General features: G+C 58.0%; 46 protein-coding genes, 1 tRNA gene and 7 pseudogenes. 21 read left to right on the top strand and 33 right to left on the bottom strand.

Annotated elements, in window-relative coordinates; all coding sequences use genetic code 11:
* Positions 1 to 168 precede the first annotated feature (168 nt).
* Genes C8024_RS04890 through C8024_RS04880 form a run of 3 tightly spaced genes read right to left on the bottom strand, consistent with a single transcriptional unit; the run spans position 169 to position 2,839 of the window.
* Positions 169 to 534: a response regulator gene (locus C8024_RS04890; RefSeq protein WP_173203228.1), complete on the bottom strand. Its 366-nt coding sequence runs from the start codon at positions 532 to 534 to the stop codon at positions 169 to 171.
* Positions 501 to 2,387, bottom strand: a complete 1,887-nt coding sequence (locus C8024_RS04885; RefSeq protein WP_173203226.1) for a CHASE domain-containing protein — start codon at positions 2,385 to 2,387, stop codon at positions 501 to 503. Before C8024_RS04885 ends, C8024_RS04890 begins: the two co-directional genes overlap by 34 nt.
* A gap of 53 nt (positions 2,388 to 2,440) precedes the next feature.
* Complete coding sequence (locus C8024_RS04880) at positions 2,441 to 2,839, bottom strand: PleD family two-component system response regulator (RefSeq protein ID WP_173203224.1); 399 nt, start codon at positions 2,837 to 2,839, stop codon at positions 2,441 to 2,443.
* Positions 2,840 to 3,263: 424 nt separating this feature from the next.
* Between C8024_RS04880 and C8024_RS04875 the strand changes: the two genes are divergently transcribed.
* Positions 3,264 to 4,049, top strand: a complete 786-nt coding sequence (locus C8024_RS04875; RefSeq protein ID WP_173203222.1) for a response regulator — start codon at positions 3,264 to 3,266, stop codon at positions 4,047 to 4,049.
* Between the two features lie 143 nt (positions 4,050 to 4,192).
* On the opposite strand, the gene C8024_RS04870 is transcribed toward C8024_RS04875, so the two are convergent.
* The 3 genes and pseudogenes from C8024_RS04870 to cysD form a co-directional block, all read right to left on the bottom strand.
* The gene (locus tag C8024_RS04870) at positions 4,193 to 4,936 is read right to left on the bottom strand and encodes a 3'(2'),5'-bisphosphate nucleotidase CysQ (protein ID WP_254305567.1); all 744 of its coding nucleotides are present in this window, start codon (positions 4,934 to 4,936) and stop codon (positions 4,193 to 4,195) included.
* The gene (cysN, locus tag C8024_RS04865; protein ID WP_173203220.1) at positions 4,933 to 6,858 is read right to left on the bottom strand and encodes a sulfate adenylyltransferase subunit CysN; all 1,926 of its coding nucleotides are present in this window, start codon (positions 6,856 to 6,858) and stop codon (positions 4,933 to 4,935) included. The genes C8024_RS04870 and cysN overlap by 4 nt, the downstream gene beginning before the upstream one ends.
* A pseudogene (gene cysD / locus C8024_RS04860) lies at positions 6,858 to 7,716 on the bottom strand (sulfate adenylyltransferase subunit CysD). Before cysD ends, cysN begins: the two are co-directional and overlap by 1 nt.
* A 229-nt stretch (positions 7,717 to 7,945) precedes the next feature.
* On the opposite strand from cysD, the gene C8024_RS04855 reads away from it, so the two are divergent.
* Complete coding sequence (locus C8024_RS04855) at positions 7,946 to 9,061, top strand: hypothetical protein (RefSeq protein ID WP_173203218.1); 1,116 nt, start codon at positions 7,946 to 7,948, stop codon at positions 9,059 to 9,061.
* Positions 9,062 to 9,189: 128 nt separating this feature from the next.
* Here C8024_RS04855 and C8024_RS04850 read toward each other — a convergent pair.
* From C8024_RS04850 to C8024_RS04825, 6 genes and pseudogenes are all read right to left on the bottom strand, one after another.
* Positions 9,190 to 9,399: pseudogene (locus tag C8024_RS04850) on the bottom strand (aldehyde dehydrogenase family protein); the annotation flags it as partial.
* A 374-nt stretch (positions 9,400 to 9,773) separates the two neighbouring features.
* Positions 9,774 to 9,850, bottom strand: a tRNA-Arg gene (locus tag C8024_RS04845).
* A 42-nt stretch (positions 9,851 to 9,892) separates the two neighbouring features.
* Entirely contained in the window at positions 9,893 to 10,390 is a 498-nt protein-coding gene (locus C8024_RS04840; protein ID WP_100094332.1) for a DUF1178 family protein, read from the bottom strand.
* The gene (locus C8024_RS04835) at positions 10,387 to 11,220 is read right to left on the bottom strand and encodes a carbon-nitrogen hydrolase family protein (RefSeq protein ID WP_173203216.1); all 834 of its coding nucleotides are present in this window, start codon (positions 11,218 to 11,220) and stop codon (positions 10,387 to 10,389) included. Before C8024_RS04835 ends, C8024_RS04840 begins: the two co-directional genes overlap by 4 nt.
* 6 nt (positions 11,221 to 11,226) lie before the next feature.
* Positions 11,227 to 11,484 carry a glutaredoxin 3 gene (gene grxC, locus C8024_RS04830; RefSeq protein ID WP_173203214.1) on the bottom strand — a complete coding sequence of 86 codons (258 nt, stop codon included), beginning with the start codon at positions 11,482 to 11,484 and terminating at the stop codon, positions 11,227 to 11,229.
* Between the two features lie 98 nt (positions 11,485 to 11,582).
* The gene (locus tag C8024_RS04825; RefSeq protein WP_367947153.1) at positions 11,583 to 12,299 is read right to left on the bottom strand and encodes a ComF family protein; all 717 of its coding nucleotides are present in this window, start codon (positions 12,297 to 12,299) and stop codon (positions 11,583 to 11,585) included.
* Positions 12,300 to 12,339: 40 nt separating this feature from the next.
* On the opposite strand from C8024_RS04825, the gene C8024_RS04820 reads away from it, so the two are divergent.
* Positions 12,340 to 13,218, top strand: a complete 879-nt coding sequence (locus tag C8024_RS04820; RefSeq protein ID WP_173203212.1) for a methyltransferase domain-containing protein — start codon at positions 12,340 to 12,342, stop codon at positions 13,216 to 13,218.
* Here C8024_RS04820 and C8024_RS04815 read toward each other — a convergent pair.
* Positions 13,215 to 13,616, bottom strand: a complete 402-nt coding sequence (locus C8024_RS04815) for a (deoxy)nucleoside triphosphate pyrophosphohydrolase (RefSeq protein ID WP_173203234.1) — start codon at positions 13,614 to 13,616, stop codon at positions 13,215 to 13,217. The genes C8024_RS04820 and C8024_RS04815 overlap by 4 nt on opposite strands.
* Before the next feature lie 132 nt (positions 13,617 to 13,748).
* Here C8024_RS04815 and C8024_RS04810 point away from each other — a divergent pair, with 132 nt between their 5' ends.
* Both C8024_RS04810 and C8024_RS04805 read left to right on the top strand, forming a co-directional pair.
* The gene (locus tag C8024_RS04810; protein ID WP_173203232.1) at positions 13,749 to 13,901 is read left to right on the top strand and encodes a Flp family type IVb pilin; all 153 of its coding nucleotides are present in this window, start codon (positions 13,749 to 13,751) and stop codon (positions 13,899 to 13,901) included.
* A gap of 113 nt (positions 13,902 to 14,014) precedes the next feature.
* Positions 14,015 to 14,179, top strand: a complete 165-nt coding sequence (locus C8024_RS04805; protein WP_100094325.1) for a Flp family type IVb pilin — start codon at positions 14,015 to 14,017, stop codon at positions 14,177 to 14,179.
* Positions 14,180 to 14,288: 109 nt separating this feature from the next.
* Here the strand turns inward: C8024_RS04805 and C8024_RS04800 are convergent, their stop codons facing one another.
* The 6 genes from C8024_RS04800 to C8024_RS22495 all read right to left on the bottom strand — a co-directional run bounded on the left by C8024_RS04800 (position 14,289) and on the right by C8024_RS22495 (position 19,810).
* Positions 14,289 to 15,788 (bottom strand): M48 family metalloprotease, encoded by a 1,500-nt coding sequence (locus C8024_RS04800; protein ID WP_173203210.1) that lies wholly within the window; start codon positions 15,786 to 15,788, stop codon positions 14,289 to 14,291.
* A gap of 111 nt (positions 15,789 to 15,899) precedes the next feature.
* A complete protein-coding gene (locus C8024_RS04795; RefSeq protein WP_100094323.1) occupies positions 15,900 to 16,847 on the bottom strand; it encodes an acetyl-CoA carboxylase carboxyltransferase subunit alpha in 948 nt (315 codons plus the stop codon).
* 31 nt (positions 16,848 to 16,878) lie between these two features.
* Positions 16,879 to 17,775, bottom strand: a complete 897-nt coding sequence (locus tag C8024_RS04790; RefSeq protein ID WP_173203208.1) for a tyrosine recombinase — start codon at positions 17,773 to 17,775, stop codon at positions 16,879 to 16,881.
* 68 nt (positions 17,776 to 17,843) lie between these two features.
* The gene (locus tag C8024_RS04785; RefSeq protein ID WP_173203206.1) at positions 17,844 to 18,749 is read right to left on the bottom strand and encodes a hypothetical protein; all 906 of its coding nucleotides are present in this window, start codon (positions 18,747 to 18,749) and stop codon (positions 17,844 to 17,846) included.
* Positions 18,746 to 19,351: a hypothetical protein gene (locus tag C8024_RS04780; RefSeq protein WP_173203204.1), complete on the bottom strand. Its 606-nt coding sequence runs from the start codon at positions 19,349 to 19,351 to the stop codon at positions 18,746 to 18,748. Before C8024_RS04780 ends, C8024_RS04785 begins: the two co-directional genes overlap by 4 nt.
* 324 nt (positions 19,352 to 19,675) lie before the next feature.
* On the bottom strand, positions 19,676 to 19,810 hold the full coding sequence (locus C8024_RS22495) for a hypothetical protein (RefSeq protein ID WP_302051592.1): 135 nt from the start codon (positions 19,808 to 19,810) through the stop codon (positions 19,676 to 19,678).
* Between the two features lie 157 nt (positions 19,811 to 19,967).
* On the opposite strand from C8024_RS22495, the gene C8024_RS04775 reads away from it, so the two are divergent.
* Entirely contained in the window at positions 19,968 to 20,477 is a 510-nt protein-coding gene (locus tag C8024_RS04775; protein ID WP_367947152.1) for a shikimate kinase, read from the top strand.
* Positions 20,474 to 21,574, top strand: a complete 1,101-nt coding sequence (aroB, locus tag C8024_RS04770; RefSeq protein WP_173203200.1) for a 3-dehydroquinate synthase — start codon at positions 20,474 to 20,476, stop codon at positions 21,572 to 21,574. The genes C8024_RS04775 and aroB overlap by 4 nt, the downstream gene beginning before the upstream one ends.
* 21 nt (positions 21,575 to 21,595) lie before the next feature.
* Here aroB and C8024_RS04765 read toward each other — a convergent pair whose 3' ends face one another.
* The 4 genes from C8024_RS04765 to radA are packed head-to-tail and all read right to left on the bottom strand — an operon-like array spanning position 21,596 to position 25,701.
* Positions 21,596 to 23,362, bottom strand: coding sequence for a monovalent cation:proton antiporter-2 (CPA2) family protein (locus C8024_RS04765; protein WP_100094319.1), 1,767 nt, complete (start codon positions 23,360 to 23,362; stop codon positions 21,596 to 21,598).
* A gap of 3 nt (positions 23,363 to 23,365) precedes the next feature.
* The gene (locus C8024_RS04760) at positions 23,366 to 23,806 is read right to left on the bottom strand and encodes an iron-sulfur cluster assembly scaffold protein (protein WP_173203199.1); all 441 of its coding nucleotides are present in this window, start codon (positions 23,804 to 23,806) and stop codon (positions 23,366 to 23,368) included.
* Positions 23,803 to 24,327, bottom strand: a complete 525-nt coding sequence (locus tag C8024_RS04755; protein ID WP_173203197.1) for a CvpA family protein — start codon at positions 24,325 to 24,327, stop codon at positions 23,803 to 23,805. Before C8024_RS04755 ends, C8024_RS04760 begins: the two co-directional genes overlap by 4 nt.
* A gap of 9 nt (positions 24,328 to 24,336) precedes the next feature.
* Positions 24,337 to 25,701 carry a DNA repair protein RadA gene (gene radA, locus C8024_RS04750; RefSeq protein ID WP_159643706.1) on the bottom strand — a complete coding sequence of 455 codons (1,365 nt, stop codon included), beginning with the start codon at positions 25,699 to 25,701 and terminating at the stop codon, positions 24,337 to 24,339.
* Positions 25,702 to 26,020: 319 nt separating this feature from the next.
* Between radA and C8024_RS04745 the strand changes: the two genes are divergently transcribed.
* Positions 26,021 to 28,372, top strand: coding sequence for a patatin-like protein (locus C8024_RS04745; protein WP_173203195.1), 2,352 nt, complete (start codon positions 26,021 to 26,023; stop codon positions 28,370 to 28,372).
* Here the strand turns inward: C8024_RS04745 and C8024_RS04740 are convergent, their stop codons facing one another.
* Positions 28,373 to 29,320: an MBL fold metallo-hydrolase gene (locus C8024_RS04740; RefSeq protein WP_173203193.1), complete on the bottom strand. Its 948-nt coding sequence runs from the start codon at positions 29,318 to 29,320 to the stop codon at positions 28,373 to 28,375.
* A 137-nt stretch (positions 29,321 to 29,457) separates the two neighbouring features.
* A complete protein-coding gene (locus C8024_RS04735) occupies positions 29,458 to 30,063 on the bottom strand; it encodes a DUF6445 family protein (RefSeq protein WP_173203191.1) in 606 nt (201 codons plus the stop codon).
* Between the two features lie 34 nt (positions 30,064 to 30,097).
* Here C8024_RS04735 and C8024_RS04730 point away from each other — a divergent pair, with 34 nt between their 5' ends.
* A complete protein-coding gene (locus C8024_RS04730; RefSeq protein ID WP_173203189.1) occupies positions 30,098 to 30,268 on the top strand; it encodes a hypothetical protein in 171 nt (56 codons plus the stop codon).
* 97 nt (positions 30,269 to 30,365) lie between these two features.
* Here the strand turns inward: C8024_RS04730 and C8024_RS04725 are convergent, their stop codons facing one another.
* A complete protein-coding gene (locus C8024_RS04725; protein ID WP_164089164.1) occupies positions 30,366 to 30,884 on the bottom strand; it encodes a MarR family winged helix-turn-helix transcriptional regulator in 519 nt (172 codons plus the stop codon).
* A gap of 304 nt (positions 30,885 to 31,188) precedes the next feature.
* Between C8024_RS04725 and C8024_RS20935 the strand changes: the two are divergent.
* From C8024_RS20935 to C8024_RS04700, 4 genes and pseudogenes are all read left to right on the top strand, one after another.
* A pseudogene (locus C8024_RS20935) lies at positions 31,189 to 32,417 on the top strand (cytochrome P450).
* A gap of 57 nt (positions 32,418 to 32,474) precedes the next feature.
* Positions 32,475 to 33,485 (top strand): TonB-dependent receptor plug domain-containing protein, encoded by a 1,011-nt coding sequence (locus C8024_RS22920; protein ID WP_173203187.1) that lies wholly within the window; start codon positions 32,475 to 32,477, stop codon positions 33,483 to 33,485.
* A pseudogene (locus C8024_RS22915) lies at positions 33,389 to 34,884 on the top strand (TonB-dependent receptor). The gene C8024_RS22920 and the pseudogene C8024_RS22915 overlap by 97 nt, the downstream one beginning before the upstream one ends.
* Before the next feature lie 37 nt (positions 34,885 to 34,921).
* Positions 34,922 to 35,317 carry a nuclear transport factor 2 family protein gene (locus C8024_RS04700; RefSeq protein WP_173203184.1) on the top strand — a complete coding sequence of 132 codons (396 nt, stop codon included), beginning with the start codon at positions 34,922 to 34,924 and terminating at the stop codon, positions 35,315 to 35,317.
* A gap of 353 nt (positions 35,318 to 35,670) precedes the next feature.
* Here C8024_RS04700 and C8024_RS04695 read toward each other — a convergent pair whose 3' ends face one another.
* On the bottom strand, positions 35,671 to 36,387 hold the full coding sequence (locus C8024_RS04695; RefSeq protein WP_173203182.1) for a helix-turn-helix transcriptional regulator: 717 nt from the start codon (positions 36,385 to 36,387) through the stop codon (positions 35,671 to 35,673).
* A 346-nt stretch (positions 36,388 to 36,733) separates the two neighbouring features.
* Between C8024_RS04695 and C8024_RS04690 the strand changes: the two genes are divergently transcribed.
* On the top strand, positions 36,734 to 37,069 hold the full coding sequence (locus C8024_RS04690) for a hypothetical protein (RefSeq protein WP_173203180.1): 336 nt from the start codon (positions 36,734 to 36,736) through the stop codon (positions 37,067 to 37,069).
* Positions 37,070 to 37,195: 126 nt separating this feature from the next.
* Here the strand turns inward: C8024_RS04690 and dnaJ are convergent.
* Together dnaJ and dnaK are read right to left on the bottom strand one after the other, a co-directional pair.
* Positions 37,196 to 38,349: pseudogene (dnaJ, locus tag C8024_RS04685) on the bottom strand (molecular chaperone DnaJ).
* A gap of 105 nt (positions 38,350 to 38,454) precedes the next feature.
* Positions 38,455 to 40,397: pseudogene (dnaK, locus tag C8024_RS04680) on the bottom strand (molecular chaperone DnaK).
* Between the two features lie 193 nt (positions 40,398 to 40,590).
* Here dnaK and C8024_RS04675 point away from each other — a divergent pair.
* Positions 40,591 to 41,043 (top strand): copper chaperone PCu(A)C, encoded by a 453-nt coding sequence (locus C8024_RS04675; protein WP_100094304.1) that lies wholly within the window; start codon positions 40,591 to 40,593, stop codon positions 41,041 to 41,043.
* A 9-nt stretch (positions 41,044 to 41,052) separates the two neighbouring features.
* Positions 41,053 to 41,501, top strand: a pseudogene (locus C8024_RS04670) (vgr related protein).
* A gap of 80 nt (positions 41,502 to 41,581) precedes the next feature.
* Here the strand turns inward: C8024_RS04670 and C8024_RS04665 are convergent.
* Positions 41,582 to 42,262: an OmpW family protein gene (locus C8024_RS04665; protein WP_173203178.1), complete on the bottom strand. Its 681-nt coding sequence runs from the start codon at positions 42,260 to 42,262 to the stop codon at positions 41,582 to 41,584.
* A gap of 828 nt (positions 42,263 to 43,090) precedes the next feature.
* Here C8024_RS04665 and C8024_RS04660 point away from each other — a divergent pair.
* Positions 43,091 to 43,594, top strand: coding sequence for a hypothetical protein (locus C8024_RS04660; protein WP_173203176.1), 504 nt, complete (start codon positions 43,091 to 43,093; stop codon positions 43,592 to 43,594).
* A gap of 10 nt (positions 43,595 to 43,604) precedes the next feature.
* Here C8024_RS04660 and C8024_RS22910 read toward each other — a convergent pair whose 3' ends face one another.
* From C8024_RS22910 to C8024_RS04650, 3 genes are all read right to left on the bottom strand, one after another.
* Positions 43,605 to 43,994, bottom strand: a complete 390-nt coding sequence (locus C8024_RS22910) for an MATE family efflux transporter (RefSeq protein ID WP_367947151.1) — start codon at positions 43,992 to 43,994, stop codon at positions 43,605 to 43,607.
* Between the two features lie 50 nt (positions 43,995 to 44,044).
* Positions 44,045 to 45,010, bottom strand: a complete 966-nt coding sequence (locus C8024_RS04655) for an MATE family efflux transporter (RefSeq protein ID WP_367947150.1) — start codon at positions 45,008 to 45,010, stop codon at positions 44,045 to 44,047.
* Between the two features lie 69 nt (positions 45,011 to 45,079).
* Positions 45,080 to 45,370, bottom strand: coding sequence for a YMGG-like glycine zipper-containing protein (locus C8024_RS04650; RefSeq protein ID WP_173203174.1), 291 nt, complete (start codon positions 45,368 to 45,370; stop codon positions 45,080 to 45,082).
* A gap of 33 nt (positions 45,371 to 45,403) precedes the next feature.
* Here C8024_RS04650 and C8024_RS04645 point away from each other — a divergent pair, with 33 nt between their 5' ends.
* The 4 genes from C8024_RS04645 to C8024_RS04630 all read left to right on the top strand — a co-directional run bounded on the left by C8024_RS04645 (position 45,404) and on the right by C8024_RS04630 (position 48,687).
* Positions 45,404 to 45,592, top strand: coding sequence for a hypothetical protein (locus tag C8024_RS04645; protein ID WP_173203172.1), 189 nt, complete (start codon positions 45,404 to 45,406; stop codon positions 45,590 to 45,592).
* On the top strand, positions 45,589 to 46,749 hold the full coding sequence (locus tag C8024_RS04640) for an indoleamine 2,3-dioxygenase (protein ID WP_173203171.1): 1,161 nt from the start codon (positions 45,589 to 45,591) through the stop codon (positions 46,747 to 46,749). Before C8024_RS04645 ends, C8024_RS04640 begins: the two co-directional genes overlap by 4 nt.
* A 97-nt stretch (positions 46,750 to 46,846) precedes the next feature.
* Positions 46,847 to 48,202, top strand: coding sequence for a GntP family permease (locus tag C8024_RS04635; RefSeq protein ID WP_173203169.1), 1,356 nt, complete (start codon positions 46,847 to 46,849; stop codon positions 48,200 to 48,202).
* Positions 48,202 to 48,687: a GNAT family N-acetyltransferase gene (locus tag C8024_RS04630; protein ID WP_173203167.1), complete on the top strand. Its 486-nt coding sequence runs from the start codon at positions 48,202 to 48,204 to the stop codon at positions 48,685 to 48,687. Before C8024_RS04635 ends, C8024_RS04630 begins: the two co-directional genes overlap by 1 nt.
* The last annotated feature ends 27 nt before the right edge of the window (positions 48,688 to 48,714 follow it).

The following is a 48,714-nucleotide window of genomic DNA, read 5'->3' as shown; positions in this document are numbered from 1 at the left end:
TGCTTCAACCGCACTGTCGAAAATATGGGGCACTTGTTCATCCTTCTTCGGGTGGGATCAAAAGGTATGCAACCCAGGTTGATCTGGCATGATGTTTCTGTTGCGGGATTTCGCTATCGCTTTCACCTTGCATGACGCCATTTTGGCTCATTCACAGACGCGATGTCATCAGGCGGCCCAGTCGAGTACTGTCTTGCGCAGCGCCTCGATCGCCAGTGGTTTTGCGAGATGGGCCTGCATTCCCGCTGCGATACATTGTTCGATATCCTGCTCGAACGCATTGGCGGTCAGCGCGATGATCGGAAGCGTTTTCGCATCAATCCCCTGCTCGCGAACCATTCTTGTCGCCTTGATCCCGTCCACATAGGGCATCTGCAAATCCATCAGGGCAAGATCATATTGATTTTCCGAAAATTCGGCTTTTCTGATCATGGCAACCGCTTCTGCGCCATCGACGGCCAGCTCATATTGATAGCCAAGCCTGGTCAGCATTTCCCCGATCAGCACCTGGTTAACATCGTGGTCCTCCGCCACCAGAATGCGCAGCGCGTTTGCGCCATTTTGTCCGGGCACTCCGGTTGGTTTGGGAATGTAATAAGATTCTTGGTCCCGCCCTGCTCCAGCCGGTCAACCGGTATTTGCACAGTGAATTTCGAACCGCGACCGACATAGCTTTCCAGAAGAATTGCACCGCCCATGAGCTCGATCAGCTGCTTGCTGATTGTCAGACCCAGGCCGCTGCCACCATGCTTTCTGGCGGTGGAATCATCCTCCTGGATGAACGGTTCAAAAATTGCTTCCTGTCGATCCGGTGCAATACCCACGCCGGTATCGGCCACCGCGATAGACAGTTCCGGCTTGTCTGCCTCGCTGAACGAAGCCGAAATTGTAATATATCCGGTTTCCGTGAATTTGATGGCATTGGCGAGAAGATTCATCACGATCTGCCGCAAACGGAAACCGTCCACCTGAATCCATTGCGGTACATTCTTGTCCACCTCCACGAGGATAGTCAGATGCTTTTCCTCCGCATTGGGGGAAAAAATCTTGACGCAACTGTTCAGCAAATGCCGAATGTCAAACGGTTCGGGCGAAATTGTCATCGCTCCGGAATCGACCTTCGAAATATCCAGAATATCGTTGAGCAACGTCATCATCGCCGAACCGGAATCGGCGATCAGCCCGACATATTTCTTTTGCGTCTCGTTCAGTGTTCCATCATCCAGCAATTGCGTAAAACCGATCACACCGTTCATCGGGGTACGGATTTCATGACTCATATTGGCCAGAAATTTGGACTTTGCGCCAGTCGCAGCCTTGGCAACCTCGAGCGCGCTGACGATCTCTCTCTCCTTGTCGACGAGTATCTGTGTCTTGTTCTTGACCTCCTGTCGCACATAGGCTTCGCGGCGGGCATAGAACATCACCAGAGTGGCGAAGGCGAGAACAAGAGCCAGCCCGCCGATGAGAACGAACTTGGGCTCCTGCGTTCCGACATTGGCCTCGAACTCCGGTGTGCTGTCCCAGGAAACAGTCCATTCCTGCCCCATCATCGGCAAGACTTTGGTGACCGAATAGCGCGCTTTACGAGATTTCTCAGCGTCTGATTTACTCTCGAAAATCAGCTCTGAATCATTCGTGGATTTGCCATCATAAACGGTGATCCGGAAATTCGTGCCCTGACTTGCAGTGAGCCCCTTCATGAACCGGGAAGCGATGAACGGAGCGTAGACCCAGCCGCGGAAGGCGGCGCGGCGCTGCGATACGGAATTCAGCGGACGCCCGGACTCATAAATGGGCCGAAGCAACAGGAACCCTGCACTTTTCTCTTTGTCCTGTACCAGAAATATGCGCTTCGTGATGGTCGCCTTGCCACTGTCCCTTGCCTGATAGGCCGCAGAGCGACGGTTTGCTTCGAAACCGATATCCAGGCCCACGGCTTCCTTGTTGATCGACATGGGCTCGATATAGGTTATGGGCAATATCTCGGACCATTGCGTCCGCGGATAGACCTCCAAATCGGTGACCCCGCGGGAAGAAAGATCGGCCAGAAAGGCGCTTTCCCTGGAGCGCAAGACCTGTTCGATATAGCCAATCCCGTTGATACCGGGCAGTGTTTCCTCGATCTTGAGAATATCGACGAAAGTCTTCCAGTCGCTTATCGCGACGCGATCGGATGAAGCGAACAAGGCTGCACCGCTATCCAGCGCTTGCCGATAAGATTCTATCCTGTGGGTAAGCGCCAGTTCACTGTCTTTGGACAAGGTTTCAAAGGCGGCAAAATTACGTTCATATGTGGTTGTCTTGGTCAGATTCCACGCAAAGATAGTCACACCCAGCAACACGATCGTACCAAACAGCAATGTGGCGCCGGTGGTGACGTTCATGGGAAAAATTTCATTTTCTCGCAACTTGCGAGCAAATCGTTTCAACGGCACGTTCATAAATGTTGCCCAACTTGTTGCAGGGATTCCTGCGAACCCAGCAGGGATGATATTCGATCAGCCAGATCCTGAGGCAGAAACGGTTTTGCCATATAATCTGCGGCGCCGGCCCGAAAGGCTTCAGCCATGGCGTTTTTACCTGTCTGGCTGGTCAGAACCAGAACCGGGATGGCAGAGGTCCTTGCCTGCCTTTTGAGGACGGGCAAGACTTCCGGTCCCCTTAGTCCGGGCATACGGTTATCCAGAATGATAAGATCGGGCAGAGCCCGAAGTGCGGCGGACAGGACGCTATAGCCATTGTCAACCACAACAACCTTGTGACCGCAAGACTCGAGCTTGTGATAAACCAGATCGCCCAGAAGGGCGTCATCATCTGCAAACAGGATAGTGGCCAATTTCAGTTCCTTTGTCTTTGCCTTTCCCGCCCAACCCGGTGCGGAAAATTGAAACAGATAGATTTAAATCAAATCGATCCTGATCACGTCTCGATGTAATTACGGACCGAACGGCCGAGAATTAACCATTCTGGGTCGAACTATTAGGTGAGCAACGCCAATATCCGGCAGAATAGCTGGCGATTTTGCATCTCCAGTTCTGACAATTCGGACCAGAAAATCAGTGTCCTTCCGCTGGATCGGTAGGCAGGGAGATAGCGGTGGAGAGCTGTTCGTCGGCCGTTGGCGGCAGGCCCGCTAGCGAGCAACGCGAATATCGATACTTAATCGAAGCCCAGAATCACCGTCTTTCATCATGGGCCAAATACAATCCTGACCGACATCGGAGCCTGATTGGCACAGGCCCGAAAAGAAAGGACAAAGCATGAAGCATGATCAGGACATAGGCAGGGCGGTCGTACATGCGCCCCTGGCTCGGAAATCTGCAGCTGACAATTCCCTGTCCGCAAAGGCCCGGCTGCTGTTGGTCGAAGATCATGATGTGAACCAAATTCTCATTCAGGCGATGACCAAGCGACTGGGCTATAAAACCGAACTGGCTTCGGATGGAACCGAGGCCGTTGCCCAAATTAGCCAGTCGGTAGCCGAAGACAATCCGTTTGATCTCGTGCTGATGGATATCCAGATGCCCTTCATGGACGGATATGAAGCCACCCGCATAATCCGGACCAGCGGAATATCGGCAGAACAGCTGCCGATTATCGCAGTCACGGCAAACGCATTTGGCGATGATATTCGAAACTGCCTGGAGGCAGGGATGCAGGCGCATATATCAAAACCCGTCGATATTTCCGATCTCAAGACCGTTCTGCAACACTGGCTCAAGCCCCGGCAGCGGGAACCACAAAAATCCCCCGCAACTGAACTGACCAGCGATATTTCCGATGATCTGTTCGAGCGCTACCGGTTGCGCCGGGAAGCGGCGATCGACAGCGTGATCCGCTTCGTGAAGCAAGGCACTTTCTCCGATGCCGAAACTCGTCAAATTCGCGAGCAATTACACAAGCTTGCCGGGACCGCTGCGATGTTCGGCGAACAGGAACTGGGCAATCATGCAAAGCTGATCGAAGATGGGCTGAAACAGTGGGAAATGGCGGAACGACCCCATGAGATGCGTAACGCACTGGAAAATCTGCTCGAAGCGGCGTGAGACTTTGATTGCGGCCCCGATTGACTGACCCATCGCCAGCACAACAGAACCGCCTCATCAAAGCCTATGGGTGCGCAGGCCGCGGCAACAGCGCAGATTTCGCTGATGCAACGTTCAGCCATAAGGCCGAAAATCCTGCCCGGTCAGGCGTTCAGTGCGTCGAACACCGCTTCCGCCCATTCCTTTTTGCAGATCAGAAGATCGGGCATATAGGTGTCTTTCTGATTGTAGACCAGCGGCGAGCCGTCAATCCGCGAGCAGTGGAGACCATAAGCCGAAGCGACCGCTGCCGGCGCGCAACTATCCCATTCATATTGCCCGCCCGAATGGAGATAGATTTCCGCTTCCCCCTGCACCACAGCCATGGCTTTTGCGCCGGCAGAACCCATCGGCAATAATTCGCCGCCCAATCGCTCTGCTACTGCAACCGCTTCTGCTGCCGGCCGCGTACGGCTGACGACAAGCCGGGGCGGGCCGTCATGCGCGCGCAGGTCACCGACTTTGTCGCTGCGCAGGACAGTGCCACCATCCTGCCCCGGCAGCGCGACGGCCCCGACCGAGGCCACCCCGTCGATCGCCAGTGCGACATGCACGGCCCAGTCCGAGCGCGCTTCGCCATATTCCCGCGTGCCATCGACCGGATCGATGATCCAGACACGGGATTTGTCGAGCCGTTCATCGGTATCCTTGCTTTCTTCCGACAGCAGTCCGTCTTCCGGCCGTTGCTGACGCAAGGCATGGACAAGAAACTCGTTGGCGGTCTGGTCTCCGGCTTTGCCGAGAGCTTTGCCCTCGAACATTCCACTTTCCCGAACTTCGAGCAGAATTCGTCCGGCAACATGAGCAAGATGGGCGGCAAGATCGGCATCGGTCATAATTTTACTCATTTCAGCGGCATGATCTGGCGAACGATATATTCGGCAGCTTCTGTGGGGGTCATTTCAACGGTATTCACCCGAATTTCCGCGTTTTCAGGAGATTCATACGGGCTATCGATACCGGTGAAATTCTTGAGCTTGCCGCTGCGGGCTTTCTTGTAGAGCCCCTTGACGTCGCGCTGTTCGGCAACCTCGAGTGGTGTGTCGACAAATATCTCGATAAACTCTCCATCGGACAGCATTTCACGCACCATTTGCCGTTCCGCGCGGAACGGACTGATAAAGGCTGTCAGCACGATCAATCCGGCATCGGTCATCAATTTCGCGACTTCGCCAACGCGCCGGATATTCTCGATCCGGTCCGCTTCGGTAAAGCCGAGATCCTTGTTCAATCCGTGCCGCACATTGTCCCCGTCGAGAAGGAATGTGTGGCGATTCATCAGATTGAGACTTTTCTCGACCTCGTTGGCAATCGTCGATTTGCCCGAGCCGGAAAGACCGGTGAACCACAGGACCCGCGGGGTCTGGTTCTTCAGCGCCGCATGTTCTTCCCGCGTAATCGTGGTGGGCTGCCAGTGGACATTATCGGCACGTCGCAGGCTGAAATGCAACATCCCGGCGGCGACGGTCGCATTGGTAATCTTGTCGACCAAAATGAAACCGCCAAGTTGCCGGCTGTCGGCATAAGCCTCGAACACGATCGGTTTGTCGGTATGGATTTCGGTCACGCCGATGCCGTTCAGTTCCAGCGTCTTGGCTGCGAGATGCTCCATCGTGTTGATGTTGATCTCATATTTGGGCTCCTGGACCGACGCGCTGACCGTCTGCGTCGCCAGCTTGAGCCAGTAGCCGCGACCGGGCTTCAACGCTTCGTCGCTCATCCACACGATCGTGGATTCAAACTGGTCCGAAACTTCGGGCGGATCCCCTGCCGCCGCGATTACATCGCCACGCGAACAGTCCACTTCGTCTTCCAGCGTGATCGTGACCGACTGGCCAGCGACCGCTTCGTCGAGTTCGCCATCCAGAGTCACGATGCTCTTCACCCGGCTGTTCTTGCCCGACGGCACAACGCGCACAGGATCACCCGGCTTCACAGTGCCCCCGGAAACAAGCCCGGAGAAACCGCGGAAGTCAAGATTGGGACGGTTGACCCACTGGACCGGCATCCGGAACGGCTTATCCTGCGCAACCGTGGCCGTGATCTCGATATTTTCGAGATGGGCGATAAGCGCGGGACCCTCGTACCAAGGCGTATGGGCCGACGGGGCCTCGGTGATATTGTCGCCTTTGAAGCCGGAAATCGGGATCGCCGTGAAGCTTTCGATGCCGATTTCTGCGGCAAATTCGCGATAATCTTCGACGATTGAATCGAATATGTCCTGACTGAAGTCGACAAGGTCCATCTTGTTCACCGCCAGAATCAGATTCTTGATCCCGAGCAGATGGGCCAGATAGGAATGGCGCCGCGTCTGGACCAAGATCCCCTTGCGGGCATCCACCAGTATGACGGCAGCATCCGCAGTCGATGCACCCGTCACCATGTTTCGCGTATATTGTTCGTGGCCCGGCGTATCGGCGACAATGAACTTGCGCTTTTCGGTCGAGAAGAAACGATAGGCAACATCGATGGTGATACCCTGTTCGCGCTCGGCGGCGAGACCGTCGACCAGCAGGGCAAAATCAATCTCCTGCCCCTGGGTGCCGGACTTCTTGCTGTCGGCTTCCAGCGCGGTCAGCTGATCTTCAAAGATCATCTTGCTGTCGTACAGCAAACGGCCGATCAGCGTGCTCTTGCCGTCGTCGACGCTGCCGCAGGTGATGAAACGCAGCAGTTCCTTGTTCTGGTGCTGCGCGAGATAGGCGTCGATATCCTCGGCGATCAGCGCATCGGTTTTGTAAATCGGATCATTTCCGGTCTGTTCGGTCATCAGAAATAGCCCTCCTGCTTCTTCTTCTCCATGCCAGCACCGCCTTCATCCTTGTCGATGATCCGCCCCTGGCGTTCGCTGGTGGTTGTCAGCAGCATTTCCTGAATGACTTCGGACAGCGTCGATGCCGAACTCTCGACGGCACCGGTCAACGGGAAACAGCCCAAGGTGCGAAAACGGACCGAACGCGTGGTGATTTCGGGCTTCCTGCCCATGACCTTTTCCAGCCGGTCCAGATCATCCGCCATGAACAGACCACCTTCATGAATATAGGTCGGACGGGGTGCCGCAAAATAAAGCGGTACGATCTCGATATTCTCGGCCATGATATATTGCCAGATATCCAGCTCGGTCCAGTTGCTGATCGGGAAGACGCGAATGCTTTCCCCCTTCGCCTTCCTGGCGTTGTAGAGATTCCACAATTCGGGCCGCTGGTTTTTCGGGTCCCATCCGTGGCTGGCAGTGCGGAAGGAAAAATCCGTTCCTTAGCCCGACTTTTTCCTCGTCGCGACGCGCGCCCCCGAAGGCCACGTCAAATCCGTGCAGGTCGAGGGCCTGTTTCAGCCCTTCGGTCTTCCACATATCGGTGTGCAGCGGGCCATGGTCGAACGGATTGATTCCCCGTTCCTGAGCTTCGGCATTGTGATGCACGATCAACTCCATCCCGGCATCCTGCGCCGCCTTTTCACGCAGCGCGTACATGTCCTTGAATTTCCATGTCGTATCGACATGGAGCAGGGGAAACGGCGGTGGCGAAGGATAAAATGCCTTTTTGGCCAGATGCAGCAGCACCGCGCTGTCCTTACCGACGCTGTACATCATCACCGGCTTCTGCGCATCGGCCATCACTTCTCGCATAATGTGAATGGCTTCAGCCTCAAGCCGCTCCAAATGGGTTAAGATACGGGTCACTTGTCATTCCATCCTTGATCGTTCCCGGACACAATAGCCGCTTTCGACTGGCATGTAGTTCCCAAATGGGATATGCACGAGAAATGGCCGTAATCTACAGCGAAGAACATGACCTGGTCGCCGCGTTGCATCGCGGCACCCTCGGGGCGCCCCGTGGGAGGAATTTCTGGAGCAGTTGCGTCGCAGAACCGCCGCCGATTATGCAAGACTGCTGTTTCAGGGCGATCATGACTGGTTGCAATCGGTCCGGATTCCCGCTGTCGACGACGACCTGGGGGATATCAACGAAATCTACCGACAGGAATTCGGCAATTCGCAAGCGCTCCCGCACAAGGCCATGCGGCCAAACCGGGTCTATTCGCTGAACGAATTCATAGACTCGAGCGACCCCCTGCAAAGCCGCTTCAAGACGCTGTTCATGCAGGATCCCGATATCCGTTTTGCCCGCAACATGCGTGTGACTGAACCCAATGGCGGACAGATCTGGATTTCGCTCGGGCGCAAGAAGAGCGATTTTTCGGCGAGTGACGGCGCGCTGCTGGGATCGCTTGCCAATCATCTGGCGATTGCCGCCGGCACCCATGCCGAACTGGAAAGACAACGGCTGAAAGCGGGGATTTCTGCCGATGCGATCATGCGATTGAATTTCGGCTGGTTCATGCTTGATGGGTCCGGCCGGGTCATTGACATGAGCGAACAGGCAGAAGCCCTGGTGCAGGAAGCGCAAACCCTACGCAAATCGCCGGACGGACGTCTCGTGGCCGAGCAGGCCGACGCGCAGGGTGTATTGCGCAAATTTCTGAAATTGCGTCAAGCGGGGGAAACCGTTGTCCGCTCGGTCCATCTGTCGGACGAACCATGGCTGGACATGTTGCTCACCAACCCGCCGGCCGATCTGCCCGGTGCGCTCCAGCCGGTTGCTATTGCCTTTGTTCACGGCGAGCGAACCAGCAACGCCGAGCGCAGCCAGCATCTCGCCAATCTTTTCGGCCTGACCCTGCAGGAAGCCCGCCTGGCCCTGCATATCAGTCATGGCGTGACAATCCGGGAAGCAGCAACGCTGCTGGGCCTTACCCACGAGACCACGCGACTCTATTCAAAACGGATTTACGCAAAACCGGAACCCGCGGACAGGCCGATCTTGTTCGGCTCATTCTGGCGAGCATCGTTGCACTGGCCTGACGCAGTGGCGGGACTGATAGCCGGAGGGCCACGCAGAATGATGAGCACGCCCGGGAGCAGAGCTGTCGAATATCGTTCCGACTATCGGGCCTCTCTACATAGCGCGTGAACCCTGATTGAGGTCCGGCTGTCGAGGTCGATCCAGACCGGCTGAGTGCATATTCACTCTCATATCCGGTCGCCGGCTTTCGCCGGCAGAATATTGCTCGCTTAGCTATGCTCTCGCCGCTCTGCTCCTCAAATGGGATAATGCCCGGGCTGGGTCTCCATAGTGATCCAGCGCAATTGGGTGAAGCTGTCGATACCGGCCTTGCCGCCAAAGCGGCCATAGCCGGACGCGCCGACGCCGCCGAAGGGCATCTGCGCCTCGTCGTGCACGGTCGCACCATTTACATGGCAGATCCCCGACCGGATCTGACGGGCAACACCCAACCCTCGGGCGGTATCACCGCGCGCTATGACAAGATCCACCTGTTCGACGTTGATCTTGGTCCTGATGAATCGCACCGGGAACCCCTCTCAACCCTATTGCCGGGGCCGATGACATATCGATCACGGCGCCCTTCACAATATAAACTATTTCCCGCGACCTTGCGCGTTAGAAAATCTGCAGATCTTTACCAGCGACGACCTTCCCGTCGAAAACCTCGCCGACTTCCCGAAGGAAATCCATGCATATTTGCGCCATTTGATGGCTAGCATTACTAACAGCTGGCACAACCCTACAAACAGGTGCCATCGTCACAGAATAAAATACGAGCCTATACCGAGCCTAAGCCTTTCAAGCTTTCTTGAAATTTCATCTAAGTCATTGAAAATATTGGTGCGCCCGACAGGATTCGAACCTGTGGCCCCCAGATTAGGAATCTGATGCTCTATCCGACTGAGCTACGGGCGCTGTGGCGGCATGTTTAGCCAGATCGGCGGGCGCATGCCACAGTCAATTTTTCGATTCGGGCGGCAAGACCGGCAGCGGCAGCGGAAGCGCCGCAATGCCTTCTTCTGCCAGATCGGCCACTTCTTCCTGCGAGGCCGTGCCGTGGATCGGTTTCTCCTCCGCGTCGCCATAATGAATGTCGCGCGCCCGATCGGCAAATTTGTCACCGACCCATTCGGAACTGGCCAGCATCTTTTCTTGCGCTTCGGCCAGTTTGCCGATGATTTCCCGATATTCGGCCGGCACCGCCACGTCATTGGAAACCGGCTTGGCAGCGACCGGCATTTCGGTACGCTCTTCCGCAGGTCTGGCCGACGCGGCTTGCTGATTGCCTTTGCGGCCCAGATTTGGGGCCATCACCGCCTTGGCAATATTGCCGCTGCCGCACACGGGACAGTCCAGCAGGCCGCGAGCCTGTTGATCGGCATAATCGTCCGAGGATCCGAACCAGCCCTCGAATCGATGCTCGCCATCGGCGCAGATCAGGTCAAAAATAATCATCTTGTTGGTACCGGCTTGGCAAAGCTTTTGCGATTGGCAACGGCAGGAATGCGTGAACGCACCGCCTTTACCTGCCCGATATCCAGGTCGCAGAAACCTATCCCTGCCCCCTCCCCCATGTCGAGGAGGATGTCGCCCCAGGGATCGACGACCATCGAATGGCCGTAAGTTGACCGGCCATCTTCGTGCTGGCCATATTGCGCGGCTGCGACGACAAAGGCCCCTGCCTCGATCGCGCGGGCACGCAGCAAGATTTGCCAATGGGCCTTCCCGGTGGGCACGGTAAAGGCAGCGGGTACCGACAATATGTCCGCGCCCGCATTGGTCAGGGCCTCGTACAGAGCCGGAAAGCGGAGATCATAGCAAATCGACAGGCCAAGTGTCGCTTCGCCAACCGGCGCAACCACTGCGTTGCGTCCGCCGGCATAGGCCGAGGATTCCCGCTGCGATTCATCAGGACCAAGATCAACGTCGAACAGGTGGATCTTGTCATAGCGCGCGGTGATATCGCCCCGAGGGTTGATCAGATAGGAGCGGTTGTTCCATTTCGCACCGGGATCATCCGGGTTCTTGATCGCCAGCGAGCCCAGTTGCACCCATATCCCCGCCTTCTGCGCCGCAGACCGGACGGCGGACAGGACCGCATCCTCCGGTTCGCTGCGAATCGCCGATGCCGCGCGTGACCGGTCCCGGTCCAGCAGTCCGCTCATTTCGGGGGTGAAGATCACGGTAGCGCCACCCGCAGCGGCTTCCGCAATGGACGAACAGAGTTGGTCGGCATTGTCCTCCGGAACAATACCGCTGTTCATCTGGGCCAGCGCGATTTTCAACCCGGTTCAGCCCGCCAGAAGCGCGTCGAGCTCGCCCGACCGGTCCAGGGCAGCCAGATCGTCCGATCCGCCGATATGACGGTCATCGATGAATATCTGCGGCACCGTCATTCTGCCGCCGGACCGCTGGATCATCTCCTCGCGTTTCTCGCCACCCATGCTGATGTCCGTTTCATCGAAACTGACATTCTTGCCTTCCAGCAAGGCTTTCGCACGAAAGCAGAAGCCACAGGTAAATTTGGTATATATTTCAACTTTAGCCATAATTTGCTCTTTCTACCTTGAATCTGCAAATGGGCTGTCCGCACGGCAAATTCAAGCAATCACTGCTGGGCCAGCATTTCAGATATTTTCGCTATTGCCTATAACCCGTGCCCAGCAGAATACGAGCACCTGATTGGCACCCGCTTTTTCAGCAACCGCGCACAGGCATTGCTGGTCGAACCGCTTGTATAGACATCGTCGACCAGCAGAACCGACTTGCCGGCAAGGATTTGCTGCGCGTCCGGGCGCAGTGCAAATGCCCTGTCGACGGTCTTCCGCCGTTGCTGACCGCTCATCCCCCTCAGCGGAGGCGTCACCTTGCTGCGAATGATCACGTCATGGTCCAGTGCGATACCGGAACTGCGGGCGATTTCCCGGCCGATCAGAACCGACTGGTTGAACCCGCGACGCCACAACCGTGACCGGTGCAACGGGACCGGAACGAGGATGGCATTGTCCGCGTGGTCCGCGACATGTTTCTGCAGCTGTTCGGCGATCAGTTTGGCGAGCCCCAGGCGCGTGCCATATTTCAGCCGCATCGCGATCAACGAACTCAGGTCGTCATAGCGTACCACCGCCCGCACCCCGTCGTGGGCGGGCCGGTCCACCAGGCATTTTGCGCATAGATTTTCCCCGGGATGGTCGAAGACCAGCGGCAGGCCGCATGCGGCGCACCACGGTTTTGCAACAAAGTCGAGCTGCTGCCAGCAGGACAGGCAGAAGTGATTGTCCGTCTCGACGGTGACGCCGCATATCGGGCATCGGGGCGGCAAGGCGAAATCGAGGATCGGTCTGAAGATGGCTCGTAACGGCATTTGATCTTTTTGGCGGGCGCTCCTAAAGCCGCAAGACCCTATGACCGATACAGTCAACCATAGCGAAATTTTTGATCGCAAACGGCGCCGTATCGTCCGCGATCGCGCCTATGCGCGGGCAAAGGGTGACGATTTCTTTTCGCGGATCATGGCCGAGGAAATTCTGGAACGACTTGATGTCGTGAAGCGCGACTTTCGGCGAGCACTGGTAATCGGCCTGCCCGCGCGACAGTTCGAAGACGAGCTGCGAGCGCGGGGCATGACGGTATTATCCGCGGATTCCAGTTCCCTGCTGGCGCGCGCGCAGGGCGGCGTGATCTGCGATGATGATCGCCTGCCCTTTGCCGATCACAGTTTTGACCTGATCATCAACATCGGTTCGCTCGATACCGTCAATGACCTGCCAGGCGCGCTTGTTCTGAGCCGCAGGATTTTGGTCCCAGATGGTCTGATGCTGGCGGCCCTTGTCTGTGCAGAGAGCTTTACGTCGCTGAAATCGATATTGATGGCGGCCGAGGAAGACCGGGTTTCGTCCCATATCCATCCGCAGGTCGACGTACGCACGGCTGGTGATCTCATGGCCCGTGCGGGCCTGACAATGCCGGTTGCCGACAGCGACCAATTGCGTCTGAACTATGCGGAACTCGGGCGTCTCATCTCGGACATAAGGGATGTCGGGGGAAGCAATATACTCTCCGGCGGGCTCTCCTCGATCGGACGTAAAGTTTATAAAAAAGTGTTGTCGCTGTTCCAGGCACAGGCCGCAGCCGACGGGAAGTTCGCGGAAAGCGTCACTCTACTCTATCTTTGCGCCTGGGCACCCCATCCCGACCAGCCAAAACCGGCACGCCGGGGAAGCGGCCAGGTATCGCTTAGCACGACCCTTGCGGGGAAAGGCAAGCGCCAGCCAGACGGCTAGGCCGGATTGCCGAGACTTTCCGATAATTTCTGAACCAGCGGGCCATCGGCTGGCGGCATCGGTAATTCGCGAATGACATCTATCTCCAGCCATTGCACATCCTGCGACTCCGCATTGCGAACATCCCCGGCCCAGGTTCGGCTCTTATAAAGGAGGAGGATCAGATGCCGGTCTCCCAGGGCTTCGCTGGCGAACGCTACGGGTTCCAGATCCGCTTCGTCGACATCTATGCCCAGCTCTTCTTTCAGCTCGCGCACCAGGGCCGTCTCCGGAGTCTCGCCTCTTTCAACCTTGCCGCCGGGAAACTCCCAGAGCCCCGCCATCGGCTTGCCTTCGGGGCGCTTCTGCACCAGAATTCTGCCATTCCGGTCGACCAGTGCAGCGGCGACGACAAACAGCAATGTCGGGATTTTTCCATTATTTTATGCGATGTAAGGATTTTGTTAATCCATTTCTGTGAAACGGGGGATGTTCACGACTTAGCAGAACTTTATCCGCGTTGAGAGAGACATGTTTGATTTTTTGAAAAAATATATCTTTCCGACAAGGGCGCAACGGCTGTTGAATATGGATTGATACTGGCTCTCATAGCACTGACCGTGCTTGTTTCGATTGCCGGTGTCGCCAACAGGACGGTCGGTATGTGGGATGACGTTGCCAACGAGGTAACCGACGTTTCGTAATTGTGTTTTCGGACTTAAAATCTTGGTAAGGTTTTTGGTTTAAGTTGTTGAACATTGGATGTGAATTGGATCCAATAGGGTAAGTGAAGTTTGTCAAATCTAGGAGACCAGACATGAAATTCGTACGTAAAATGTTCAAGAATGAAGAAGGCGCAACGGCTATTGAATATGGCCTGATTGCTGCTCTGATCGCTGTTGCAGCCATCGTTGCAATGGGTCAGCTGGGTAACACCCTCAGCAACACCTTCAAAGAAGTCGATAACTCGATGGCTGGCTAATCTTCGGATTAACCAAGCAAAGAGGACGGCAGCCTTGCGGCTGCCGTCTTTTTTGTGCCCGAAGAAACCAGCTTGACGCAATAAGTCGGCATCAGCCGGCACGTGGCGATCAATAAGTGATGATCTTCACCTTCTGACCGACGCGCAACCCGTCATTCGCGTTGAGCCGGTTCAGCACCAAGAACCGGTCCTGCTGATAATTGCTATAGGCCATGCGCGACGCAAGGCTCGAGATCGTGTCGCCGCTTTTCACCGTGACGACATCAACCTTGCGGGACCGGATTGCGGCAGCCTCATTGGCGGAAAGCCGGTTGATACTCTGATACATGGGCGAGAAGACCGCGGCGCTTCCGGCCGGGGCGATCGTGGCAAAATGAAACGCGCTGCTTTTTGAAAATTCATAAGCAAATACGGTCACATCGACCTGGCCATTGCTGCTGTCCACCCGCGCCATTGCATAAGCTGCAGGCAGCCCGTTGACCGTGGTTCTCTCGATATTGCCATAGGCTATGGTTTTTCCTTCGCCCGCAAGGCTCTTGAACGCCATATCGATATAGCTGGTCATATTCCCGTTATAGGCGCCGGTGGTAAACTGGCCTTGCCCGCCGGAGCCCGAGATCGAGACCGCGCGCGCGCCATTTTGCATCGAGAAGCCGTTCGGGACGGTGAATTTCAGCTTGAGATCGCGGTGGAGGAAGCTGTTCCCCTCGATCACCCCCTGCTTCGGGTCATCGCCGTAGAGAATACCATCGAGATTTTGCAGAAACTGGTCGCGGTTGCGGACCCCGCCGCTGCGGGTCAGCTTGCTTGCATTGGTCGCCGCGCGCGTCACCCGGCGGGCCGGGTCGGGATGGGTGCTGGCCCATTCGGGGGCGCTACGGGCATCGCGGCCGGCCGCGCGCGCGTCGATCGCGGATTGTGCTGCCAACGAATATAGCATGGATGACAGCGCCTGCGGATCATATCCGGCCGATGCCAGATAGCGGATACCCAGATCGTCCGCCTCATATTCCTGCTTGCGGGAATATTTCAGCGTCAGAAGCTGGCTGCCGGTCCCGAAAATTTCTTGGCCAATGCGGCCGAGCGAGGAATCCCCCAACAATATCTGCGAGCCGATTTGGCCCAAAACCCCCAAAATGCTGTTCCGCGTCGCTGCTTTCTGGCGTTTTTCACTATGCCGCGCGGCAACATGACCAACTTCATGTCCGAGAACGCCAGCCATTTCTGCTTCATCGTTCATCAACGCCATCAACTGCCGGGTAAGATAGACATAACCTCCCGGAATCGCGAATGCGTTGTTTACTGGACTGTTCAACAGCGTAACGGTGAAATCGCTTCGCGCGTTGCCGAGCCCTGACTGGACGGCTATATTTTGTCCAACGCCGACAACATAGCCGACCTGTGGTCCTGTATATGCGCCGCCGAATTCCTCCAGCAATTGCGGATGGGCTTCCGCGCCTTTCTGTTTTTCCGCCGCCGAAATCGACCGCGCCTCGCCAGCCTGGCTGCCTGCCGAGTTGACAGCACCGGCGTCCGCACCGCTACCTGTGCAAGCGACGAGCGCAATAACGCCAGCAGCACTCATTAGTTTTGTCGAAAATTGTCTCATATCCAGCTCCTCATGGTCGCAGTGTATAAGAACTGATCAACTGGTAAAGAGTTCCTCTTGTAAAATGACGTTTCGTACGCCGTGAGCGACGCAGAACCTACATTCTCTTGCTCAAAGCGCCCCGATTTCCAGGAATTTCTCGCGCCGCAGCCGCCTCAGCTCTTCGCGATCAAGCTTTCCGAGCTGCTCAAACTCTTCCTCAATCGCCCGACCAAGCGATGCGATAGCCAGGGTCCGGTTGCGGTGCGCGCCGCCTACCGGCTCATCGACGATCCGGTCGACAACGCCCAGTTTCTTGAGATTCTGCGCCGTGATCTGCATGGCATCGGCGGCGACATCGGCCTTGTCTCCCGTGCGCCAGAGAATTGAGGCGCAGCCTTCCGGAGAAATGACGGAATAAACAGCATGCTCGAACATCAGCACTCTTTCCGCCGCAGCCAAAGCAACAGCACCACCAGAACCGCCTTCACCGACGATGATGGCCACCATGGGAACGCCGAGCGAAAGGCATTTTTCCGTTGAACGAGCGATAGCTTCGGCCTGCCCCCGTTCTTCGGCCGACACGCCTGGGAAAGCCCCGGATGTATCAACCAGCGTCAGGACGGGAAGCGAGAAACGATCCGCCATATCCATCAGGCGGATCGCCTTGCGATATCCCTCCGGTTTGCCCATCCCGAAATTATGCCGCAAGCGGCTTTCGGTATTATCACCCTTTTCATGGCCAATCACGACCAGTCGGCGGTCTCCCAATCGGGCGAAGCCGCCAATGATGGCTTGATCGTCACCAAAATTCCGGTCACCGCCGAGCGGAATGAACTCGTCGAACAGACCCGCGGTAAAATCCTTGAAATGCGGACGCTCCGGATGACGCGCGACCTGCGTCTTTTGCCAAGGCGACAATTTCGCATAAGTGTCGCTCAACATTTTGGCAGATTTGACCTGCAGCTTCTCGATTTCCGTTTCGATATCAAGAGAGCCTTCGTCAGCCGTATCCCTGAGTTCCAGAATTCGGGCTTCCAGGGCGGCGATCGGTTTTTCAAAATCGAGATAAGATGTCATGAAAACGAGTTAGAACCGGACAGGCAAAACGTCAACGCGCGAGATCCAGTTGGTTCAATGGATGACGATTATTCACCAATTCAACCAGACGGGCACTGTCGATATGCGTATAGATTTGCGTGGTGCTTATGTCACTGTGCCCGAGCAGCGTCTGCAAGGCCCGCAAGTCTGCACCACCCTCCAACAAATGAGTAGCAAAAGCATGGCGCAGTACATGCGGACTGATCTTCGTGGGGTTTATCCCGGACCGGGCAGCGTGATCCTTGATAATCTGGAACAGCCTAACCCGACTGATATGGCCCGTTCGCGAAGGAAAAAGCCATTTCTCCCGGGAATCAACAAGTTCAGCCCACCGTCGGACGGCGCTCCGGGCCTGATGGGAAATCGGCACCAGCCGTTCCTTGTCGCCTTTGCCCATAATGATCAGAAAGGGCTTGTCGCCGACAATCGCTGATCGCCGCAAACCGACAAGTTCGCTTGCCCTGAGCCCTGAGCCATAAAGCAGTTCCATAATCGCGGAAAGCCTGACCACCGACGGTTTGACTGGTTCGCTCTTCAACCCATCCGCAATTAACTGGAACAATGCCGCGACCTCGGCGTGCGACAGGGTCTTCGGCAAGGACCGGACCAGTCCCGGCTTCGGAAGAGCATCGGAAGGATCATCGACGCGAAAGCCTTCCTCCACGAGAAAGCCGAAGAAGCGCCTCAGGCTGGAAGATTTCCGGGCCACCGTGCTATTCTGCAGCTTGCGCCAGTGGGACGGCAATCTCTTGATCATTTCGCGATTCGCGCTGGACAATCGTCCGCCGGTCAATTCCGATGCTTGCTGCAGATCTGTGCGATATGCCGATAAAGTGTGTTGCGATGCACCGGCTTCCGCCACGAGCATCTCCAGAAATCGTTCGATCAGATTGGCATCATCGCTCATAACATGCCCGAATAGACCTGATCGTGGTCAAAGCAAAGCCTAGGTCCGCGTCAGGGCTTCGGCTGCAATCATCCGCGCTTCTGGCTCCAAGCGACCTGCTTCAGGCTTTGCGTGATGTGAAACAGATGCAACGGCGACATGGCGTTCCAGTCGCGGCCTTGCATGCCAACCGCGGCAAGCAATGCCACCGTTCCCGACTGGCCGCGCCGCGCGGCAGACTGGATCGCCCTCGTCCACTTCGTGGTGCGCCCCAGGTTCAAATCCAGGTCAGCCGCAAATTCGTCAATGGTCTGTTGGTCCGCTTTGCCCAGTCCAGCGACCGCAGCCAGCAGGAATTTGCTGCGTAATTGCCCGTCACTCTCATCATTGCCGCCAAAATCATCCAGCGCATCATATGTGACGGGTGCCGCTCTCGTCGGGGTTGCAACAACCAGAAGCGCCCAGCCGTCGCTCCCTTGATCGACGATATCGGCCCATCGTGCGGCGCTACGGTCAAGACCCGCAGAAAGCATCGAAGCGATTAGATCGGCACTCTCGTCGCCCAGCGCGGCTGAGGGAGGGATTTTTGCTGCAGCACGGGCGGTCAATATCTTTGCGGAATATCGGGTAAGCGAGCCGTTGGAGCGTCCCCAAAGATCGCGCATTGCACCGAGCCGAGATTGTGCGGTGTCGTTGGTATAAGCTTGACGCAATGTCGAAGCCAGCGCCTTCCGGTCATCACCGGTCTCCGGATCATCATAGGCAGCGGCGTACAGATCAACCATCGCCTGGTTCGAGAATACTCCGATCGCGGCGGCGATATCAGCTGCTTTCATCCGGGAATCGATCGAAAGCATTGGTGCCCGCGCGCGCCAGCCCTGCACATGGCGTCCGGCCTGTGCATATAGACGATCCGGCGGTTCAACACCGGTCGCAGCGCCCAGACCGAAGCGCCAGTTGTTGAAATATTCTATATCATCCCAAAGAATGGTCACAGCGCGCCGACCTTCGAACCCGGCACCAATTGTCTTTTCAGCAAGCAGATAATCAATACCTGTCGCAATCTTGTCGCGCCTTGCCTGTTGCAAAAGGCTGGTCGCACGGCTCTGCTCCCCGGTGAGAGAAGCGCATATCGGCCGGAACATGATCCAAGTCGGCGCATCGCTGACCCGAGCCCCCCATCTACCAGCGGGCAGATGCCAGCAGGGTCGGCCGTAGCCAGATGCGCCTGCATCGCCACCTCGTAAAGGCGTGGTGTATAGTTGCCACCATCCACCTTCAAAACCAGCGAACGTGCAGCATCGGCTTCACCCATGAGCAACAGCCGCCAGGCACGTTCGGCGGCCCAGTCCGCCGGATTTACATTTTCAGGACTGACAACCTTGCTGAGCAGCGTGCGGCGCAGCAATATGGAACCCCAGCGGGAAATGATTGGACCATGAAGGTTTCTGATCAAATTGGTCAGATATTGCCCGCCCTCTTGTCCGAAAGCGTCTTTTGGCAGACCGTTATATTGAGGAGTCAAGACGCCGATTTCCGTCATCGACCGCCGCTCGCCTGCGGACAGGGTATATTGGGGCTGGAGCGCGTCATCCAACGCGTTCAGATCGAGTTCCCCATTCTCGTCTAGCGCCAGTAAGGACCGGTCCAGATCGGTTTCCTGTACATTCCGGTCCTCGGCGGCGGCGCGGAGGGCTGACTTGCGGGAGGAGAGACCGGTCGCGCCGGAATCGGTCCAGGGGCGGGTGTCGGAAGACTTGGAGGCGTGGGCCTTGGGGCCGGGGTGGGAGCAGGAGCGGGCTCGCCAAATCCAGGAGGCAGGAGCGATTCCGGAGAATTCTGTCCCAAGACCGGAATCGCCGCAAAGAGCGCGCCGAGACTGACAGCGGCCAAAGAAATATGCTTGATCCGCATATGCATCTTATTGCAGATCGTCACCAATTACCGGCTTTTCAACCGGTTGCAGTGGTTGTTCGACATCCATCGAAGCAAAGGCCAGTGCCGCACCGATCAGGATTGCAACAAACAAAATTAGAAAAACCAACTGACGCGGCATCGATGTAACTCAATCTTTCAAACGGTTAAAAACTAGCATGGCCAGCATTGGAATTTGCACCAGTAGCCAACCCTTGTATAGCCTTTGCCCGAATGGACAAAACATAAAAGCCTCTTTCGACAAATCAGACGGAAATTCCGGTGAAACACCGGATTTTGTGCCGGATCAGCCGATTGTGCTGGTCGGGTTGATGGGAGTGGGCAAAACGACGGTCGGCCGCCGTCTGGCCAAACGGCTGGGCCTCGGCTTTGTTGATGCCGACGAGGAGATCGAACAGGCCGCCGGACTGACGGTTGAAGAAATCTTCAGCCGCTTCGGCGAGGACTATTTCCGCGACGGCGAACGGCGCGTCATTGCGCGGCTGATGGAGGGCGAACGGCAGATTATCGCCACTGGCGGCGGCGCCTTCATGAATGATGAAACGCGCGCGCTGATCCTCGAGAAAGCTATCTCCATCTGGCTGGATGCCGATCTGGAGACTCTGGTGAAGCGCGTCGCCCGCCGCAATACCAGACCGTTGTTGAAAACCGGCGATCCGGCAAAGATATTGGCCGAACTGGCAGCAGTCCGGAATCCCGTTTATGCCACCGCGCATATCCATGTCACGGGCAATGATTCGCCCCATGAGATAACCGTTGAAAAGATAATCGAGGCATTACAGCGTTGACCCAGATCACCGTCGAACTTGGCGAACATAGCTATCCCATATTGGTCGAGCCGGGGGCTCTGGATCAGGCCGCCTCGCATTTGCAGCAATTTGCCAGCAATCGGCGATTGTTCATCCTGACGGACGCGAATGTCGAGGCGCATCTGCTGCCGCGATTGCAGCAAGCCTTTGCCGGAAGCGGGATCGCGCTTGTCGTCAAAAGCCTGTTTGCCGGGGAATCGAGCAAGAGCTGGCGGCAGCTTGAACTGGTTACCGACTGGCTTTTGGCCGAAGGCGCTGAACGTTCCGATACGCTGGTGGCACTCGGTGGCGGCGTTATCGGTGATCTCACCGGCTTTGCCGCGGCGATCGTCAAGCGCGGCTGCGGCTTCGTCCAGATCCCCACCAGCCTGCTCGCGCAGGTCGACAGCAGCGTTGGCGGCAAGACCGCTATCAACAGCTCGGCCGGCAAGAATCTGATCGGCAGTTTCAACCAGCCACGCTTCGTGCTGATTGACCCGCTCGTGCTGAACAGCCTGCCGGACCGGGAATTGCGCGCCGGCTATGCCGAAGTGGTCAAATATGGCCTGATCAGCGACGCCACTTTCTTCGCCTGGTGCGAAGCCAATGGCGGCAAGGTCCTGAACCGCGACCCGGAAGCTCTCAGCAAGGCGATCATCCACAGCGTAGGGGCCAAGGCCCAGATCGTCGGAGAAGACGAGAAGGAACTCAGCGGACGTCGCGCCCTGCTCAATCTCGGGCACACTTTCGGTCACGCGCTGGAAGCCGAGACGGGCTTTTCCGACAAGCTGGTCCATGGCGAAGCCGTTGCTGCCGGCATGGCGCTGGCCTTTGCATATTCGGTCCGCCGCGGCCATTGCGATCCGGCGGATGCGGAGCGCGTCAAAGCCCATTTACAGGCGGTCAATCTGCCGCACGACCTGTCTACCGCTTCGGTGCGGGCTTCCGGCCAGCGGCTCGTCGCCCATATGATGCACGACAAGAAAATGAGCGGCGGTACCCTGCCCTTCCTGCTTGCCAACGGTATCGGTCAGTCCTTCCTCGCCAAGGACGTCGATCTGGATGACGTTGCTACCTTCCTGGACGAATCGACCTGAGTAGCGCCGCCAGGCCGATCGTCAGGATTTTTGTCCCGGATTATTTTCGAACCTGAGTTCCGCACCTGCGAGCATGTCACCGCCCGATTTCATCTGCGCTTCCAGACGGTCGCAATCGCGCTGACGGAATTCCTCCTCCACCTCTTCGATCAGGCTGCTGTCCAGATCGATTGCGAACATGGCCTGGCGTGCGAGATGGATCGCCGATTCAAACATCTCCCGCTTCATCCCGACGATGCCAAGCCCCTTGAGTGCGATCAGCTGGCGGCGGTCATAGACTCGAACGAACATCTTGGTTTCCGGGAAAGACTGCACAATGGCCCGCGCCTGTTCCGGGCCGAAATTCTGGTCGTCCATGCAGAAGACGATGGCGTCCGCGTCATCGGCACCGGCCCGTCGCAGGAGGTCAATACGGGTCCCGTCTCCGTAAAAGACCTTGGCGCCGAACCGTTCGTGAAGATCGATCTGTTCCGGTTTGATGTCGATCAGCGTCAGCGGAATTTTCGCTGCCATCAACATTTGTGAGACCGTCTGCCCGAACCGTCCCTGTCCGACCACGATCACCGGCGCCCGGTCTGCATTGGCCGGATCTTCGAGATTGGTGGACGAGTTGGTACCACCATTGCTGAACCGGCGCGCGAGCAGCATCAGGAAGGGTGTCGTGGCCATGGAAATCGTGATGATCGCACCGAACAGGCTGCTGGCCTCGGGTTCGATCAGTAGCGCCTTTTCGGCTTCGGAGAACAGTACAAAGCCGAATTCTCCGCCCTGGCTGAGCAACATGCCCATCGCCAGCGCCGGATTGGTTTCCATGCCGAACAGCTTGCCCAGCCCGAATATGATCGCGATCTTGACGGCAACCAGCACAATCGCCGCGCCAAGCACGAAGCCGGGGTTTTCGAGTACGACATTGACGTCCAGCATCATGCCGACAGCGAGGAAGAAGAAGCCGAGCAAGAGCGAGCGGAACGGATCGATATCGGCTTCCAGCTCGTGCCGATAGGGCGAGTTGGCGAGCATCACCCCGGCGATGAACGCGCCGAGGGCCGGCGAAAGCCCGATAAATTCCATCAGCGTTGCGCCACCGAGAACAGCCACCAGACCGGCGACGATGAACAGTTCCCGTTCGGCAATCCGGCCGATCACCTTGAGCAGCGGCTGCAACAGATATTTGCCGGCCAGGATCAGTCCGCCGATAGCCAGTATCGCGTAAAACGCGGTCATCCATCCGGACGGGCCGCCTTCGTCCTGAGGCGCGCGCGAGAGTGCCGCGATGATGGTCAGAAGCGGAATGATCGAGAGATCCTGAAACAGCAGGATCGAGAAGGCTTTTTCCCCGGTCGGCGTGTTCAGCCTGCCGGAGGATTGCAGCATCGGCAGCACCTGCGCGGTTGAGGAGAGCGCCAGCGGCAGGCCGATGGCAATCGATGCCGCGAGCGTAAAATTGGTCGTCGCCATGATCAGCAGGAATAGCGCGATACCGCACAACACCACCTGGCTCATGCCCAGGCCAAAGATTGCCTGCCGCAAGCGCATGAGCCGCGCCGGTGCCAGTTCCAGCCCGACGATGAAGAGCAGGAGTATGATGCCGATCTCGGAAAATTCCAGGATCGTCCGGGCGTTGCTGATCAGCTGGAAGCCATGCGGGCCGATCAGGACCCCTGCAATCAGATAGCCGAGAACCGCACCGATGCCGAACCGCCGGAAGATCAGCACCATCACCAGAGCCGCGCCGAGCATGACGAAGCCGCCCAGCAACAGATCGGCCATATGGGTTTCGCTTTCCATCGATCAGGCCGCCTTTCGTTTGGCAGCGGCATCGGCGCAAGCCGCGATCACCGCATCATAGGGAAGCAATATCGCGGCATGACGGCCCTTGTGATCCCGGGCCGCCGTCAGTTTATCCATATCCGGCCACTCACCGGGAGAGTCGCCTGACCCCTCCAGAAACGCTGCCAGATTGTCTCGCACAGCGCTGATGTCCGCGGCCGTCCTGCCGATGGCTTGCGCCCCCAATATGGCGGCAGAGGCCTGCCCCAGCGCGCAGGCGCTTATTTCGAGACCGATATCCTGCAACTCGCCTTCATCGCCGAGCATCACGTCCGCCGTGACTTTGCTGCCGCAGGTCCGCGACCGAAGTTCTGCCGTGCCATCGGGTCTATCCAGTCTTTGCTGATTCGGAATCGACACGGCCAGACGCAGAATCTCGCGGGTGTAAAGCACGCCGCTCATTGATCCGTTACCGCTTGCTCGTCGTCCGCTTTCCGCTGTTCCTCGACAAAGTCTATCATCGCCTTTCCGCTCGCATGGAGCAGTGGATAGGTGCGGGATGCCTCGAGCCATTCCGGTCGAGGCTCATCCGCACTATAGATTGTGTCATAGACAAGTACCACCAGCAGATAGATCAGCGTCGCGCCTATCAGGCCCTTGATCATGCCGAAACCGAAACCCAGCACGCGATCGATGGGACCCAGTACGGATTTCCGAGAGCGCGCGCCAATCGAGCGAGCCAGCCAGCGGCCCAGCGCATAAATGACAATCACGATCGACGCGAACGCCAGCACCGAGGCTCCGCTCTCGCTGCCCACCGGGCTGATCAGCCGCTCGTAGATCGGCATATGCAGCATCCGCACCCCGAGCACGACCAATATCCAGACGATCAGCGAAAGCGCTTCCTGGACGAATCCCCTGAGGAATCCGAGAACCGCGGCGCCGCCCATCAGAACCAGTACAAATATATCAAGACCCGTCATGGGCTCTAGCTAGTCACGGTCGAGCATATGGTCAACGAGATTGGCGAGTTTGGCGAATTGCAGTTTCTTCATGCTGTCGCTGCTTTTCTCGCCGGATGCCGGGATCAGCGCGCGGTCGAAACCGAGCTTGGAGGCTTCCTTCAACCGCAACGGCGTGCGCGAGACCGGGCGTATCTCGCCGGACAGCGCAATTTCTCCGAAGATCACGGCATCGCTGGGCATCGGACGCTCGGCATGGGCCGAGATCAGCGCCGCCGCCACCGCCAGATCGGCGGCGGGATCGGTCAGCCGATAGCCGCCCGCGACATTGAGATAGACTTCCGCCCCGGAGAAGCTCAGCCCGCAGCGCGCTTCCAGCACCGCCAGGATCATCGCCAGCCGCGAACTGTCCCACCCGACCACCGAGCGCCGCGGGGTTGCGCCACTCGCCAGCCGGACCGTCAGCGCCTGTATTTCCACCAGCACCGGCCTTGTGCCTTCCATTGCCGGGAACACGGTAGCGCCGGTCACTTCCTCGCTGCGGTCGGTGAGGAACAGGGCGGAGGGATTGGCCACTTCGGTGAGGCCTTTTTCTTCCATCGCGAACACACCGATTTCATCGGTGCCGCCGAAGCGGTTCTTGATCGAGCGAAGGATACGATATTGGTGACTGCGCTCGCCCTCAAAGCTCATCACCGTATCGACCATATGTTCGAGCACACGCGGACCGGCGATATTGCCGTCCTTGGTGACATGGCCGACGAGCATCACCATCGTGCCATGTTCCTTGGCAAATTTGATGATTTCCTGTGCCGACGCGCGTACCTGGCTGACCGTCCCCGGCGCGCCTTCGATCAGATCGCTGTGCATGGTCTGGATCGAATCGATTACGACGAAATCCGGCGCGTCGCGGCCCAGGGTCGTCAATATGTCACGGACAGAAGTCGCCGAGGCAAGCTTCACCGGTGCCTTGCCCAGCCCCAGACGTCGCGCCCGCAACCGCACCTGATCCGCCGCTTCCTCGCCCGAAATATAGGCCACCGAAAGTCCCGCATCGGCCAGCCGGGCCGAAACCTGCAGCAGGAGAGTCGATTTGCCGATCCCCGGATCGCCGCCCATCAGCGTTGCAGAGCCAGCCACCAGACCGCCACCAACGGCGCGGTCAAATTCGGCGATACCGGTCTTTTTCCGGTCCGGCAGCGCGATTTCGCTGTCGAGCCCGACGAGCCGCACCTCGCGCCCGCCGCTCTGCAGATTATGCTTCGAGGCAAAGACAGTTTCGCCCGCTTCCTCGACCAGCGTATTCCACTCGCCGCAATCGCCGCACTGCCCTTCCCAGCGATGCGCGATCGAGCCGCAATTCTGACAGACATATTTTTTCTTCGGTTTGGCCATGGGATTTATCTAGCAGAACAAATAAGGAACGCCAGTGCTTTTGCCTCAAAAATTAAAACAGGGTCACACGGGTCACACCCCCTAAGCGGGAAATTGATTTCAGCTTGTGGAGACGTGCGAAACGCCACGGGCCAGATTGCTCTCGCCCGCCTGACTATCCTGTTTCCGGTTCATGGTTCGACCATAGCAAAGAGGTTGTGCTGTAGGAAAGCCCTCCCTGTCTGGTGGAAGCGGGGTCCGCCCCCGGCGGCGTCTTGCCACGGAGGCCATGCGGTGCATTACGGGTTGCGCCCGCACCGCCATTCTGTAGGTAAAGGCCATGCGGCAGAAAGAACTCAGACTGGCCTTGATCTGCTATGGCGGCGTGAGCCTCGCCATCTATATGCACGGCATCACCAAGGAAATCTGGAAGCTGGCGCAGGCCAGCCGGGATTTCCACGACGGCGCGCGGATCGACCAGTGCAGCCGCGGAATCTATTATGACATCCTCGAATGGCTGGAGCAAGAGACGGGCACGCGGCTGCGCATTCTGCCGGACATTATTTCCGGAGCCAGCGCCGGCGGGATCAACGGGATATTCCTGTCGCAAGCCATCCTGTCGGGCCAGTCGCTCGATCCTCTGACCGACTTGTGGCTCGACACCGCCGATGTCGACAAGCTGCTCGATCCCGACGCAAGGCCGCTGTCGCGCTTCTCCAAATTCTGGGCAGAGCCAATCGCCTGGATGGCGCTGGGCCGCAAGGGCGGCGCGGTCGAACAGACCGTCTCGAAAGAGGCGCAGGAAGAGGTCAAGATGAAGCTGTCGCGCTTCGTCCGCGCGCGCTGGTTTGCCCCGCCCTTTGGCGGCAAGGTGTTCAGCGGCCTGATCTGGGACGCGCTGGCCGCGGTCCGGGCGACCGAGCGCGGGCCGCGCCTGTTGCCGCCGGGCCAGCCGCTCGACCTGTTCGTCACAGTTACCGATTTCGTCGGCCATCCGGAGAAGCTGCAACTGCACAGCCCGCCCGAAGCGCTCGAGATGGAACATCGGATCACCATCGGCTTTTCGACCCGGGGCAAAAGAGATGATGCGATTGCCGATCCGGCGGCGCTGACCTTTGCCGGACGCGCCACCGCCAGCTTCCCCGGCGCCTTTCCGCCATTCACGGTACGGGAACTGGACGGGCTGCTCGAAGACCATGATTATGTCTGGGAGGGACGTTCCGCCTTTCTCAAGCGGATATTGCCCAACCAGTTTCGCGCCGGCACGGCGGAGGATACGGTGCTGATCGACGGTTCGGTCCTCGCCAACGCGCCCTTCGCCCAGGCGATCGAGGCGCTGAAGAATCGCCCGGCCAAACGCGAGGTCGACCGGCGTTTCGTCTATATCGACCCGCGCCCGGACCTCGACGTTGCCAAGAGCGACAAGGCGACACAGCGGCTGCAGGCGGCGCAAGAGGCCGAGAATGAGGCGCTGCCCGGTTTCTTCTCGACGATCTTCGGGGCGATCTCGAACATCCCCCGCGAGCAGCCGATCCGCGACAATCTCAATGCCATTGCGGGACGGTCCAACCGGATCATCCAGATGCGGCTGATCACCGAGAATCTGCGCGGCGAGGTCGAGCAGCATGTCGAGAGCCTGTTCGGACGCACTTTCTTCCTCGACCGGCCGACGCCTGCGCGGGTGGCCGCCTGGCGCCGCAAGTCGCGCGACAAGGCGGCCAAGCTCTCCGGCTTTTCCTACAGCGCCTATGGCCATCTCAAGCTGGCGACGGTGATCGAGGATATCGCCCATACCATCCGGCGCGCCAAATCCGATCCCAACGGGCACAATCACCCCGGTCTGCGCAGCGCGTTGTGGGCCGAGATCCGCCGCCTCGGCCTCGACAATGTCGGGCAGAAGAGCGGCGGACCGACCAAGCCGGCGGCCGAGTTTTTCCGGCAGCATGATCTCGGCTTCCGGGTGCGGCGGCTGCGCTTCATGGCGCGGCAGCTCGCCGAGGATCTCGATCGCGCCGATCCCGCCGCTGCCGAGGTGATGGAGGGCATGCACGATGTCATCTATGACTGTCTTTCCCTTTATATCGAGCGCGAGACGATCGACTATCTCGGCGACGATTTCGTCAGTCTCGCCGAGGAAGCGGAGGAGCATCCCGGAACCATGCTCGACGCGCTGGCCAAGGCCCGCGACCTGACCTCGGCCGACGCGATTGTCGATGCGAGGCTGGCCGAAGCGCTGGCGGTGGTCCCGAAGGCGGAGAAGCGCTCGATGCTGCTCGCCTTCCTCGGCTTCCCCTTCTACGACATCGCCACGCTGCCGCTGCTGCAGGGTGAAGGGCTGGACGAATTCGATCCGATCAAGGTCGACCGCATCTCTCCGGAAGACGCCAAGACGATCCGCAAGGGCGGCGTGGCGGCGACACTAAAGGGCATAGAATTCAACAATTTCGGCGCCTTTTTCAGCCGCAGCTACCGCGAGAATGACTATCTCTGGGGCCGTTTGCACGGGGCCGAGCGGATGATCGACATCATCTTCTCCACCCTGCCCGTCTCCAAACGCCCCGCTGAAGATACGATCCTCGACTTCAAGAAGACCATCTTCCGCAAGATCGTCGACGAGGAAGAGCCGCGGCTGACCAGGGTCAAACCGCTGATCGCCGCCTTGCGCGACGAAATCGAGGCAGCCTCACACTAGCTAGTGCGCATGGTCCTCCTGGTGGGGCGGCTGTTCCAGACTCTTGTAGACCGCTTCGACAAAGGCATCGCCCTTGATGAAGGCATCGGGGTTGATATCCCACTGCGCCGCCGGCTTCATCGCCTGCACCTGCTCGAGCGTCTTACCCTCGGCCTGCGCCTTTGCGACCGCGCCGATCACCGTTTTGAGCATGTCCCGATAGGCGATCAGGTCGGCCTTGGTCGCCATCGGTCCGTGGCCCGGGATGATCTTGCTATCCTCATCAACCATGGCCAGCACCTTCTCTGCTGCCGCCAGCACGCCGCGCACATTGCCGCCGCTGTTGAGGTCGATAAAGGGCAGACTCACCTCGTTGAAGAACAGATCACCCATGTGCAGCACATTGGCTTTCTTCCAGAAGATGACGCTGTCGCCGTCGGTATGGCCGTGTTTCATGTGCATGACCTGCACTTCGTCGCCGTTGAGATGCAGCTTCAGACCGTCATGATAGGTGACGGTGGGCAAGGCCTCGACCGGGGACGCCGGATCATTGCCGCGGCCCGACTTCTGGATACCCAGCATCCGCTCGCGAACATGGTCATGCGCCATGATCAGCGCGCCGGCCTTGCCGAAATTCTCGTTCCCTCCGCTATGGTCGCCATGCCAGTGGGTGTTGATCAGATAGGTCACCGGCTCCGCGCCAAGATCAGCGATCGCCGCCTGGATCTTCGGCGTCAGCGGCGCAAACTGGTCGTCGATCAGCACGGTACCATCGGGCCCGTAGGACACGCCGATATTGCCGCCGGCGCCGAACAGCACCGCAACCCCTTCCGCCAGAGGTTCAGCCTTGATCTCGACCGAAGCAAAGCGGTCCGCTTCCTGCGCATTGCTCTCGCTGCAGGCGAACAGCGCCAGAGGAGAAGCGGCGAGCAGCAAGGCGGCGAAAGTTCTGGATATCGGTTGTGACATGGGAAGGGTCTCCTGTTTTTTCGTCGGGTCGGTGGTTTTTGGTGGCTATCGGTTACCCCGTCTTCATTGGTTTGGGCGCCAGCCTTCGCTGGGGTGACGGTTTATTCTAGCAACCTATCATCGATACGCACTAGTCGCTATCCCTTGGCAAAGAACATAAGGTTGACCAGCCGCCCGTCCTGCGGCGTCTTGCCGAAAGCCATGCCGCTATTGTGAAACATCCACGGGCTGAACAGGATCAGCCGGTTGAAGCGCATCGGCACGGTCATCACCTTCGTCCATTTCGCCGGATGGTTGGTATCCCTGTTCACCACATCCTCGATCAGCATATTTATATCGGAATAGCCGGCTTTCATGATCCCCGGCATATCAGTCGGCAGCCGTTCCAGCCCGGTACGCTTGTGGCGGAAAAACTCGGTCCCGCCCTTGCAATGTTCGGGCAGCGACAAATAGAGAATGCCGGAATAGAAAGCTGGGTCGATATGCACGCCGCTGCGGCCCTTGTCGCCCTTCAGCGTCACCCGGCAATGCAGATGGCTGGTATCGGGAGCGGCCTTGACCGGCGCATTGATGATCCCGGAAATCCGTTCATTGAGTCCTTGTATTTCCAATGGTCTGGTCGAGATATGGCCGGGATAATTGCCCTGCTTGTTTTCAGGATCATAGTCGAGCGCCAATGCAGCATCGCGCGCCGCCAGCGGATCGGCGATGAAATCGTCCAGCACAATCAGCGAAGGCAGCATCAGAAAAAGCTCCGGTAGGTTCGAAGGACAATCATTGCGGCGCACCCGCGAATATGGATCGGCCACCACTGTTCATATTGGGCGGGGCCAGTCTGATGAACTTTACAAAGTTTACAGTGTCAAAGAAAAGGAAAAACACTTTGGCACGCGCATCAAAAACCCGACCAACCTGTTGGCAAACGAAGGAAAATATCGGCAAGGCTGACGTTCAGACATAATGCACCCTATCATGATCGCCCTGCTGTAGGACATCATTTTATCGCGCGCCATGCCGGCCGCTACGAGGGCCAGACCTATCGAAATCAGGGTTTCCGGCCGGCCAGCCCGCTTTCCACGATAGCGCCGACCCGGCTCATGAATTCCATTCCAATGGCGATCTCGTCATCGGTCAGTTCGTCCGAGATCAACCCGATGAAAGCCTCTGTCCGGTTGATCATTTCATTCACGGTTGCCTGTCCCTTTTTCGTCAGGCGAATGATCTTTTCCCGGGCCGATGCTTTGCTTTCCTTGATCGAAATCAGATTGAGATCCTTGTCCGCCATTGCGCGCAGGACCTTTGAAATAGCCGGACTCCCCAGTTCGTACCACTCGCCGATCAGTCGCTCGATGGTCTTGCGATGGATGGTGTGTCCGCCCTCGCCCTTGGAATGGATGATCCACAGGATCACGGTCTGGTGACGGGTCAGGTCCGGCCCGCTCAGATGTTTTTCGACGGCCATGCCGACCGAATAGTGAAACGGGTAGAATAGCTTGAGAAAGTTTTTCGGGGCAGTTTCCCGCTTGATCGGATAGTCTATGCCGAAATCAGACTGCTGCTTCACTCGATGCTCCATCGTTGGGATATTCGTCAGGTTTTCCTGATGACGAATCAAGTAGAGGGATGAACCAATATCCAGCCAAAGTCTAATCTTCCAGCATTATTGGCAATATTGCACCTGCCCGGCGATTGATCGACATACCGGACACCAAGGCAATAATCTGATATTCCTTGTTATATATCAGTATTTTACCCTTAAACCCACCCCGCAACCCTGAGACCGGTTGACAAAATCCTTTTCCGATTCATATTATGTCGCACGGACACTATGTCCTATAGACATAATAAATTTCAGGGATTGAGGATAGATGAAAACCGCATTTGGCGTCGACCAGTTGAGCCGTCCGGAGGTGATCCGGAATCCCTATCCATATTATGATCTGCTGCGCGACCAATCGCCGCTCTTCGGTTATCGCGATTTTCCTCCCGGCACGATGCCCGGAGTGGACGAACCCAAACCGTCCTGGGTGGTGCTGAACTTCGATGATGTCGCCGCCGTTGCATGGGACCATGACAGCTTTTCCTCGCGCGACAGCTTGCAGGAGGAATCTTCCGCGCCTTCCCTGATGCTGGTCAATCACGACCGGCCGGAACATACGCGGTTGCGCAAGATTGCCAGCAAGGTTTTCCAGCCTGCATCGATCAAATCGCTGGCACCGGCAGTAGACGCGCTGGTCAGCAAAAGCATGGATGATTTCTTCGTCACCGATCAGCCCGTGGACGTTATGAGCGACTATTGTGCCATGCTGCCGAGCAGAGTGATGGCCTTTCTGTTCGGCATGCCGGACGAAATGGACAGGGATGTGCGCAACTGGGCGACCGCCTTCATGCTGTCGGCCGACATCAGCCCGCAGGAACGGCAGGCCTATAATGAAGAAGCCATGGCCTTTTTCGCGCAGCATGTCCGGGACCATATGGACCGGATTGCGAAAGGCGAGGAGACGCCTGGCCCCCTGCTCAACGCCTTCATTCGCACCGAGGTGGACGGCGACCGCTTGTCCTTCGACGAAATCGTCCGTTTCTGCATGACGGCCACCGTGGCCGGGGCAGAGACGACCTCTTTCTACCTCGGCAATCTGATCGCCGTATTCGCCGACTTCGACGAGATCTGGCAGGGCTTCGTCAAGGAAGCGTCCCAGTTCGACGCGATCTACAAGGAGACCCTGCGTTTTCACGGCCCGCCACAGCGCCTTTTCCGGGTCGCCACCCGCGACATCACCATAGGCAAGGCCGACATCAAGCGCGGCGACTGGGTCGCCTGTTTTTCGGTGCCGCCAATTATGACCCCGAGGCTTTTCCGGAGCCCTATGAGTTCCGGCTGAACCGCAAGAATGCCAATCGCCATATGAGCTTCGGCTACGGCATCCATCGCTGCCTCGGCGCGCCACTGGCGCAGCTTGAAGCAGAGTCCACCGCACGGATGCTGAGAGAACGTTACAGGCAGGTCGAACGCGCGGGCGAAGCGGTCTGGCAGGATGTAAGCCTGCTCAACCACGGCCTGCACAGCAACCCGGTAATATTTCGCGCACGGGAATAGAGGCACAGAATTTTCAAAAACAAAGGTGAACAGAAACACCGCATGAGGGAGGAAAATATGAACATTCGAAACAACAGGAAAGCGGTGCTCGCAACAGCCAGCCTGCTCGCCATGACGACCGTATCAACGCCGCTTTACGCCCAGCAGGATGCGAGCGATGAAGCGCAGGACGGAGGTGGTGATGTTATTATCGTGACCGCCAATCGCCGCGACCAGTCGCTTCAGGATGTGCCCTTGTCGATTACGGCTTTCGGGGGCAATGAACTGGAAAACCGGTCGATCACTTCCATCGAACAAGTCGGCGCGATCGCGCCCGGCGTCCAGATTTCGACCTATCAGGGGGATACGTCGATCTTCATCCGGGGTATCGGGACACCGTCGATCATCGCCGGTACCGACAGTTCGACTGCGACCTATGTCGACGGCGTCTATATCAGCCGGCCCGCCGCCATCGGCCCGCAATTTTTCGATATCGAACGTATCGAGGTTCTGCGCGGTCCGCAGGGCACGCTTTACGGTCGCAACGCCACCGGCGGGGCCGTCAATATTGTCACCAACCGGCCGACCGACGTCCTTGAAGGCAATCTCCAGCTGACGGCCGGAAATTATGACCGCTTCCGTCTGGCCGGCGCCCTGAGCGGGCCGCTGGGCGACAGCGTCCGCGCCCGTCTTGCGTTTCAATGGGAAGATCGCGGTGGCTATACGACGGTCACCCGGCCCGACGACAGCACCGAACGGGTCGAGGACAAGGAAGATTATGCGATCCGGCTGACGGTAGAGGCGGACCTCTCCCCCGACGCGACCCTGACCGTGAACGGCGACTATTATCGCGCAAACGACAAGGCCAACGCCTATTTCTACGCCAGCGCGGGCTATGGCGACGAGATACCGGACTGGTACAACAGCCGGGAAGGCGCGCAGACCCTGGCCTATTTCGCGATGAAAAATGCGGGCCGTGTCTCCGAAGCCGGATCCCGGGATATTTTGCCGATACAGACTATTTCAATAAGGTCGAAAACTGGGGTCTCGGCGCGACGCTGGACTGGGATATCGCCGACTATAATCTGAAGGTCATCGGCAGCTACCGGGACACCAACCCAACTTCCCAGAACGAGTTCGATCTGTCGGATGCTTATGTCAATTATGTCGGACGCGAAGAGGATCACTGGCAATGGAGCGGTGAAGTGCAACTCAGCTCGCCCGTCGACGAGCCTTTCTCGTGGATCGCGGGTGCCTATTATTTCGAAGAATCCAATGTGATCGACAATGACATATTCGGCAATTTCTGGGAGCCCATTCTCATCCAGGGACTGACCGATCTGCAGAACGCCGGGGTCATCCCGACCTTCCCCATTGTTTTCCCGGATTCCGACCTGTGCTGCGAATTGCATCTGAGCGGAGAGCAGGACACCAAGGCTTGGGCGGCCTATCTCGACACGCAATGGAATGTCTCGGACCAGCTCACCGTCCGGCTCGGCGGGCGCTACAGCGAGGAGACGCGTAACGGCCGGCAGAATTTCGATCTCGTGATGCTCCCCGATATTCGCGTCGGCCCCAATGTGGCCCTGTTCCCGAACGCGGTGTCGGAAGATCCGGACACGCTGCAACCCGATCCATTCGGCTTCAACATCGGCCCGGTTAACGGACCATCGACCTTCCGCGCCTTCACCCCCAAGCTGGGTATCGACTTCAAGCCGAATGATGATGTGCTGCTTTATGCGTCGATCCAGCGCGGCTTCAAAAGCGGCGGCTATAATATCGGCAGCAGCCAGCGTGATCCGTTCGAGCCGGAAAAATCTGGTCCTATGAAATCGGCGCGCGAACCGAATTGCTCGACCGGGCGCTGATGCTCAATACCTCGGCATTCTGGTATGACTACACCAATTTGCAGGCGCAGGACAGCGTCGGTAACCAGCCGCTGATCCGCAATGTCGGCAAGGCCCGCGTGCGCGGTTTCGAAGTCGAGACCGTGGCCCGCCCGACCGATTTCTTCCGGCTGGAAGGCGCGCTGACCTATGTCGATGCGCAGTTTACCGAAGGCACGCTGACCGAAAGCCTGCGGCCGGCCCCGCTATCGCAGCCGGCCGGTTCGTTGCAGACCGATCTCGACGGCCTGCGGTTGCCGCGTGCGCCGCGCTGGAAGTTCAGCCTTGCCGGCCAGATCGAGCAGCCGGTGGGCGACAGCGGCACCGTCACCGCGCGCGCCGAATATCACTGGCAGAGCAAGATCTACTTCACCGTCTTCAATATCGATGCGGCATCGCAGGACAGCTATGGCCTGCTCCGCGCCAGCCTGGGCTTCACCAGTGCGGACGACAAATGGGGCATCCGGCTGTTCGGAGACAATCTGACGGGCAAGACCTATTTCACCAACCAGATCCTGACCGGCGGCTTTTATGGCGCGGAATTTGTCGGGCCACTCGGTGCCCCGCGCACCTATGGCGTCGACCTGCGGTTCAACTTCTGAGCCGCACCGACATCCCCTTATCCAGTGGAGAATTTCTATGATCGTCCCGATTGATGTAACCAAGAATGTCTTCGCCGCCTTTGGCGCGGCCGATGTCGACGGCATCGTCAAATGGCTGCACCCCGATGTCCGGATCGAATTTTACGGCCCCGAGGTCATTCCCTATGCCGGCAATTATGACGGGCTCGACGAGGCGCGCGGCTTTTTCGAAACGGTGCTGTCCTCCGTCGACATCCACCAGTTCGATCCGGAAGAATTTATCTGCGAGGGCGACAAGGTTGTCGTCACCGGCCATTTGCGCCTGACCGCCCGGTCCACCGGCAGGGATATCGAGTCCGACTTCGTCCACGTCATCACCGTGGCAGACGAAAAATGGCTGCTGTTCCGCGATTTCATGAATACTGTGGAAGCGGCAACCGCTTTTTCCTCCTGACGAGAACCGGGCTGCAAGACGACGGAGGCCCGCTCCGGATTGCGGCCCGGCAATTAATTTTGGTGCCTGGGGTTAATCCTCCCTGGCTCTCGCCGTTCTTAGGTCAGATTGATGATTGAGCTGAATATTCCCAATCGGTTGGCCCATTTCCCACCCAGGCCAATCTAGAGCGGTGAAGATGCCGGCCAGTGTACATCAATTCAGCGGGTCAGGTTGGCTGGTCCCTTCCTGACCCGCTTACTCCCCCTCACAACATGCAAAGCCCTCGGGCGCCCCCGTCCCGGATGGACGCGGCTCCCGCATCGTCGGCCTCCGGAGACCCGCTCCCGGATACAAGCGGTCGCAGCCGGTGATTACATCAATTTGATCAGGGAATTGCTCAGTCCGACGATCACGGCGGATATGCGGTCGTTGACCTGCAGCTTCTTGAACAGGCGCCGGATATAGGAGTCCACCGTCGCCTGCGAGATATCCAGGATAATCGCCATGTCCGAATTGGATTTGCCACGGGATATCCAGTATAATACCTGGCTTTCCCGTTCGGACAGCGGCGGTTCGTCCTCGCCGCTCTGGTTGATGATGGCACATATCCGCCGATGGCAGGATTGGGCGATACCGACCAGCGGCGCGATGATTGCCTCGTCATCCACCGTCATGTGCCGGCCGAAATTCATCGAGAAATAGGAATTCCTGCTGTTTGGCCCGAACAGTGGCGCGGAAATGCCGTCCTTGAATCCCAGTTCCCTCGCTCTCTTCAGAAACCCCTGATGCTTGTCATTGAGCTTCTGGTCGGCGACGGCCTGCTGCCAGGTCATCGCGTGACCAATGGCCATGACATGATCCGGGATAGGATCGGTTTCCATGAACGCCGGGTCCAGATAAGTGGAGACGATCTCTTCGGGATAACCGAAATGATATACGGATGCGCGTTTCGACACCTGCGAGTAAAATGGCGGAGTGATGTGATAGGACAAGGCCTTCACGCCTTTGGCCATCAACTGATGAGACAATTCATTCAGTTGCGAGGAGACGGAAAATCCCTCCCTGAGCGGGCTGTAATTATAAACCATAGGCTTACCACATATTTCCAGCCGGATTGATTTCCAGAGATGGCCACCAGACCGGACGACGGGTCCGGAAAAACAATTCGGCCCCGCATGTATAAATGCTGCGTCATGATTGAATAGGACAAAAAAGCCATAGCTCCGGAAATCTCGCAAAAGCCCCGGAACTACTGGCTTTCAGGCGCCTTTTAGATGCGTCACGCAGCAACGTGACGTGCGTGGATGATGAAGAACCGGTAAGAAGATATTCAAATGCCATATTTAATGAAAAAGAACACAAAACATGCTTTCTGAAATCGAGCGGATTTTTCCGACTAATTGTAACAACGTGAAAATCGATATTGCGGCAATAGTGCTGGCTAGAAAAAATCGTAGCGCCTTGTTCAACGAACAATATTTCACCAACAAGTTCTGGGATATAATATTGTTGTTATACAGCCACGAGATCAACGATCTTCCCATAGATTCCAGCGCGATCGCCAAGCAGCTCGAGATGAGCCGCACGTCGGTTTTGCGCTATCTGACAGCGCTGGTGAATGACGACATCGTCTGCGCCTATGACCTGAAAGAAGAAGATTGTTTCGATCTCGCGCGCGATAATCTGTCGCTTACCCGGCGCGGATTTGAAAATGCGGGAATCATCGTCGAGCAGACCCGCAAGATTTTCTCCACAATACCCGCGATATAGGCGGCGTCCCGTTCGGGCGAAGCATTTCGCCAATGATGGGGGCGGAAGCCTGGCCGGGACGATTTCCCGACCGGCTCACTGAACGCGCGCATGGTCGGCCGCCCGGAGCCGCGCCTCCGGCCACCGCTATTCGGTCAAATCTTCCCAGGCATCTTTCAATTTGCCGAAAAATCCGGTTGAATTCGGCGTTTCGTCGCCGGTTTCGGTCGCCTGGAACTCGCGCAATATCTGCCGCTGTTGCTTGGACAATCTGGTCGGCGTCTCGACTTCGATCTGGACAACCATATCGCCATGGCCACGCCCGCGCAGCACCGGCATTCCGGCTCCGCGCTGGTGGATCTGCTTGCCGCTCTGGATACCGGCCGGGATCCGGATGGCATGTTTTTCGCCGTCGAGGCCGGGAATGGTGATTTCGCCGCCCAAAGCCGCCAGCGTGAAGCTGATCGGCGCGCGGGTGAACAGGGTCGTGCCTTCCCGCTCGAAAATATTGTGCCGGATCAAATGGATGAAAATATAGAGATCACCCGGAGGCGCGCCCCGGCGCCCGCTTCACCCTTGCCCGAGAGCCGGATTCGCGTGCCGGTATCGACACCGGCGGGAATATCCACTTCGAGCGTCTGCGGCTTGTCGACCCTGCCCTCGCCATAGCAGACGTGACACGGACTTTCGATAACCTCGCCGCGCCCCTGGCAACTGGCGCAGGTCCGTTCGACGACAAAAAATCCCTGCTGGGCCCGGACCTTGCCGTGACCGTGACAGGTTCCGCACCGCTGGACGCCGGTACCCGGCTCCGCTCCGGAACCGTCGCATTCGTCGCAGCTTACCGAGACATCAATCTCTATTTCGGTATGCTTGCCATGATAGGCGTCTTCCAGCGTGATTTCCATATCATAGCGCAAGTCGGCGCCGCGCGCCGGGCCCCGCTGCTGTTGCTGGCCGCCGAAACCGCCGCCGCCACCGCCACCGAAAATCGTCTCGAAAATATCGCCGATATCGTTGAAGGCCGCTCCGCCAAAGCCGCCGCCACCGCCGGCATTATTGCCGCCGCCGTTGGTAAAGGCTTCATGCCCGTACCGGTCATAGGCCGCCCGCTTTTGCGGATCTTTCAGAACATCATAAGCTTCGCTGATCGACTTGAACTTGGCTTCCGCTGCCGCGTCGCCGGGATTCTTGTCGGGATGCCATTGCATCGCCAGCTTGCGATAGGATGACTTAAGCGTCGCGCCATCGCAATCACGCGAAACGTTTAGCTGCTGATAATAATCGATTTCGGATGCCATACTCATGCTTCCCCCAAAGCGGAAGGACCGTCGCCCCCCGGCAAGCCGAAACCGCCGGACCTAGATCCGGCGGTTCCATCTTGCACGGGAACGACGTCCCGGTCTTTACTCAGCCGCCTTGGCGTCATCTTTCTTGTCGTCGTCAGAGTCGTCGACTTCCGAGAATTCGGCATCGACCACATCATCATCGGCCTTGGCCGCCGCATCTGCGGCAGCAGCATCACCGGCGTCGCCGCCAGCAGCCTGCTCGGCTTCATAGATTTTCTGACCCATTTGCATGGAAACCTGTGCCAATGCTTCGGACTTGGCCGTCATCGCGTCCGGATCGCCACCTTCGATGGCTTCCTTGGTTTCCTTCAGCGCCGCTTCGATCTGGCCCTTCAGATCGGCATCGATCTTGTCGCCATGCTCTTCGAGCTGCTTTTCTGTGGTGTGGACAAGGCTTTCGGCATTATTCTTGGCTTCCGCCTCGGCACGCCGTTTCTTGTCTTCTTCCGCAAATTTCTCGGCATCCTGAACCATCTGGTCGATATCGCTATCGCTCAGACCACCGGAAGCCTGGATCTTGATCTGCTGTTCCTTGCCCGTGCCCTTGTCTTTCGCAGACACGTTGACGATGCCGTTGGCATCGATGTCGAAAGTCACGTCGATCTGCGGCACACCGCGCGGTGCTGGCGGAATGCCGACCAGGTCAAACTGGCCGAGCATCTTGTTGTCCGCCGCCATTTCACGCTCGCCCTGGAACACGCGGATCGTCACGGCCTGCTGATTGTCATCAGCGGTCGAGTAGACCTGCGATTTTTCGTCGGGATCGTCGTGTTGCGGTCGATCATGCGGGTAAAGACACCGCCGAGGGTTTCGATACCCAGCGACAGAGGCGTCACGTCGAGCAGAAGGACGTCTTTGACGTCGCCCTGCAGAACGCCAGCCTGAATGGCCGCGCCCATGGCGACAACTTCATCCGGGTTGACGCCGACATGGGGTTCCTTGCCAAAGAATTTCTGCACGGTTTCGCGCACCAGCGGCATGCGGGTCATACCACCAACCATCACGACATCGTCGATCTCGCTGGCTTCGACGCCGGCATCTTTCAGAGCCTTCTTGCATGGTTCAAGCGTGCGCTTGACCAGATCGCCAACCAGCTTTTCGAGATCGGAGCGGCTGATCGACTTGACCAGATGCTTCGGTCCGTTCTGGTCCGCGGTGATGAACGGCAGGTTGACTTCGGTCGTCTGCGCGCTGGAAAGCTCGATCTTCGCTTTTTCGGCAGCTTCCTTGAGGCGCTGCAGCGCGAGCTTGTCCTTGGTCAGGTCAATGCTTTCGGCTTTCTTGAAGTCAGCGGCGAGAAACTCGACCAGCTTGGCGTCAAAATCTTCACCGCCGAGGAACGTGTCGCCGTTCGTCGATTTCACTTCGAAAACACCATCGCCGATTTCGAGGATCGAAATATCGAACGTACCGCCACCCAAGTCATACACAGCAATGGTCTTGCCGTCATTCTTGTCGAGGCCATAAGCCAGCGCCGCAGCGGTTGGCTCGTTGATGATACGCAGCACTTCAAGGCCAGCGATCTTGCCGGCATCCTTGGTTGCCTGACGCTGGGCGTCGTTGAAATAGGCCGGAACGGTAATGACCGCCTGGGTCACCGTTTCACCGAGATAGCCTTCAGCTGTCTCTTTCATCTTCTGCAGCGTGTAGGCAGAAATCTGCGACGGGCTGTAATCTTCGCCGCCCGCTTTCACCCATGCGTCACCGTTGCTGCCCTTGACGATTTCGTAAGGGACCAGTTCCATGTCTTTCTTCGTCATCGGATCATCGAACCGGCGGCCGATCAGGCGCTTCACCGCAAAGATCGTGCTTTCCGGATTGGTGACAGCCTGACGCTTTGCCGGCTGGCCGATCAGGCGCTCGCCATCCTTGGTGAATGCAACGACGGACGGTGTGGTCCGCGCGCCTTCCGAATTTTCGATAACCTTCGGCTTGCCGCCGTCCATAACGGCAACACAGCTGTTGGTGGTGCCCAGATCAATTCCGATAACTTTACCCATAAATCCCTCAATCAATTTTCTAACATTAGCAAAATTGCCGCCCGGCCCTGTTCAAGTGGCACCGCGTACGGCTTCGTCAAGCGATATAGGTGGCATTTTCCTTGGCACAAGACATGAGTCCTCCTACATTTGAAAAATCAACGGAAAACACCCATATCGGGACAGAATTACAACGGTTTAACGAGGTGTCACAATGAACAAGCTCTCTATCATGCTCGCAGCATCCGCATCATTATTACTCGCTTCCTGCGGCCAGGGAGATATTCTTTACGCCGACAAGGCGGTGGTCAACCTGTCCCCTGTGGAAGGCAATCCGTCAGCTGGCTATATGGATCTGCACGGAGGTCGTGTCGATGTGGAACTGGTCGGCGTGACCTCCGATGATGTGCTGCGCCTGGAGATGCACGAAACGACCGAGGAAAATGGCATGATGAGCATGGAAAAGCTCACATCCATTCCCGTCCCGGCGGGCAAAACAGTCAAGCTGGAACCCGGCGGCAAGCATCTGATGATCTGGGGCGTGGGTGAAGGCTCGAAAAAGCGCGGCCTGCTGACCATGACCCTGATCTACTCCAACGATGACCGCATCGAGATCGATGCCGTGGTCAGGAAAGTCGGTGATCCCGCTCCGGTGACCGAAGAATAAGTCGTCGCGGTGACAGGCCGTGCGCTGACCCGATCCGAAGTCAATTTGTGCCTGTCGGTGTTCGGACAAGCGATCAACTATGACAGGGTAAGGGTCTTCAACCGCAAATGGTGGCTGTTCCAGAACCCAAGGGTAACGATGGCACCGGACGGCAATCTCTGGTTTCATCCGAAAAGCAATCTGTTCTGCGATGATTTCTGCGGGTCATCGCAGAATATCCAGGCCTTGTTCATTCACGAAATGGTGCATGTCTGGCAACATCAGCAGGGCGTATTCCTGCCCTTGGCGCGACATCCGTTCTGCCGCTATGATTATGAACTGCGGCCAGGCAAGCCCTTCGCTGACTATGGCATCGAGCAGCAGGCTGAAATCGTCAGCCACTTTTTCTGCTCAAGTCTGGAGCGCGTTTGAAAAACGGCTATCGCCTGGCCGATTATCAGGGGCTGCTGCCCTTTTAGCCCATCATGCACCTGATAATGCAGATGGCCGGAAAGCAGAGCTTCCCGGCCATCCCCGTCCCGATTGACCTGACCGACATTCAGAAACGATAGGCCAGGCCGGCGCTGATCACCCACGGGTCAATCCGGTGGCGGGTCCTCAGAACTTCGGTGTCGCCGGCATACCAGCGCGCCGTTGTATTGACGAAATAGCGTTTGGCATCGACGCTGAGGCCCAGCCCCCTGTCGTTGAGCGGCAGATCAAAGCCGGCCTGCAGGGCAAAACCGATCTTGTCATTCATCTTCTGACGCGTTGCGCCCAGCGCCTTGGCGGTGTCGCCGGCTTTTTCATCAATGAAGATGAAATAGGTCGGACCGGCGCCGACATAGGGCTTGAACCCGCTACCGTCGCCGAAATGATATTTCGCGGTCAGCGTCGCCGGGATTATATTGGCGTTCGACACCAGTCCCGCGCCATCGACAGGTCCGGTCCCGGTCACATCATGCTGGGTGACGCAGCAGATGGTTTCCAATGAAATATTGGGCGTGAAGAAATATTCGGCGGCGATCGTCGGAACGAAATTGTCATCGGCCTCGGTCTGCGTGCCGGCGGGCAGCCCGATATCGTCCAGTTCGACCGAGGTTATCTTCCCGTCCGGGGCAACCAGCGTGGCCAAGGCCTTGATCTGGATTTTGCCGTCGCTTGATCCGGCCATTGCCGTTCCGCTCAGGCCGAAGGCAAGTACCGCGGTGGCCACCGCCCGTTTCAGTATATTTTTCATGTCATTCCGTTCCTGTCTGGTTTCTGACCGAGGCCATTAACGGGGCGGAAAAACGGCCGACATACGCAATTGTCCTGATGCGGAAAGGAGCACTCTGTTCCGACCTGATTTCGCTGGAACAGCGCGGGCAGCATGACTCCGGCTCTCCTTTGCTTTCCTGACTGAGCCAGCGCTACCGGCTACTACTCGCGCGCGTACTCGAAAGAAGAAATTCGGTATCATCGGAAAATATGATAGGTTCCGGACGGGACGCTATTACTGGCTATAGGGGGAATCAAATAATGAGAGTGAAAAATCGCAGCAATTCTTTAGTTATTTTGCTTGTTTCGTTAAGTATCACCGGATGCACCACAGTAGGCGAAACACTGGGTAGCAAGGCGCGAATCAATCCCAATATGGTTGCTTCCTATGACCGGGACGATGACGGAACATGGAAAGACGCGTGCGGACTTGTCTATGGCGATACCACGAGCTGGAAAGGCGCGATAAACCTCTCCTGTTTCAAATTCCCGATGGATAAGGAGCCGGCATATCAGGTCGCGGCGGGCTATATATTGCCTAAAAAATGCCTGTCATGTTCCAGAGCAACGGCCTGTATGCGCCTGCCCCCAAGCCGGTGGCAAAACCGGCCCCGCCTCCTGCCAAGCCCCCGAAGGTGGCTGTACCAGCCGCTCCTGTCGCGGCTACGACGGTGCAAGCGAAGGACGTCCATACCTATTACAGAAACCGCCTGGAGGATGTGCTCATCAAACGTTCCCAGGATATCTGCACGATAGAGAAAGGCCGAATTTTGCCAATGAGGCGACCACCAACGCCGGCCTGGGCATCATGACCACCGGACTTTCCACGATATCGTCGATCGTCACGGGCGATCTGGCGAAGTCGATCCTGTCGGGAGGCGCTGCCTTTACCAGCAGTAGCCGCGACCATCTCAACGCCAATATCTGGAAAAACCAGCTGACGACGGCAATAACCAATGCGATCGACGTGAAGAGAGCCGAAATTCTGGGAAAAATGTCCGGGAACAGGGCCAAAAGCATCTACGAATATAATGTGGACGAGATGATACGCACGGTGAACGAATATCATCAGGCCTGCTCGTTCGGCACCGGGCTGCAATCGCTCATGACAGCTTCTGCCAATCAGGAGCGCTTCACGATGATGAACGAGAATTATCAGCTGCAGGCGAAGATCAACAGCCTGTCGACCAGCATCGAAATCTTGCGAGCAGCAAAGGCGGATACGACAACGATCGCGCCTTTGGAGGAGAGACTGGGAGAATTGATCCTGCAGGCTGCGGAAACACCGGAGTCCACGGCTCCTGCCAGCTAGGTCCGACCGCTTATTCCTTCACATTGAGGAACGGCAGCAATCCCAGTCTTTCGCGCATTATCCAGCGGGCCAGCATCAGTAGCGCGACCACGCTCAGTCCGCCGGCGAGACCGGTCCAGATGCCGACCCCCTGCCAGCCCTGCCAGAAGGCCAGGCCGGCACCGAGACCGATGCCGATGAACCAGTAGCCCATCAGGGCGAACAGCATCGGCATCGTCGTGTCGTGCAGGCCACGCAGCATGCCCGCTCCGACGACCTGGGCACCGTCGACGATCTGGAAAATCGCGGCAATCGCCAGGAAGCTCACGGCAAGCGCCGCAACCTCGGCATTGCCCGGAGCGCTCACGTCGATGAATATCGAGATCAGGAAATCGGGGGCCAGAACGAATATCAGGGCCATAGCCGCCATGAAGGAAGTGCCGAGGACAAAACTGACCCAGCCCGCGCGCGTTACCCCGGCACGGTTTTCCGGCCATATTGGATCCCGACACGCACCGTCGCGGCCTGCCCCAGCCCCATGGGGACCATGAAGGTCAAGCCGGCGAGTTGCAGAGCGATGGCGTGGGCGGCGACGGATTCTGCGCTGATCAGCCCCATCAGCAGCGCGGCGACGCCGAAGACCGAGCCTTCCAGCCCCATGGTGATGGCGATTGGCAGACCGAGCTTCCACATCGCGCGAAAGCGCGGCCAGTCGCTGCGCCAGAAACGGCCGAACAGGTGATAGCGGCGGAAACGCTTGTGCAGCAAGACGACCAGCACCATGCCGCCGAACATCAACATATTGGTCAGCACGCTGCCGATCCCGGCACCGACGACGCCGAATTCGGGAAGCCCGAACTTGCCGAAAATCAGGGCATAGTTGAACAGGGCATTGGACAATACACCGACAACGCTGATGACAAGCGCCCAGACCGGCTGCTCCAGCGCTGAAATGAAATTGCGCAATATGATGAAGAAGAGAAATGGCAGGATCGACCACATATAGGCGCTGATATAGGTGCCGGCGATGGCGGCAAGATCAGGCTGCTGGCCGAACAGAAGCAGCAGGCTTTCGGTGTTCCAGAGCAGGATCCAGAAGGGAATGAGCACCGCGACTGCGGCCCACAGGGCCTGGCGGAAGGTCCGGCGCACATCGCGGACGCTGTGCTGCATACGGCCGATTTCGGTCGCCATCATCGGCGCCGAGGCGGTGATCAGACCCATGCAAAAGATCGCAGCAGTCATCGCGAGGTTGAAGCCGAGCGTTGCCGCAGCCAGTTCGCGGGCCCCGAGCCAGCCGAGCATCAGCACATCGGTGGCGCCAATCAGGGCCATGGTCAGGTTCGAAAGGATCAGCGGCCAGGCAAGCGCCAGCGTGACGCGCAGTTCATGCCGCCAGGGGTGTTGCTCTCGCAGGCCAGGAAACGCGCCAGTCATAGGCGCGCGTTAGCCCAAGGCGCGGTAGCAGGCCAGTGAAACCGCGCCCCGGCTCAAAAGTTGGTGATTCTATCTCGGATCCCGCGGATAGCCACGCTTGCCATAGCAGTCGTCGTCCAGACGGCCGTTGCGGTCATAACCGTCGCAGCCATCATCCTTGTCGATAAAATAGCCGCCGGCTGCACCGGCAGCAGCGCCAATAGCAGCGCCTTCCAGCACGTCACCACCGGTAAGAGCACCAATCGCGGCGCCCGCTGCGGCACCGGCTCCGGCTCCTTCGGCCGCATAATTCTGCGCGCATGCGGTCAGGCTGAACGCCGCAGTCGCAGCGATCGCCAATTGTCTTGCCCATATCATCATTTTGACACTCCTCGAAAATTGTTCGGTCAGCCAATGAACACGCTGGCCCGGCAATGGTTCCTGAACGGGGGAAATTTGCAGGCCAGAACGCTTTCCACATGCGACCGGTTGCGTCTCCCGGCAGCGGCGAAAATCGATTTGCCCCATTTGATTGCATTTGATACCATCCCGCTCATTGAGCAAGCGGCCCAACCCGCGCTTGCGCCAATGGTGACCTTATGAAATTGCCCGATTATGATATGTCCGCTTCCCGCGGATTTCTCTCGCATTTCGAAATTGTCGATATTGACCTGCCCGATATTTTTGCCCCGATCATCAAGGCGGCAGAAAATCTCTCCGGCCTGATGACCACCGGCCGCGTGCGATACTGGCTGGAACAATTGCCGGCCCTTGATCTTTCCGACTGGGCCGCCAATGCACCCGAAGAACAGGTCCGCGTGGCGATGGTCCGCTATTCTTTCCTCGTGCAGGCCTATGTCTGGGGAGAGAGCGAGGCACCGACCGCCCTGCCCGCCAATCTCGCCCGTCCGATGGTGGCGCTGGCCGACCGGCTCGATCAGGCGCCGTTGCTGCCCTATAGCGGCTATGTGCTCGACAATTGGGCGCGGCTGGACCGGCAAGGCCCGATCACGCTCGACAATGTCTATATGGTGCAGAATTTCTACGGCGGAGCGGACGAAAACTGGTTCGTTCTGATCCATGTGGCGATCGAGGCGGCGGCTGCTCCGCTTCTCGGCCTCGCCTGCGATCTGGTCGAAGCCGCCCATGCGAAAGACACTGCCAGAACAACGGCATTGCTTGAGGAAATGGACAGCCATTGGGACGCGGTGAACGCGATCTTCGACCGGATGCCGGACCGCTGCGATCCCTATATCTATTATCAGCGGGTGCGGCCCTATATCCACGGCTGGGCGAACAATCCGGCGCTGCCCGACGGCCTGATCTATGAAGGGGTCGAGAAAAATCAGGGCAAGGGCCAGTCGTTTTGCGGCCAGACCGGGTCGCAAAGCTCAATCGTACCCAGCATGGACGCCTTGTTCCAGGTGCAGCATGGCAATGACCCTCTGCGCAGTTTTCTCGACGAACTGCACGCCTATCGGCCTATCCAGCACCGGCGTTTTATCGAGGACTTGCGCGAACAGAGCCGGTTACGGGATTTTGCCATCGCCAGCGGCGATGCGGCGCTCAGAAAGGCTTTCAACGCCAGCGTCGAGCAGGTTGCGCGGTTCCGCACACGCCATCTGGAATATGCCGCAAGCTATATCAACAAGCAGGCGTCAAACGGCAAAGGCAATGATACAGAGGTCGGCACAGGTGGCACGCCGTTTATGAAATATCTGAAGAAACACCGCGACGAGAACCGAGCGCAGGTGATCTGATAAGGGCGGCGCCCGTCCACTAAAGATGGTGGTTTTAGCAGTTGCACCCGGAGCTTACCCTCTGCCATGAGGCAGCGGTCAAGTTTCGGGGGACAATATGCTATCGACAATCGGTCTAATCGGCGGACTGGCGCTGCTCATCTGGATGACGGTGCGCGGGGTGAATATCCTGATTGCCGGACCGGTCGCGGCGGCGGTTGTCGCTCTAACCAGCGGGATTGCGTGGTTGCCGCCTCTCGCCGCAGCAGGCGCCCCGGATTTTGCCACAGCCTATATGGACGGCTTCGTCGGCTTCTTCAAAAGCTGGTTCTTCATGTTCCTGCTCGGCGCGATATTCGGCGAGATCATGGGGGCCAGCGGCGCGGCCGCCAGCGTCGCCCATTGGGTGATCGAGAAGATCGGGATCAAACATGCGGTGCTGGCCGTGGTCGCTGCGTGCGCCATCCTCACCTATGGCGGGGTCAGCGTGTTCATTGTGTCGTTCAGCGTCTATTCGCTCGCTGTGCATCTGTTTCGCGAAGCGGATTTGCCGCGGCGGTTCATCCCGGCAGCGCTGGCCTTCGGGTCGGTCACCTTCACCATGACCAGCGCCGGCAGCCCGGAAATCCAGAATCTGATCCCGATGGAATATCTCGGCACCACCGCTTATGCCGGCTGGCAGGTCAGTCTGGTGATCGCGCTGTTCATGGCGGTTACCGGGCAATATTGGCTCAACCATATGGTCAAGCGTGCCGTCGCGAAGGGCGAGCATTTTGTCGGCCGCGAAACGGATGACCAGAACAGCGACTATAGCAATCTGCCTGCGCCTCTGCTCTGCATCCTGCCGCTGGTCGCGGTTCTCGCGATCTTTCTGATCTTCCAATATCCGCAGGACATGGGCCCGCTGTCGGCGATCCTGCCGCAGGAATCGCTCGACAAATGGGCACTGGTGGCGGCGCTGGGATCGGGCGCGGTCGTCGCCCTGATCGTCGGTTACCAGAAGCTGAAATCCATGCCGGAAGCCTTTTCCCGCGGCGCGACCAGCGCGGTTGTCGCGATCACCAATACCTGCGCCGTGGTTGGATTTGGCTCCGTTGCCAAGCTGTCACCGGCCTTTCAGGAAGCGCTTATATTGGTGCAGAATATTCCGGGCAGCCCGCTGATCGGCGCGGCCATTGCCGTTACCGTGATCGCCGGCCTCACCGGCTCCGCATCGGGCGGCCAGTCGATCGCCCTGCCCCTGATTGCGCCGCATTATATGGATGTCGGTGCGCAGCCGGACGAGCTGCACCGTGTGGTCGCCATTTCCTCCGGCGCGCTCGATAGCCTGCCGCATAATGGCTATGTCGTGACCACGATCCGCGCGGTTTGCGGAGAAACGCATAAGGATGCTTATGGCGCGGTAGGCGCGCTGACTGTTGTGATACCGGTGATCGGGACGATCATGGCGGTGATATTGTTCGGGATATTCTGATGCCCGTAACAACCCGTCGCTACCGCCAGGAAGACCGTCAGGCCTTCATTGATCTCAACCGCGACTGGATCGAGGAATATTTTGTTCTCGAGGACAGCGACCGTCAACAATTGGAAGAATTGGAAGCATCTATTCTCGGCAAGGGCGGGCAGATCATCGTTGCCCTTGTCGACGATATGGTAGTCGGCACGGGAGCGATCCTACCCCCGCATCATGACCCGCAGGATGGCCGTCAATGGCTGGAAGTCATCAAAATGGCGGCGCAAAAAGATATGCGTGGTCAGGGCATTGGCCGGGCGGTGCTGGACGCGCTGATTGCGGAAGGGACGGCTATGGGGGCGGACGCCATCTGGCTCGAGACCAATGCAGAACTGAAAGCCGCAATCCGTCTTTACGAACGGCGCGGCTTTCAACATTTGTCTGCTGATCATCGGTGGCCCACGCCTTATGCGCGGTGCAATGTGCAGATGGTTCTTGAGCTTTGATCCGTCACCCCAGCGAAGGCTGGGGCC

Origin of the sequence: Sphingopyxis sp. BSNA05 (genome assembly GCF_013265645.1) — a bacterium.
In the GTDB taxonomy this organism is placed as follows: domain Bacteria; phylum Pseudomonadota; class Alphaproteobacteria; order Sphingomonadales; family Sphingomonadaceae; genus Parasphingorhabdus.
This window is presented reverse-complemented; position numbering and strand designations above follow the sequence as displayed.

Excerpts from the sequence above, each read along its gene's own strand:
- C8024_RS04885 (WP_173203226.1), bottom strand. The coding sequence starts at position 2,387 with ATGAACGTCACCACCGGCGCCACATTGCTGTTTGGTACGATCGTGTTG.
- C8024_RS04875 (WP_173203222.1), top strand. The coding sequence starts at position 3,264 with ATGAAGCATGATCAGGACATAGGCAGGGCGGTCGTACATGCGCCCCTG.
- C8024_RS04870 (WP_254305567.1), bottom strand. The coding sequence starts at position 4,936 with ATGAGTAAAATTATGACCGATGCCGATCTTGCCGCCCATCTTGCTCAT.
- cysN (WP_173203220.1), bottom strand. The coding sequence starts at position 6,858 with ATGACCGAACAGACCGGAAATGATCCGATTTACAAAACCGATGCGCTG.
- C8024_RS04840 (WP_100094332.1), bottom strand. The coding sequence starts at position 10,390 with ATGATTATTTTTGACCTGATCTGCGCCGATGGCGAGCATCGATTCGAG.
- grxC (WP_173203214.1), bottom strand. The coding sequence starts at position 11,484 with ATGGCTAAAGTTGAAATATATACCAAATTTACCTGTGGCTTCTGCTTT.
- C8024_RS04825 (WP_367947153.1), bottom strand. The coding sequence starts at position 12,299 with ATGCCGTTACGAGCCATCTTCAGACCGATCCTCGATTTCGCCTTGCCG.
- C8024_RS04820 (WP_173203212.1), top strand. The coding sequence starts at position 12,340 with ATGACCGATACAGTCAACCATAGCGAAATTTTTGATCGCAAACGGCGC.
- C8024_RS04805 (WP_100094325.1), top strand. The coding sequence starts at position 14,015 with ATGAAATTCGTACGTAAAATGTTCAAGAATGAAGAAGGCGCAACGGCT.
- C8024_RS04800 (WP_173203210.1), bottom strand. The coding sequence starts at position 15,788 with ATGAGACAATTTTCGACAAAACTAATGAGTGCTGCTGGCGTTATTGCG.
- C8024_RS04795 (WP_100094323.1), bottom strand. The coding sequence starts at position 16,847 with ATGACATCTTATCTCGATTTTGAAAAACCGATCGCCGCCCTGGAAGCC.
- C8024_RS04790 (WP_173203208.1), bottom strand. The coding sequence starts at position 17,775 with ATGAGCGATGATGCCAATCTGATCGAACGATTTCTGGAGATGCTCGTG.
- C8024_RS22495 (WP_302051592.1), bottom strand. The coding sequence starts at position 19,810 with ATGCCGCGTCAGTTGGTTTTTCTAATTTTGTTTGTTGCAATCCTGATC.
- C8024_RS04765 (WP_100094319.1), bottom strand. The coding sequence starts at position 23,362 with ATGGAAAGCGAAACCCATATGGCCGATCTGTTGCTGGGCGGCTTCGTC.
- C8024_RS04760 (WP_173203199.1), bottom strand. The coding sequence starts at position 23,806 with ATGAGCGGCGTGCTTTACACCCGCGAGATTCTGCGTCTGGCCGTGTCG.
- C8024_RS04755 (WP_173203197.1), bottom strand. The coding sequence starts at position 24,327 with ATGACGGGTCTTGATATATTTGTACTGGTTCTGATGGGCGGCGCCGCG.
- radA (WP_159643706.1), bottom strand. The coding sequence starts at position 25,701 with ATGGCCAAACCGAAGAAAAAATATGTCTGTCAGAATTGCGGCTCGATC.
- C8024_RS04745 (WP_173203195.1), top strand. The coding sequence starts at position 26,021 with ATGCGGCAGAAAGAACTCAGACTGGCCTTGATCTGCTATGGCGGCGTG.
- C8024_RS04740 (WP_173203193.1), bottom strand. The coding sequence starts at position 29,320 with ATGTCACAACCGATATCCAGAACTTTCGCCGCCTTGCTGCTCGCCGCT.
- C8024_RS04735 (WP_173203191.1), bottom strand. The coding sequence starts at position 30,063 with ATGCTGCCTTCGCTGATTGTGCTGGACGATTTCATCGCCGATCCGCTG.
- C8024_RS22920 (WP_173203187.1), top strand. The coding sequence starts at position 32,475 with ATGAACATTCGAAACAACAGGAAAGCGGTGCTCGCAACAGCCAGCCTG.
- C8024_RS04700 (WP_173203184.1), top strand. The coding sequence starts at position 34,922 with ATGATCGTCCCGATTGATGTAACCAAGAATGTCTTCGCCGCCTTTGGC.
- C8024_RS04695 (WP_173203182.1), bottom strand. The coding sequence starts at position 36,387 with ATGGTTTATAATTACAGCCCGCTCAGGGAGGGATTTTCCGTCTCCTCG.
- C8024_RS04675 (WP_100094304.1), top strand. The coding sequence starts at position 40,591 with ATGAACAAGCTCTCTATCATGCTCGCAGCATCCGCATCATTATTACTC.
- C8024_RS04665 (WP_173203178.1), bottom strand. The coding sequence starts at position 42,262 with ATGAAAAATATACTGAAACGGGCGGTGGCCACCGCGGTACTTGCCTTC.
- C8024_RS04660 (WP_173203176.1), top strand. The coding sequence starts at position 43,091 with ATGACCACCGGACTTTCCACGATATCGTCGATCGTCACGGGCGATCTG.
- C8024_RS22910 (WP_367947151.1), bottom strand. The coding sequence starts at position 43,994 with ATGGCCCTGATATTCGTTCTGGCCCCCGATTTCCTGATCTCGATATTC.
- C8024_RS04655 (WP_367947150.1), bottom strand. The coding sequence starts at position 45,010 with ATGACTGGCGCGTTTCCTGGCCTGCGAGAGCAACACCCCTGGCGGCAT.
- C8024_RS04650 (WP_173203174.1), bottom strand. The coding sequence starts at position 45,370 with ATGATGATATGGGCAAGACAATTGGCGATCGCTGCGACTGCGGCGTTC.
- C8024_RS04645 (WP_173203172.1), top strand. The coding sequence starts at position 45,404 with ATGAACACGCTGGCCCGGCAATGGTTCCTGAACGGGGGAAATTTGCAG.
- C8024_RS04640 (WP_173203171.1), top strand. The coding sequence starts at position 45,589 with ATGAAATTGCCCGATTATGATATGTCCGCTTCCCGCGGATTTCTCTCG.
- C8024_RS04635 (WP_173203169.1), top strand. The coding sequence starts at position 46,847 with ATGCTATCGACAATCGGTCTAATCGGCGGACTGGCGCTGCTCATCTGG.
- C8024_RS04630 (WP_173203167.1), top strand. The coding sequence starts at position 48,202 with ATGCCCGTAACAACCCGTCGCTACCGCCAGGAAGACCGTCAGGCCTTC.